The 57,671-nt window shown below is 66.6% G+C and carries 51 protein-coding genes, 1 tRNA gene, 1 other RNA gene, 1 pseudogene and 1 other annotated feature (2 of these 55 running past the window's edge); of the genes and pseudogenes, 18 read left to right on the top strand and 36 right to left on the bottom strand.

Annotation, left to right across the window (positions count from 1 at the left end; translation table 11 throughout):
- The 6 genes from MUG78_RS01880 to ssrA all read left to right on the top strand — a co-directional run.
- Window positions 1-399: the 3' portion of an Rv3103c transmembrane domain-containing protein gene (locus MUG78_RS01880; RefSeq protein ID WP_246991659.1), read on the top strand. Its footprint begins 111 nt before the window's first position; the window shows 399 of its 510 coding nt (coding positions 112-510); the start codon falls outside the window, past its left edge; its stop codon occupies window positions 397-399.
- Window positions 400-447: 48 nt separating this feature from the next.
- Window positions 448-1,134 carry a cell division ATP-binding protein FtsE gene (gene ftsE / locus MUG78_RS01875; protein WP_246991657.1) on the top strand — a complete coding sequence of 229 codons (687 nt, stop codon included), beginning with the start codon at window positions 448-450 and terminating at the stop codon, window positions 1,132-1,134.
- A gap of 11 nt (window positions 1,135-1,145) precedes the next feature.
- Complete coding sequence (gene ftsX, locus MUG78_RS01870) at window positions 1,146-2,051, top strand: permease-like cell division protein FtsX (RefSeq protein ID WP_246991655.1); 906 nt, start codon at window positions 1,146-1,148, stop codon at window positions 2,049-2,051.
- Window positions 2,052-2,076: 25 nt separating this feature from the next.
- Window positions 2,077-2,550 carry an SsrA-binding protein SmpB gene (gene smpB / locus MUG78_RS01865; RefSeq protein WP_246991653.1) on the top strand — a complete coding sequence of 158 codons (474 nt, stop codon included), beginning with the start codon at window positions 2,077-2,079 and terminating at the stop codon, window positions 2,548-2,550.
- A 2-nt stretch (window positions 2,551-2,552) separates the two neighbouring features.
- A complete protein-coding gene (locus MUG78_RS18230) occupies window positions 2,553-3,326 on the top strand; it encodes a hypothetical protein (RefSeq protein ID WP_246991651.1) in 774 nt (257 codons plus the stop codon).
- A gap of 103 nt (window positions 3,327-3,429) precedes the next feature.
- Window positions 3,430-3,801: a transfer-messenger RNA gene (gene ssrA / locus MUG78_RS01855) on the top strand.
- A gap of 228 nt (window positions 3,802-4,029) precedes the next feature.
- Here ssrA and MUG78_RS18055 read toward each other — a convergent pair.
- The 7 genes from MUG78_RS18055 to MUG78_RS01825 form a co-directional block, all read right to left on the bottom strand.
- On the bottom strand, window positions 4,030-4,152 hold the full coding sequence (locus MUG78_RS18055) for a hypothetical protein (protein ID WP_281499767.1): 123 nt from the start codon (window positions 4,150-4,152) through the stop codon (window positions 4,030-4,032).
- Window positions 4,153-4,301: 149 nt separating this feature from the next.
- Window positions 4,302-5,948, bottom strand: coding sequence for a long-chain fatty acid--CoA ligase (locus MUG78_RS01850; RefSeq protein WP_246991649.1), 1,647 nt, complete (start codon window positions 5,946-5,948; stop codon window positions 4,302-4,304).
- Between the two features lie 152 nt (window positions 5,949-6,100).
- Window positions 6,101-7,870: an oleate hydratase gene (locus MUG78_RS01845; RefSeq protein ID WP_246991647.1), complete on the bottom strand. Its 1,770-nt coding sequence runs from the start codon at window positions 7,868-7,870 to the stop codon at window positions 6,101-6,103.
- 110 nt (window positions 7,871-7,980) lie between these two features.
- Window positions 7,981-8,838 carry a 3-hydroxyacyl-CoA dehydrogenase gene (locus MUG78_RS01840; protein WP_246991645.1) on the bottom strand — a complete coding sequence of 286 codons (858 nt, stop codon included), beginning with the start codon at window positions 8,836-8,838 and terminating at the stop codon, window positions 7,981-7,983.
- A 91-nt stretch (window positions 8,839-8,929) separates the two neighbouring features.
- Window positions 8,930-9,988: an ABC transporter permease gene (locus MUG78_RS01835; RefSeq protein WP_246991643.1), complete on the bottom strand. Its 1,059-nt coding sequence runs from the start codon at window positions 9,986-9,988 to the stop codon at window positions 8,930-8,932.
- A gap of 1 nt (window position 9,989) precedes the next feature.
- Entirely contained in the window at window positions 9,990-10,826 is an 837-nt protein-coding gene (locus MUG78_RS01830; RefSeq protein ID WP_246991641.1) for an ABC transporter ATP-binding protein, read from the bottom strand.
- A gap of 24 nt (window positions 10,827-10,850) precedes the next feature.
- Window positions 10,851-11,438: an alpha/beta hydrolase gene (locus tag MUG78_RS01825; protein WP_246991639.1), complete on the bottom strand. Its 588-nt coding sequence runs from the start codon at window positions 11,436-11,438 to the stop codon at window positions 10,851-10,853.
- Window positions 11,439-11,481: 43 nt separating this feature from the next.
- Here MUG78_RS01825 and pgm point away from each other — a divergent pair, with 43 nt between their 5' ends.
- Window positions 11,482-13,125, top strand: a complete 1,644-nt coding sequence (gene pgm / locus MUG78_RS01820) for a phosphoglucomutase (alpha-D-glucose-1,6-bisphosphate-dependent) (protein WP_246991637.1) — start codon at window positions 11,482-11,484, stop codon at window positions 13,123-13,125.
- Window positions 13,126-13,192: 67 nt separating this feature from the next.
- Here pgm and mdlC read toward each other — a convergent pair whose 3' ends face one another.
- The 3 genes from mdlC to MUG78_RS01805 form a co-directional block, all read right to left on the bottom strand.
- Window positions 13,193-14,824 (bottom strand): benzoylformate decarboxylase, encoded by a 1,632-nt coding sequence (gene mdlC / locus MUG78_RS01815; RefSeq protein ID WP_246991635.1) that lies wholly within the window; start codon window positions 14,822-14,824, stop codon window positions 13,193-13,195.
- Between the two features lie 46 nt (window positions 14,825-14,870).
- The gene (locus MUG78_RS01810) at window positions 14,871-16,535 is read right to left on the bottom strand and encodes an FMN-binding glutamate synthase family protein (RefSeq protein ID WP_246991633.1); all 1,665 of its coding nucleotides are present in this window, start codon (window positions 16,533-16,535) and stop codon (window positions 14,871-14,873) included.
- 76 nt (window positions 16,536-16,611) lie between these two features.
- Complete coding sequence (locus MUG78_RS01805) at window positions 16,612-18,081, bottom strand: NAD-dependent succinate-semialdehyde dehydrogenase (RefSeq protein ID WP_246991632.1); 1,470 nt, start codon at window positions 18,079-18,081, stop codon at window positions 16,612-16,614.
- 154 nt (window positions 18,082-18,235) lie between these two features.
- Here MUG78_RS01805 and MUG78_RS01800 point away from each other — a divergent pair, with 154 nt between their 5' ends.
- The 3 genes from MUG78_RS01800 to MUG78_RS01790 all read left to right on the top strand — a co-directional run bounded on the left by MUG78_RS01800 (window position 18,236) and on the right by MUG78_RS01790 (window position 19,794).
- The gene (locus MUG78_RS01800) at window positions 18,236-18,976 is read left to right on the top strand and encodes a DsbA family protein (RefSeq protein WP_246991630.1); all 741 of its coding nucleotides are present in this window, start codon (window positions 18,236-18,238) and stop codon (window positions 18,974-18,976) included.
- 105 nt (window positions 18,977-19,081) lie between these two features.
- Window positions 19,082-19,154 (top strand) — tRNA-Ala (locus MUG78_RS01795).
- 127 nt (window positions 19,155-19,281) lie between these two features.
- A complete protein-coding gene (locus MUG78_RS01790) occupies window positions 19,282-19,794 on the top strand; it encodes a hypothetical protein (RefSeq protein WP_246991628.1) in 513 nt (170 codons plus the stop codon).
- Here MUG78_RS01790 and MUG78_RS18400 read toward each other — a convergent pair.
- Window positions 19,714-20,697: pseudogene (locus MUG78_RS18400) on the bottom strand (recombinase family protein); the annotation flags it as partial. The gene MUG78_RS01790 and the pseudogene MUG78_RS18400 sit on opposite strands and share 81 nt — an antisense overlap.
- An 88-nt stretch (window positions 20,698-20,785) precedes the next feature.
- Between MUG78_RS18400 and MUG78_RS18045 the strand changes: the two are divergent.
- Window positions 20,786-20,917, top strand: a complete 132-nt coding sequence (locus MUG78_RS18045; RefSeq protein ID WP_281499765.1) for a hypothetical protein — start codon at window positions 20,786-20,788, stop codon at window positions 20,915-20,917.
- Here the strand turns inward: MUG78_RS18045 and MUG78_RS01780 are convergent.
- The 15 genes from MUG78_RS01780 to MUG78_RS01710 all read right to left on the bottom strand — a co-directional run bounded on the left by MUG78_RS01780 (window position 20,886) and on the right by MUG78_RS01710 (window position 38,487).
- Window positions 20,886-21,302 (bottom strand): sulfate permease, encoded by a 417-nt coding sequence (locus tag MUG78_RS01780; RefSeq protein ID WP_246991624.1) that lies wholly within the window; start codon window positions 21,300-21,302, stop codon window positions 20,886-20,888. The two genes, MUG78_RS18045 and MUG78_RS01780, sit on opposite strands and share 32 nt — an antisense overlap.
- A 210-nt stretch (window positions 21,303-21,512) precedes the next feature.
- Complete coding sequence (locus MUG78_RS01775; RefSeq protein ID WP_246991622.1) at window positions 21,513-22,112, bottom strand: hypothetical protein; 600 nt, start codon at window positions 22,110-22,112, stop codon at window positions 21,513-21,515.
- Window positions 22,113-22,126: 14 nt separating this feature from the next.
- The gene (locus tag MUG78_RS01770; protein WP_246991620.1) at window positions 22,127-22,585 is read right to left on the bottom strand and encodes a single-stranded DNA-binding protein; all 459 of its coding nucleotides are present in this window, start codon (window positions 22,583-22,585) and stop codon (window positions 22,127-22,129) included.
- 61 nt (window positions 22,586-22,646) lie between these two features.
- Window positions 22,647-27,596 (bottom strand): helicase-like domain-containing protein, encoded by a 4,950-nt coding sequence (locus MUG78_RS01765; RefSeq protein WP_246991618.1) that lies wholly within the window; start codon window positions 27,594-27,596, stop codon window positions 22,647-22,649.
- A gap of 113 nt (window positions 27,597-27,709) precedes the next feature.
- Window positions 27,710-28,258 carry a hypothetical protein gene (locus MUG78_RS01760; RefSeq protein ID WP_246991616.1) on the bottom strand — a complete coding sequence of 183 codons (549 nt, stop codon included), beginning with the start codon at window positions 28,256-28,258 and terminating at the stop codon, window positions 27,710-27,712.
- Between the two features lie 227 nt (window positions 28,259-28,485).
- Entirely contained in the window at window positions 28,486-30,276 is a 1,791-nt protein-coding gene (locus MUG78_RS01755; protein WP_246991615.1) for a type IV secretory system conjugative DNA transfer family protein, read from the bottom strand.
- Window positions 30,273-30,788, bottom strand: a complete 516-nt coding sequence (locus MUG78_RS01750) for a hypothetical protein (protein WP_246991613.1) — start codon at window positions 30,786-30,788, stop codon at window positions 30,273-30,275. The genes MUG78_RS01755 and MUG78_RS01750 overlap by 4 nt, the downstream gene beginning before the upstream one ends.
- A gap of 35 nt (window positions 30,789-30,823) precedes the next feature.
- A complete protein-coding gene (locus tag MUG78_RS01745; RefSeq protein ID WP_246991611.1) occupies window positions 30,824-31,276 on the bottom strand; it encodes a hypothetical protein in 453 nt (150 codons plus the stop codon).
- On the bottom strand, window positions 31,273-32,739 hold the full coding sequence (locus MUG78_RS01740; protein ID WP_246991609.1) for a putative type IV secretion/conjugal transfer ATPase: 1,467 nt from the start codon (window positions 32,737-32,739) through the stop codon (window positions 31,273-31,275). Before MUG78_RS01740 ends, MUG78_RS01745 begins: the two co-directional genes overlap by 4 nt.
- 32 nt (window positions 32,740-32,771) lie before the next feature.
- Window positions 32,772-33,572 carry a hypothetical protein gene (locus MUG78_RS01735; RefSeq protein ID WP_246991607.1) on the bottom strand — a complete coding sequence of 267 codons (801 nt, stop codon included), beginning with the start codon at window positions 33,570-33,572 and terminating at the stop codon, window positions 32,772-32,774.
- A 52-nt stretch (window positions 33,573-33,624) separates the two neighbouring features.
- Window positions 33,625-35,094, bottom strand: a complete 1,470-nt coding sequence (locus MUG78_RS01730) for an SCO6880 family protein (RefSeq protein WP_246991605.1) — start codon at window positions 35,092-35,094, stop codon at window positions 33,625-33,627.
- A 6-nt stretch (window positions 35,095-35,100) separates the two neighbouring features.
- Window positions 35,101-36,459: a conjugal transfer protein TrbL gene (locus MUG78_RS01725; protein WP_246991603.1), complete on the bottom strand. Its 1,359-nt coding sequence runs from the start codon at window positions 36,457-36,459 to the stop codon at window positions 35,101-35,103.
- A 40-nt stretch (window positions 36,460-36,499) separates the two neighbouring features.
- The gene (locus MUG78_RS01720; protein WP_017883434.1) at window positions 36,500-36,769 is read right to left on the bottom strand and encodes a DUF6112 family protein; all 270 of its coding nucleotides are present in this window, start codon (window positions 36,767-36,769) and stop codon (window positions 36,500-36,502) included.
- A gap of 115 nt (window positions 36,770-36,884) precedes the next feature.
- A complete protein-coding gene (locus MUG78_RS01715) occupies window positions 36,885-37,151 on the bottom strand; it encodes a DUF6112 family protein (protein WP_246991601.1) in 267 nt (88 codons plus the stop codon).
- A 10-nt stretch (window positions 37,152-37,161) separates the two neighbouring features.
- Window positions 37,162-38,487, bottom strand: a complete 1,326-nt coding sequence (locus MUG78_RS01710; RefSeq protein ID WP_246991599.1) for a M23 family metallopeptidase — start codon at window positions 38,485-38,487, stop codon at window positions 37,162-37,164.
- A gap of 74 nt (window positions 38,488-38,561) precedes the next feature.
- Between MUG78_RS01710 and MUG78_RS01705 the strand changes: the two genes are divergently transcribed.
- Window positions 38,562-39,802 (top strand): IS3 family transposase gene (locus tag MUG78_RS01705; protein ID WP_246991597.1). Its coding sequence is split into 2 segments (ribosomal slippage): window positions 38,562-38,841 and window positions 38,841-39,802, totalling 1,242 coding nucleotides; the frame shifts between segments, so codons are not numbered across the junction.
- Window positions 38,840-38,974: a sequence feature (AL1L pseudoknot), on the top strand. It overlaps the preceding gene by 135 nt.
- Here MUG78_RS01705 and MUG78_RS01700 read toward each other — a convergent pair.
- The 10 genes from MUG78_RS01700 to MUG78_RS01655 all read right to left on the bottom strand — a co-directional run bounded on the left by MUG78_RS01700 (window position 39,785) and on the right by MUG78_RS01655 (window position 49,061).
- Window positions 39,785-40,123, bottom strand: a complete 339-nt coding sequence (locus MUG78_RS01700) for a hypothetical protein (RefSeq protein WP_246991595.1) — start codon at window positions 40,121-40,123, stop codon at window positions 39,785-39,787. The two genes, MUG78_RS01705 and MUG78_RS01700, sit on opposite strands and share 18 nt — an antisense overlap.
- A gap of 16 nt (window positions 40,124-40,139) precedes the next feature.
- On the bottom strand, window positions 40,140-40,865 hold the full coding sequence (locus MUG78_RS01695) for a hypothetical protein (RefSeq protein WP_246991593.1): 726 nt from the start codon (window positions 40,863-40,865) through the stop codon (window positions 40,140-40,142).
- 36 nt (window positions 40,866-40,901) lie between these two features.
- A complete protein-coding gene (locus MUG78_RS01690; RefSeq protein ID WP_246991591.1) occupies window positions 40,902-41,876 on the bottom strand; it encodes a ParB N-terminal domain-containing protein in 975 nt (324 codons plus the stop codon).
- Window positions 41,873-42,721, bottom strand: coding sequence for a hypothetical protein (locus MUG78_RS01685; protein ID WP_246991589.1), 849 nt, complete (start codon window positions 42,719-42,721; stop codon window positions 41,873-41,875). Before MUG78_RS01685 ends, MUG78_RS01690 begins: the two co-directional genes overlap by 4 nt.
- 91 nt (window positions 42,722-42,812) lie before the next feature.
- Complete coding sequence (locus tag MUG78_RS01680) at window positions 42,813-43,274, bottom strand: hypothetical protein (RefSeq protein ID WP_246991587.1); 462 nt, start codon at window positions 43,272-43,274, stop codon at window positions 42,813-42,815.
- Entirely contained in the window at window positions 43,271-43,918 is a 648-nt protein-coding gene (locus MUG78_RS01675) for a DUF2637 domain-containing protein (protein ID WP_246991585.1), read from the bottom strand. Before MUG78_RS01675 ends, MUG78_RS01680 begins: the two co-directional genes overlap by 4 nt.
- Before the next feature lie 32 nt (window positions 43,919-43,950).
- Entirely contained in the window at window positions 43,951-44,922 is a 972-nt protein-coding gene (locus MUG78_RS01670) for a bifunctional DNA primase/polymerase (protein WP_246991583.1), read from the bottom strand.
- Between the two features lie 231 nt (window positions 44,923-45,153).
- Window positions 45,154-45,975, bottom strand: coding sequence for a helix-turn-helix transcriptional regulator (locus MUG78_RS18225; RefSeq protein WP_246991581.1), 822 nt, complete (start codon window positions 45,973-45,975; stop codon window positions 45,154-45,156).
- A 165-nt stretch (window positions 45,976-46,140) separates the two neighbouring features.
- Window positions 46,141-47,409, bottom strand: a complete 1,269-nt coding sequence (locus tag MUG78_RS01660) for an MFS transporter (protein ID WP_246991579.1) — start codon at window positions 47,407-47,409, stop codon at window positions 46,141-46,143.
- Complete coding sequence (locus tag MUG78_RS01655; protein WP_246991577.1) at window positions 47,406-49,061, bottom strand: ABC-F family ATP-binding cassette domain-containing protein; 1,656 nt, start codon at window positions 49,059-49,061, stop codon at window positions 47,406-47,408. Before MUG78_RS01655 ends, MUG78_RS01660 begins: the two co-directional genes overlap by 4 nt.
- Before the next feature lie 440 nt (window positions 49,062-49,501).
- Between MUG78_RS01655 and MUG78_RS01650 the strand changes: the two genes are divergently transcribed.
- The 6 genes from MUG78_RS01650 to MUG78_RS01625 all read left to right on the top strand — a co-directional run.
- Window positions 49,502-50,005, top strand: a complete 504-nt coding sequence (locus MUG78_RS01650) for a ClbS/DfsB family four-helix bundle protein (RefSeq protein WP_246991575.1) — start codon at window positions 49,502-49,504, stop codon at window positions 50,003-50,005.
- A gap of 126 nt (window positions 50,006-50,131) precedes the next feature.
- On the top strand, window positions 50,132-53,686 hold the full coding sequence (gene mobF / locus MUG78_RS01645) for a MobF family relaxase (RefSeq protein WP_281499907.1): 3,555 nt from the start codon (window positions 50,132-50,134) through the stop codon (window positions 53,684-53,686).
- 217 nt (window positions 53,687-53,903) lie between these two features.
- Window positions 53,904-55,406, top strand: coding sequence for a hypothetical protein (locus MUG78_RS01640; RefSeq protein WP_246991573.1), 1,503 nt, complete (start codon window positions 53,904-53,906; stop codon window positions 55,404-55,406).
- Window positions 55,403-56,272, top strand: coding sequence for a DNA adenine methylase (locus MUG78_RS01635; RefSeq protein ID WP_246991570.1), 870 nt, complete (start codon window positions 55,403-55,405; stop codon window positions 56,270-56,272). Before MUG78_RS01640 ends, MUG78_RS01635 begins: the two co-directional genes overlap by 4 nt.
- Before the next feature lie 266 nt (window positions 56,273-56,538).
- Complete coding sequence (locus MUG78_RS01630) at window positions 56,539-56,715, top strand: hypothetical protein (RefSeq protein ID WP_246991568.1); 177 nt, start codon at window positions 56,539-56,541, stop codon at window positions 56,713-56,715.
- A protein-coding gene (locus tag MUG78_RS01625) for an ATP-binding protein (protein ID WP_246991566.1) crosses the window boundary here: on the top strand, window positions 56,712-57,671 show its 5' end (the start). The gene runs 1,491 nt beyond the window's last position; only the first 960 of its 2,451 coding nucleotides appear in the window; it begins with the start codon at window positions 56,712-56,714; the stop codon falls past the right edge of the window. Before MUG78_RS01630 ends, MUG78_RS01625 begins: the two co-directional genes overlap by 4 nt.

The following is a 57,671-nucleotide window of genomic DNA, read 5'->3' as shown; positions in this document are numbered from 1 at the left end:
GACGTCGAACCGACGCGGTGGCAACGGCTGTGGACCCGGATCGGCCACGTCTACCACACCAAGATGCGCACCACGACAGTGCTGCTGATCGTCGCCTTCTTCGCCTCGGTGACCCTCTACGGCTTCACCACCTCCTTCTACGGCGTGGCGCCGCCGACGGTCAACGAGCAGCAGCGTCGGCAGGTGGAGGAGCGTCGGACCACGGAGACCACGCCGGAGCCCTCCGTCTCGCGCACCCCGGAGTCGCGCACCAGCGAACCGTCGACGGAGCCGTCGACCACCTCGCCCACGCCTACCCGCAGCGGGCCGCTGGACTTCCTGTTCCCGCAGAACGACGAGACGTCGCCCACGCAGGAACCGGACACCACCGCCCCGACCACGAGCGTTCCGGCGCGTTGACCGGTGCCTGAGCGGCACTCTCAGGAGTCGTCGTTAGACTTCGATGCTGTGATCAAGCTGTCCGATGTGACGATGCAGTATCCGAAATCGAGCAGGCCCGCGCTGTCTGACATGTCCCTCGAGATCGACAAGGGCGACTTCGCCTTTCTGATCGGTCCCTCGGGATCGGGGAAGTCGACGTTCTTCCACTTGCTCCTCAAGGAGGACAAGCCGACGTCCGGCGACATCTGGGTGGGCGATTTCCACGTCAACAAGCTCAAGGCTCGGCAGGTGCCGAAGCTGCGGCAGTCGATCGGCTGCGTGTTTCAGGACTTCCGTCTGCTGCCCAAGAAGAGCGTCGCCGACAACGTGGCCTTCGCGCTGCAGGTGATCGGCAAGCCGGCGGCGACCATCCGCGAGGCGGTGCCCGAGGTGCTGGAGTACGTCGGGCTGGCCGGCAAGGCCGACCGGATGCCGCACGAACTGTCCGGCGGCGAGATGCAGCGCGTGGCGATCGCGCGTGCGGTGGTGAACCGGCCTGCGGTCCTGCTGGCCGACGAGCCGACCGGCAACCTGGACCCGGAGACCTCCGAGGAGATCGTCGAGGTCCTGGACCGGGTCAACCGGGGCGGCACCACCGTGCTGATGGCGACGCACGACCGGCACATCGTCGACGCCATGCGCCGACGAGTCATCGAATTCGACAGCGGACGGCTCGTGCGTAACGACGAGCACGGCGTCTACGGCATCGGATAGGGAGAGACGACGTGCGAGCAAATTTCATTCTGCGCGAGGTCCTCACCGGATTCCGCCGCAACCTGACCATGACCCTGGCGATGATCCTGACCACCGCCGTGACGCTCGGCATGCTGGGTGGCGGTCTGCTGGTGATTCAGATGGCCGACAAGAGCCAGAAGATCTTCCTGGACCGCGTCGAGATGCAGTTCTTCATCACCGACGCGGTGACCGAAGCCGACGCGAACTGCACCAAGGATCCCTGCGCCCAGGTCAAACGCGACCTCGAGGCCGAGCCCGGGGTGTCGTCGGTGACCTACATCAGCAAGGAGCAGGCGTTCGAGACCGCGAAGGCGTCGTGGCAGGAGAGCTCACCCGAGGTGGCTGAGTTCCTGACCCCCGACTCGACGCAGGCCGCTCTGCGCGTGCGCACCTCCGACCCCGCGCGGTTCGGCGAGGTGCTCGACAAGTTCGCCAAGGCCCCCGGGATCGACGGGGTATTGGATCAACGTGAGCTGGTCAAACGCATTTTCAGCGTGCTCGACGGCGCGCGCAACGCCGCCTTCGTGATCGCCGCGATCCTCGCGTTGGCAGCGATCATGCTGATCGTGAACACCGTGCAGATCGCCGCGTACACGCGGCGGACCGAGGTGTCGATCATGCGGTTGGTGGGCGCGACGCGGTGGTACACGCAGCTGCCGTTCCTGCTCGAAGCGGTACTCGCCGCGGTGATCGGCGCGCTGCTGGCCATCGGCGGCTTGTTCCTGGGGAAGACATTCTTCTTCGACAAAGCCCTCGAGGACCTCTACGGTGTGAACATCTTGGCGCGCATCACTGCGGCCGACGTCTGGTTCGTCTCGCCGTGGTTGCTGCTGGCCGGCATCGTCGTCGCGGGCGTCACCGCGTATGGCACGCTGCGGGTCTACGTCCGCGATTGATTCTCGACAGCTGAAGGAGTTCTCGGTGCCCAGGGAGAAGGGCCGGTCGGTGATCGCCACCAACCGGAAGGCGCGACACAACTACACCGTCCTGGACACGTACGAGACCGGGATCGTCCTGCAGGGCACCGAGGTCAAGGCGCTCCGGGAGGGCAAGGCTTCGCTGGTCGACGCCTTCGCGACGCTGGAGAACGGCGAAGTGTGGCTGCACGCCCTGCACATCGCCGAGTACGGCCAGGGCTCATGGACCAACCATCCGGTGCGGCGCAAGCGGAAGCTGCTGCTGCACCGCCGCGAGATCGACCAGCTGGTGGGCAAGCTGCAGGACGGCAACCTCACGCTGGTGCCGCTGCAGATGTACTTCTCCGACGGGTACGCGAAGGTCGAACTGGCCCTGGCGAAGGGCAAGCAGGCCCACGACAAGCGCCGCGACATCGCCGAGCGGACCGCCAAACGCGAGGTCGAGCGGGAGATGGGCCGGCGCGTCAAGGGCATGTGAGCGTGCGCCGTTCGGCTGCCGTCGGTTCCATCCTGAGATGGGGTGCGACGACGCTGGCGGCCGCGGTGCTCGTCGGCTGTAGCGCCCCCGAACCGGTGTCGCCGCCGGTCGCCGCGCCGATGCAGGGCTGGCTGATCGCGTCCGACGACGGCTGCACGGTGACCTCCGACGAGGTCCGAGCCACCGCCGACGGCCTGCAGCGCACCGGACTGGCCGCCGCCGGCTATCGCACCGTCCTGGCGGCCTGTGCGGGGGAGCTGCGCTTCGTGGTCGACGCCGACCGCGCTTTCCTCCGTACGCGAGGTCTGTCGCTGGAGGCGATCGCCCCCGCGGATCCGCGCGTGCGGCAGGCGGTGCCGGCGGGTCGTCCTGTGGTCGCGCTGCAGACCGCGATCACCCGCGCGGTGATGACGGCGCGACCGCTGATCGTGGCGGGCGAGGCGCGCGTCGCTGTGCCGCCGGAGAACCTGGCGGTGCTGACGCGCGCCGACGTGCTCGACGTCGCGCGTGATGACCGTCGTGCAGCGGGCGCGCCGGTGCACGACGACCCGAACGTCAGCGTCCGCGCCGTGGGTGCCACCGGGCTGCTGGTGGGCCTGATCAACCCCGCGGCCGAGCGACGGACGGTCTCGGTGGCCATCGCCGACCTCAACCTCATGGGCGACGATTCGGTGCCCGCCACCGACCTGTGGACCGGACGACGACTGCACGCCGTCGACGGCCGCCTCGCCGTCGAGCTCGACCCGGGGGCGAGCGCTCTGCTGGCTATCGGCTGATCCCCGTGGGGGCGGTTCCGGAGAGGTCGACACCGGCGGGATGAAATCCGGCGGGGAAGCGGTTACAGTAGGTAGTCCGCCAGCGATGGCGGGTCACTATCTCGGGGCTGATCGGTTTCGACTTCGAGCATCGAGGTAGGGGAAGCGTGTCGGTGCAGGCTAGAGACCACCGTAAGCGTCGCAGCAACCAATTAAGCGCCGATTCCAATCAGCGCGACTACGCCCTCGCTGCCTGATCAGCGAGGCTAGTCTGTCGGCCCGGGTGGTGTTCCCGCACCCGGATGCCGGCATCAGCTAGGGAACTCACCGCCGTCGCCGGTCGCGGGCGCCGACGGGACAACAAACAGCGACTGGGATCGTCATCCCGGCTTGTTCGTGAGACCGGGAGATCCAAGTAGAGACAGAGCGGACTGCACACGGAGAAGCCCTACTGAAGTGTCGGAGGACCCGGGTTCAATTCCCGGCAGCTCCACCAAGAGCCCCCACCTGGTCGACCAGGTGGGGGTTTTCTCTTGTCACGAACGACCGGCGTGACGGTGAGCCCCACGCGACGCGAAGAACCCCTCGCCACCACGGTGGCGAGGGGTTCTTCGCATCGGAGTGATCCGATCAGGCCCACGGTCGAGTCGACCGGAGTCGACCCGCTGATCGGGTGCCGGGCAAGGGGTACCCGGCACCCGATCAGGCCTGGGGGCGCCTGAACCTAGACGGTGCCGGAGAACACGTGCAGGAGTGCATCGAGCACGCCGGGGTTGTCCTGGATCAGGGCCCACAGAGTCTGGTCGAACATGTAGTTCCTCCTTGATGTCGTCCGTTTGGATGACACCACCGTATCCGAGTCGGGGGCCGCCGCGCAGCTTCGTCGCGCAGTCGGACGTGACGAATATTGGCGTGGTGCCTCGGCGGAAGAGTCCTGAACAGCAGAAACCCCCAGCCGGAGTGCCCAGCTGGGGGTTTACTGAGAGTCTGCGAGGCTCAGAGGTCGAGCCCGTTCACCACTTCATACAGGCCCTCGGCGTAGTGCTGGCGGACGCGCTTCTTGTCGAACTTGCCGACCGACGTCTTGGGCACCTCCTGGCCGAACGTCCAGCGCTCGGGGACCTGCCAGCGCGGGACGCGCTCGCCCAGCCATTCCCGGGCGCCTGCGACGTCGAGCGTGGAGCCCTCCTTCAGCACGGCGAGCACGAACGGACGCTCGTCCCACTTGGCATCGGGCACGCCGATCACGGTGCACTCGAGGATGTCCGGGTGGCCGGCGATCTCGTTCTCCAGATCTACCGACGAGATCCACTCGCCACCGGTCTTGATGATGTCCTTGGTGCGGTCGACGATGGTCATGTAGCCGTCCGGGCTGATCGTGGACACGTCACCGGTGCGCAGGTAGCCGTCGTGGAACTTGGCCGGGTCGGAGACGTTGCCCTCCGGCGAGTAGTACGCGCCGGTGATCCACGGGCCGGCGACCTCCAGCTCGCCGCTGGTCTCGCCGTCGTTGGGCAGCACGTTGCCGTCGGCGTCGACGATCCGAGCCTGCACCGGGGCCGGGAAGCGGCCCTGCGTGACCCGGTAGGCGAAGGCCTCGTCGGGGTCGGTGACGCCGGCGGGCACGCGCGCCACCGAGCCCAGCGGGGAGGTCTCGGTCATGCCCCACGCGTGGGTGATGGGGGCGCCGTAGTCGTCGAACTGCGTGATCATCGACGGCGGAACGGCCGAACCGCCAACGACCACCTCGCGCAGGTGCGAGATGTCCTGCGGGACGGCGTTGAGGAGTGCGGAGACGCCGGACCAGATAGTCGGCACCGCGGCGGCCATGGTGGGCTTGGCCTCGGCCATCATCGCCAGCAGCGGCTCGGGCTGCAGGAAGCGGTCCGGGTGCAGCAGGCTCGCGCCGGCGAGCATGGCGGCGTACGGCATGCCCCAGCTCATGGCGTGGAACATCGGCACGATCACCAGGGCGGTGTCGCTGTTGGCCAGCGCCATGCCGTTGGAGGAGATCACCTGGAACGAGTGCAGGTAGATGGAGCGGTGCGAGTAGACGACGCCCTTCGGGTCGCCGGTGGTGCCCGAGGTGTAGCACATCGCGGCGGCGGCGTGCTCGTCCAGTTCCGGCCAGTCGTACCGGGTCGACTCGCCCGCGAGGAGCTCGTCCCAGGTGTGGACGGTGACGCCTGCGGGGGCGGTGATGGCGTCGGCCGGGCCGCTGCAGACCACCACGTGCTTCACGGTGGGGGCGTCCGGGAGGTACTTCTCCAGCATCGGGGCGACGCTGGCGTCGACGAAGATCACCTTGTCCTCGGCGTGGTTCATGATGTAGATCGCCTGCTCCGGCGACAGGCGCAGGTTCAGCGTGTGCAGCACGGCGCCCATCGACGGCACGGCGGCGTAGAGCACCTGGTGCTCGAGGTTGTTCCACATGAAGGTGGCGACGCGATCGCCGATCTCGACACCGAGCTTGGCCAGGGCGTTGGCGATCTGCGCGGCCTGATCGCCGACCTCGGCGAAGGAGGCGGTGCGCAGTCCCGAACCGGTCCACGTGCTGACCGTGGCCTCCCGATAGAACTTGCGGCTGTGCTCCAGCATGCTGGAGATCGTCAGCGCGCCTTCCTGCATCGTCGACTGAATCATGGACTGCTCCCTTTTCGTCACGTGGTGCGTCTTGCCGCGCATGCTGAGCATGCGCCATCTCAGATTAGTCGGCGTAGCCGCAACGATGTGACGACCCCCTCATTCGGCATCCGAGTGAGGGGGTTGTCACTGTGCTGCGGTGTGGTCGGTGCCTACGGCTTGGCGATCAGCTTGTACTCGGCGAGCAACTCGCCGACTTCGTTGTCGACGAACTTCTTGTACAGCTTCTCGCGCAGATGGTGCGGGCCGGGGAGTTCCACTTCCTGGCCATCGCGCAGCCGCGCCGTCGCATTGAGGAGATGACGCACATCGTAGGTGGATCCGAAGACCTCGGGGACGGCGCGTTCGATGTCGAGCAGCGTGTACACCGCCTCCATCGGGGTGCGCACCGAGTACTCGGTGGTGAAGATGCAGTCGCGACTCGGGCTTTCGGAGAACTGGCCGATGAAGGCGAAGTTCACCGATCCGGCCGGCACCACGTCCGGTCGGTCACCGGCCTGGCGCGGCATGAAGAACGCCGTGACGTACGGCATCATCACCGGCACCGCCTTCGCGCCGGTCGCGGCGAGACCGTCGATCTGATCGGTGGGCACACCCATGTGGTACAGCCACTCGCGGGTGATCTCCTCGCCGGTGCAGTCGGCCATCGTCTTCTTCACGTAGTCGCCCACGTTGTCCGGGAACAGGCCGTACACCCAGACGACGATCTGGTCGTCGGGCTGATTCTTGAAGTGCGGCTGGCGGTTCACCGTCCAGCTCATCAGCCAGCTCGAATCCTTGGCGGTCACGATGCCGCCGGTGACCACCTTGCCGCTGAACGGATCACGCTTACAGATCTTCTGGATGAACTCCGGAATCCGCTTGTCGAGCGTGGTGACCGTGCACGACTGCCACTTGGTCTCGTCGATGTGATCGGCGAAGACGCCGGGGCGGCCGAAGGACGGATCCTTCGCGGCGACGGTGCGCCACAGATCCCACGCCGGGGCCGGGCCCCGATTCAGCTGGGCCGGGGTCTGGTGGTCGCCCTCGTCGGAGTTCTCGGTGAGCGAGCCGATGGTCATGAAGACCAGGTCGTTCTCGGTCAGATCGACGCCGCCCTCGACGTCCTCGCTGACCCAGTGGATGCGGGTGGCCTGCTTGCGGGTGCCGTCGATGGCGAAATCGACGTCGGTCACCGTCGTGGAGAACTGGAAGTTGACGCCCTGATCGAGCAGCCAGCGATACAGCGGTAGCACCAGCGATTCGTACTGGTTGTACTTGGTGAACTTGAGGGTCGACAGGTCCGGCAGGCCCTTGATGTGATGGATGAAACGGTGCAGGTAGAGCTTGAACTCGAGGGCGCTGTGCCACTCCTCGAAGGCGAACATGGTGCGCCAGTACAGCCAGAAATTCCCCTTCAGAAACTCCTCGCTGACCACCTCGTTGATGCGCTTGTTCTCCATCTCCTCACGGGTGGCGAGGAAGATTCGCACGAGATCCTTCTGCGACTCGTCGCCCAGCGAGAACTTGTTGTCGGTGTGCGCGTCCTGCCCCTGATCGACGGTCACACGCTGCAGCGAGAAGTTCGGGTCGTCCTTGTTGAGCCAGTAGAACTCGTCCAGCACGCTCGCGTCGTCGATCTCCAATGACGGAATCGAGCGGAACAGATCCCACAGGCACTCGAAATGGTTCTCCATCTCGCGGCCGCCGCGGATCACGAAGCCCTTCTTGGGCACCTTGATGCCGTCGAGGGCGCCACCGGGCAGGTCCAGTTCCTCGAGGATGGTGATCCTGTCGCCGGCCATCTGGCCGTCGCGGATCAGGAACGCCGCGCCGGCCAGCGAGGCCAGGCCGGCACCGACGAACCACGCCGTCTTGTCGTCCACACCCGCAGGTTTGCGAGGTCGTGCGAAGGCCTCGTAGTTGCCGGCGTCGTGATGCATGTGTGCTCCATTCGTGGGTGAAAAGGGTGTGCTGAAGCCGACTTCGGCGGGTGATCGCCGAGCGGACACCCGCCGAAGTCGTGGGAGTTGTTGCTGATCGATTCCGTCGGTCAGACGTAGTCGTAGAAACCGTGACCGCTGGCCATGCCCAGGCGGCCCTTGTCGATGTAGTTCTCCTTGAGCCACGCGCCCAGCTTCTGCTGCTCGGCGTCGCCGTTGATCATGATGTTGTACGGCGTGTTCAGGCCGACGATGTCGTAGATCTGGAACGGGCCGAGCGGAGCGCCGGTCGCGATGCGCCAGACGTCGTCCACGGCCTTCGGGTCGGCGTAGTCGCCGGCCGCGAGTTCGGCCGCGGCGGCCAGGAACGGCACGAGGAGCGAGTTGAGGACGTAGCCGGCCTTCTCCTTGTGCATCGGGATCGGCACCATGCCGATCTCCGTGCCGAACTCGACGACCCGGTCGAAGACCGCCGTGTCGGTCTGCGGCGTGCCCATGATCTCGGCGGTGTTGAACTGCCACACGCGGTTCGCGAAGTGCATCGCGAGGAAGCGGTCCGGACGGCCGGTGGACGGCGCGATGTCGCTCGGCAGCAGGGTGGAGGAGTTGGTGCAGAAGATGGTGCGCTCGGGCGCGACCTTGTTGAGGTCGGCGAAGATGCCTTCCTTGATCGACAGGCGCTCAGGGGCGGCCTCGATCGCGATGTCGACGTCGGTGGCGGCCGACGCCATGTCCGAGTGGTAGGTGAGGCGGGCGAGGGCGGCGTCGACCTTCTCCTGGGTCGCATCCTTGACCTCGTTCAGATAGGTCTTCGCGAGGCCCGGGAACGTGGTGTCGCGCGCAGTGCCGACGATCTCGTCGCTGATGTCGTACACGGCGACGTCGAAGCCGGAATACGCTGTCTGATAGGCGATTTGGGAACCGAGAACACCGGTTCCGATGACCAGGACCTTCTTGATATCTGCCATGGGGAAAACGGTACGCGGCAATCCGATTCCCGGCTGAGAACCGTCCGGTTCGTGTCGCAATAGCCGGGCCCGGTCGTCGCGGATTGCTCGCTCACGCCACGCGCACGCCCTTGGCGAGCTTGCCCGCGGGTACCCGCAGCCGCCGGACCGCCACGGCGAAACCGACCAGACCGAGCACGACGGTGACGGCGACGCCCAGGTACCAACTGCGGCCGAGATCGCTTTCGGCATACCGATTTTCGTCTTCCCACCACCGCTCGCTGTCGCACGAGAGGTCGGTGATGTACGGGCCCGACCGGGCCGACGACAGGGTGTTCGCGGTGGAGCGCGGGACGCTTATCGCCCAGTCGTTCGTCCGCGCGGTCCCGGCGGCGAGGGTGTCGGCGACGATGAGAACCGGGTTGGGGGCCAGCAGCCACCAGACGTCCTCGGTGTGGTGGAACGTGACCTTCTTCGGCTGGGCGACGCAGGGTTCGCCAGCGTATTCCGGATCGGCCGCGGCGCGCGCCGGGTCCCATCCGTGCTGGGGGCGCAGCACCGTGTGGGTGCGTTCCACCGAGGGCAATGCCAGGCCGTAGATCGCGGGCAGGCCGAGCAGGAGGAACAGGACCGTCGACAGGGTGAGCATGGTCGACGCAGTCGGCCGGTTCGACAGCGCGGAGAAGCCGAGGCCGATGGCGCAGTAGCAGCCGAGCAGGACGGCGACCACGACGACGGCGATCACCGAGAAGAGCACGGAGCTGGCGGCTTCGGCGATGCCCCAAATCAGGTACGGGGAGGCGATCGCGAGGAAGGTCAGCGAGGCCAGCCACGCGCCGAGCCACTTCCCGAGGGCGAGTTCGGCCGCGCTGATCGGGGTCACCTGTACCAGGGCGAGGGTGCCGTCCCGGCGGTCGCCGTTGATCGCGGCCGCGCTGATCGCCGGTGCGCCGACCATGCCGACGAACAGCACGGTGCCCAGGGCGATGGTCAGCAGCTCGCGTGCCCAGTCGTGGTAGTCGTCGCTTCCGAGCGTGGTCACGTACAGCGACCCGAAGACGATGGCGGACAGCAGGCCGAACAACGCCAGGGCGGTCCACTTCCACCGGGTGGACCGAATGCGTTGGCGCACTTCGAGTTTCGTGATGACGGCGACAGTAGAGAGGTTCATGTCAGGTCCGATCCGCATGCAGGTCGAGGTAGGCCTGTTCCAGATTCGACGACGTCCGGCTGAATTCGGCGACCTGCGCCCCGTCGGCGACGAGTGCGCTCAGGTGCGCGGCGGCGGCCTCGTCGTCGTCGAAGGCGACGATCCGGGCGGCCGACTCGGACTGCCCGACGAGTCGGATCCGCCAGCCCGGTCTGCCGAGCTCGGCCGGGCGGGTGCGGCCGCCGACCATCAGCACCACGCGGTCGACCATCTCCTCGAGTTCGGTGAGGATGTGTGAGGACACCAGGACCGCGGCGCCGGCGTCGGCGGCGGCCCGCAGCTGGTCGCGCAGTTCCACCCGGGAACGCGGATCCATGCCGGACGCCGGTTCGTCGAGCAGCAGCACCCGCGGCCGGTTGACCAGTGCGCGTGCCAGGCCGAGGCGTTGGCGTTGGCCGCGGGACAGCTCGCTGGCCGGTCGGTGGGCGTGTTTGCTCAGGTGGACTTCGGCGAGGAGCTGGTCGGCGCGGTCGGCGGCCGCGCGCGGGGTGATCGAGTACAGGCGGGCGAAGGTCACCAGGATCTCGTGCGGGGTCAGCGAGTCCCAGGTGCCGAAGGCGTCGGGCATCCAGCCGACCGCGGCGCGCAGGGCGGGGGAGTCGGCGGGCGCGCCGTCGAGCAGCAGCTCGCCGGTGTCGGCCTTCAGGAGGCCGGCCAGGAGCAACAGCAGCGTCGTCTTGCCCGCGCCGTTGGGGCCGACCAGGCCGGTGATGGTGCCGGGTGTCAGGGTCACGGAGGCGTCCAGGACCGCCGGGTGTTTGCCGAACGATCGGGACAAGCCGGTGGCGACGAGGGGCATGCGGCCCATCGTAGGGGCAGCGGGTCAGGTTCTGCGGAGCGCCGCGTCGACGAAGTCGAGGGTGCGGCCGTGCCAGAGGCCGAGGTGGTCGAGCATGGCGTGGCGGCCGCCCGGCACCGGAAGGTATTCGGCGTTCACGCCGCGGGCGGTGAGTTCGGCGATGCCCTTCTGCGTGCGCTGGTGCCGGGTCACGGTGTCGGCCTCGCCGTGGATGGCCAGCACGCGGGCGTCGTCGTGGATGTACCGCCAGTCGGCGAACTGCCACCACGGGGCCAGCGCGAGGATGTCGGACACCGTCTCGTCGGCACCGAGATGCGCGACGATCCGCCCGCCCATGGAATGACCGATCAGCGCGACCGGGGTGTCCGGATAGGCGGCCTTCATGCGGTCGAGTGCGAAGCGGGCATGCGGCATCGGGCTGGCCTGCCCGCCGTTCCAGCCGTACACCCGGTAGGTGGCCTGCTGCACGCGGACGGCGCTGCCGAAGCGTGCCTGGATGGACAGACTGAACGGGTACATCCGCACCGCGGAACCCTGGGTGCGGGAGAACGGCCGGTAGCTGAAGTCGGTGCCGCCGGGCAGCACCAGCACCGCGAGGCGGGGTGAACGCATGACCGCCAGACTAGTGCGGACCTCCGGTGGCAGAATCGGGGCCATGGGGCATGAGCGGGCCGGTACTCCGGCGTTGGAAGAGGACCTGATCGACGTCGTCGCCGTAGAGCGGGCGTACTACGACATCACGCCCGATCCGGCCGACCCGGATCAGCAGGTGGTCTTCGGGACCTCCGGGCACCGGGGCAGCAGTGTCAACGGCGCCTTCAACGAGGATCACGTGCTCGCGATGACGCAGGCCATCGTCGAGTATCGAGCCGACGCGGGGATCACCGGCCCGGTGTTCATCGGCTTCGACACCCACCTGCTGTCGTTGCCGGCGTGGCGCAGCGCGCTGGAAGTGTTGGTGGGCAACGGAATCGCGGTGAGGACCGCGACCGGCGACGAGTTCACGCCGACGCCCGCGGTGAGCCGCGCGATCCTGAAGTTCAACGCCGAGCACTCCGATGCGACGGCCGACGGGATCGTCGTGACGCCGTCGCACAACCCGCCGGCCGACGGCGGCTTCAAATACAACCCGCCCAGCGGGGGACCGGCCGACGGCGCGATCACCTCGGTGATCGCCGCGCGCGCAAACGAACTCCTGCGCGACGGCCTGCGCGAGGTGCGGCGCGTGCCGTTCGAGCAGGCCCGCGCCAGCGAGCTGGTGACCGACTATCCGTTCCTCGACGAGTACGTGAGCGCGCTCGGGGAGGTGGTCGACATGGCGGCCATCGCCGCGGCCTGTATCCGGATCGGCGCCGATCCGCTCGGCGGCGCGTCGGTGGCCTACTGGGGTGCGATCAAGGACCACTACGGTCTGGACGGCATGACCGTGGTGAATCCGACCGTGGACCCGACGTTCGGTTTCATGACCCTGGACACCGACGGCAAGATCCGCATGGACTGCTCGTCGCCGGACGCGATGGCGTCGTTGATCGCGCAGCGCGCCGAGTTCGACATCGCCACCGGCAACGACGCCGACGCCGACCGGCACGGCATCGTGACCGCCGACGCGGGGTTGATGAATCCCAACCACTACCTCGCCGTCGCCATCGACTACCTGTTCACCCATCGGCCGCAGTGGGCCGATTCCACCGCGGTCGGCAAGACGTTGGTGTCGTCGTCGTTGATCGACCGGGTGGTCGCCGGCATCGGCCGCGACCTCGTCGAGGTGCCGGTCGGCTTCAAGTACTTCGTCGACGGTCTGGCTGACGGCTCGCTGGGCTTCGGCGGCGAGGAGAGCGCCGGGGCGTCGCTGCTGACCTTCGACGGACGGCCCTGGTCGACGGACAAGGACGGCATCGTGCTGGACCTGCTGGCCGCCGAGATCCTCGCGGTGACCGGGAAGACGCCGTCGCAGCGGTACGCCGAGCTGGCGGCCGAGTACGGGTCGAGCGCCTACGCCCGGATCGACGCACCGGCCGATCGCGAGCAGAAGGCCAAGCTGGCCGCGCTGTCGCCGGAGCAGGTGCAGGCCGACACCCTCGCCGGGGAGCCGATCACCGCGATCCTCACCGCCGCGCCGGGCAACGGCGCCGCGATCGGCGGGCTGAAGGTGACCACCGAGAACGCCTGGTTCGCGGCCCGCCCATCGGGCACCGAGGACGTCTACAAGATCTACGCCGAGTCGTTCCGCGGCCCCGAGCACCTCGCGCAGGTGCAGGCCGAAGCGCAGGCTCTGGTCGACGCCGCACTCGCCGGCTGACGCCCGCCGATGGGAGGCGCACTCGGGCGTGCCTCCCGCCGGTCGGGGGTCAGGACAGGCTGGGGCGTCAGGTCAGGCTGGGGACGGTCGGGTCGATCGGTACCTCGATCACCGTGGGTCCGGGCCGATCCCAGGCCTCGGCCAGCGCGGCCCGGATCTGCGCCGGTGTCGACGCCACGACGCCGGTGGCGCCGTATCCCTGCGCCAGCACCGCCGGCGCGATGCCGGGGATGTCCAGACCCGGCACGTTCGGGCTGTTCTCCAACACGCCGAAGGCCTTCAGGATCGCGTACTCGCGGTTGGTGGGGACCACCGTGACCAGCGGAAGCTCCTGCTGGACGGCCGTGTACAGCGACTGCACCGAGTACTGCATGGAGCCGTCGCCGATCACCGCGAGCACCGGGCGTCGTCGTTCGCTGTCCCGTTCGGCCAGCGTGATGCCGACCGCCGCGGGCAGATCCCAGCCCAGCGCACCGCTGGCGAAGGTGTAGAATGAGTCGGCCTGGGTGATCGGCCATTCGGCGTGCAGGTCGGCCAGGTTTGACGGGCTCTCCTCCACCAGGACGGTCTCCGGCGGGCACGCGGCGCGCAGCACCCGGAATAACTGGCGGGCGGTGAGCTGTTCGTCGTCCTCGGGCGCGGTGATCGACGCCTCGGCCGGGGCGTGGGGCGCCATGCCGTGTTCCTGCCGCTGGACCGCGGCCTGCGTGGAACCGGCCGGCAGCAGACGGGCGAGACTTTCGAGTGCCAGCACGGCGTCGCCGATCAGACTGTCGCCGACGGGCGCGCGGCCGGACTCGGCCGGATCGGACGTGATGTGCAGCAGCCGGGCGCCGTCGGGCAGATAGTCACCGGCGATCCACGGGTAGTAGCGGAACACCGGGGCACCGATCACCAGGACCACGTCGTGCCCGGCCAGACGCTCCGCGAGCGGACCCTGCGCGAAGGGCAGCCCGCCGGCGTACAGCGGGTGGTCCTCCGGGAACGGGGGACGTTCGCTGCTCGGGGCCGCCCACACCTTGACACCGGTGTGCTCGGCGAAGGCCACCGCCTGCCGCCAGCCGTCGCCGCGGGCCACATCGGACCCGAGCACGACGACCGGATTGGCCGCTTCGGCGAAGACCCGGGCGAACTCGGCGAGGCGGGCGGGATCGGCGGCCACCCGGCTCGCGACCGACCGCACGGCCAATGGGATGGGGCACTCCGCCTCCCAGTCGTCGAGCGGGATCGAGAGGAACACCGGACCGGCGGGCGGTTGCAGGGCGACGGCCCAGGCCCGCATGAACGCGGCGGGAACGTCCTCCGGGCGCACCGGTTGGTACGCCCACTTCACGTAGGGCGCCAGGATGTTCTGCGGATCGGGATTGGCCAGCCACGGGTCCAGCAGCAGCATGTCGCGCGTCTGCTGACCGGCGGTGATGATCAGCGGGGTGCGGTTGGAGGCCGCGGTCAGTACCGCGCCCAGCGCGTTGGCCGCGCCGGCCGCGGTGTGGACGTTCACCAGCGCGGGTGCGCGGGTGGCCTGGGCGTAGCCGTCGGCGGCGGCCACCACCGACCCTTCGTGCAGGCCGAGGATGTATCGGAAGTCGTCCGGGAAGTTCTGGAGGAAGGTCTCTTCGGTGGAGCCGGGGTTGCCGAACACGGTGGTCAGGCCCAGCTCGCGCAGGAGGGTGAAGGTGGCCTCGCGGACCGTCGTCATGCGAATCGTCCTGTTCTTCTCGGTGAGTTCTCTGAGGCGCCCGTGATCAGACGGCGAGCGGGTTCGACGTCGACGTCATGTGCGGGTGGGTCGCGGCCCGGGCGGCGACGTCGGTCACCGAACCGGCGGTGAGCACGAACGAGTCCGCGCGGGCGGCGTTCCAGTCGTCGACCCATGACGCAGGCGGGCTGCTCAGCAACTCGCCGGGGCGCAGCCATTCGTAGATTTCGGCGTACGACTTTGACTGGTTGGGGCCGACGGTCCGCATCAGCATGGTCGGGTGCAGATCGGCGAAGCTCTGCAGACCCATCGAGGCCACGAACTGTTTGGCGTTGGAGACCACGTGGCGCTGCAGGTTGTAGACGCGTTCGGTCTTGTCGGCCACATCGAGCGCCCGCGCCCGTCTGGGGTCTTGAGTCGCGACGCCGACGGGGCACTTGTTGGTGTGGCATTGCTGTGCCTGAATGCAGCCGACGGCCATCATCATGGCGCGGGCGGCGAGGGTGAAGTCGGCGCCCTGAATGACACGCTTGACGATGTCGAAGCCGTCGGTGATCTTGCCGGAGGCGCCGATCCGAATCCGATCGCGCAGCCCGACGCCGACGAGGGCGTTGTGCACGGTCATCAGGCCCTCGGTGAGCGGCATTCCGACGTGGTCCTCGAACTCGACCGGTGCCGCACCGGTGCCGCCTTCGGCGCCGTCGACGATGATGAAGTCCGGGACGATCCCGGTGGTCAGCATGGCCTTGCAGATGCCGAGGAACTCGCTGCGGGAGCCGACGCACAGCTTGAAGCCGACGGGCTTGCCGCCACTGAGGGCGCGCAGCTGGGCGAGGAAGTCGCACAGGCCTTCCGGCGTGTGGAACCGGTTGTGCGACGGCGGGGACACCACCGTCTGGCCCGCCGGCACGCCGCGCATGTCGGCGATCTCCTGGGTCACCTTGGCGCCCGGCATCACGCCGCCCAGACCGGGCTTGGCGCCCTGCGAGAGTTTGATGGAGACGCACTTGATCGACGGCGCCTGCACCTTGTGCGCGAAGAGGTCGGCGTCGAATCGGCCGTCGGCGGTGCGGCAGCCGAAGTAGCCGGTGCCGATCTCCCAGATGAGGTCGCCGCCCGGCTCCAGGTGGTGGCGGCTCAGACCGCCCTCGCCGGTGTCGTGGATGAAGCCGCCCTTGGCCGCGCCGCCGTTGAGGGCGCGGATCGCGTTGGCCGACAGCGCGCCGAAGCTCATCGCGGAGACGTTGAACAGCGCCATGTCGTACGGCTGGGTGCAGTCCGGTCCGCCCACGCGCACGCGCGGAACGGTGTCCGGCGCGGGGTGCGCGGCGATGGAGTGCCGCACGAACTCGTAGTCGGGCCGGTACAGATCGCGTTCGGTGCCGAACGGGTCGACATCCTTCACGTTCTTCGCGCGCTCGTAGATCGCGGTGCGGTTGGTCCGATCGAAGGGGCGGCCGTCGAAGTCGCGTTCGATGAAGTACTGCTGGATCTCCGGTCGGATGAACTCGAGGAGGAAGCGGAAGTGCCCGAGCACCGGGAAGTTCCGGAGGATGCTGTGCCGCTTCTGCACCAGGTCGAAGCTGCCGACCAGCGCGATGAGCAGCAGTGACACGGTGAGAAACAGCCACCACGGCGACACCAGGAATACCAGGGCGAACGACGCCCCGCCCAGAACCCAGAACGCCAGCACGCTTAACCATCGAGCCACTGAACTTCTCCCCTTCCATGTGCGGCCGCGACGGGGTTCGCCGTGCCCGGTGAATGTGCGGTGCGGAGCCGAGGACTCAGGCGTCGTCCGGGGTCAGCGCGATGTACTTGGTGTCGAGGTACTCCTCGATGCCGGTGACGCCGCCCTCCACGCCCAGACCGGAGTGTTTGACGCCGCCGAACGGCGCGGCCGGATCGGAGATCACGCCGCGGTTCACGCCGACCATCCCGTACTCCAGGCGGGCCGCGACCCGCTTGGTCCGGTTGAGGTCGTTGGTATAGAAGTAGGACGCCAAGCCGTAGTCGGTGTCGTTGGCGGCCGCGACGGCCTCGTCCTCGGTGTCGAAGCCGACGATCACCACCACCGGACCGAAGATCTCCTCGTCGCGGATCCGGCAGTGGTCCGGGACGTCGGTCAGCAGCGTCGGCGGGTAGAAGAAGCCGGGGCCGTCGAGCCGGGTGCCCCCGGTCTGCACAGTGGCGCCGGCCTCGACCGCCTCGTCGACCAGTGCGGCGACCCGATCGAGCTGCTTCGCGTTGATCAGCGGGCCGAGCTCGCTGGTGTCGTCGTACCCGGGGCCCACCGTCATCGTGGACAGCCGCTCGGTGAGGGCCGCGGTGAAGGCCGGGCGGATCCCGTTCTGCACCAAGAAGCGGTTGGCCGCGGTGCAGGCCTCGCCGCCGTTGCGTATCTTGGCGGCCATCGCGCCCTCGATCGCCTTGCCCAGGTCGGCGTCGTCGAACACGATGAACGGTGCGTTGCCCCCGAGCTCCATAGACGTGCTCAGGACCTGGTCAGCGGACTGCTTGATCAGGAGACTGCCGACGCCGGTGGACCCGGTGAACGAGACCTTGCGGACGCGGCGATCGGCCATCACCGCCGCCGACTGCGCGGCCGAACCGGTGCCGGTGGGGACCACCGTCAGCACGCCGGGCGGCAGACCGACGTCGGCGAAGACCTTCGCGAGCAGCAGCATGGTGAGCGGGGTGTCTTCGGCGGGCTTGACGATCATGGGGCAGCCGGCGGCCAGCGCCGGGCCGATCTTTCGGGTGCCCATTGCGAGCGGGAAGTTCCACGGCGTGATCGCGTACGACGGCCCGATCGGCTGCTTGATCACCAGGATGTCGCCGTTGCCGGCCGGGGCCGTGGTGGTGCGGCCGCCGATGCGCACGGCCTCCTCGCTGAACCAGCGGAGGAACTCGGCGCCGTAGTTCACCTCGCCGACGCTCTCGGGCAGAATCTTGCCCATCTCCAGTGTCATCAGCAGGGCGAAGTCGGCGGACCGTCGCTGCACTTCCTCGAAGGCGGCACGCAGAATCTCGGCGCGTTCGCGGGGCGGGGTGGCCGCCCACTTCGGGCCGGCCTCGGCGGCCTCGGCGACGGCCGCCATCGCGTCTTCGACACCGCCGTCGGCCACCTCCACCAGCACGTCGCCGGTGGCCGGATCGATCACCGGGAAGGTCTTGCCAGAGGCCGCCGGCACGGACGTGTTCGACAGCCAGATGCCGGTCGGAACGTGATCGAGGAGGGCTCGGCGGTCGGTCATGGAACGATCCTTCGGCTCGGCGCACGGGGCCGCAGCGGCCGGGTCGGCGTGCGTCCCCCTTCACCTTGCACTCTATGACCTGGCCCTGACATCGGGGGCGAGTCAGGCATCGTCGTCGGATCCGGTCCAGAAAAGACCGACTAGAGTCGAGTCCGTGAGCAAGAAGACGCCGGGTGCGCCGAAGGAAATCGCCGACTATCAGCCGCGGGCCACCTCCAGTCGGTCGACGTACATCATGATCGGAGTGGCCGTCGCGGTGGCCGCGCTGATCATCGGCGGCTTCGTGTGGAGCAACACCCGGTCGTACCCGCCCGTCGACGACAAGGTGCTCGCCGAGAACGCCGCCTTCATCGTCGGTCCCCAGGATGCGAAGGTCACCGTCGACGTCTTCGAAGACTTCACCTGCCCCGCCTGCAAGCAGTTCGAGGGTCAGTCCGGCACGGCGCTGGCCGCCGCCGTGCAGGCCGGACAACTGCGCGTGCGCTACCACCTGCTGACCTTCATGGACGAGAAGTCGCCGTCGGGCGACTACTCCTCGCGCGGCGCCGGTGCCATCCTGTGCCTGGCGCGCGGCGGTGACTCGGTGCAGGTCTTCAACCGCCTGCACGCCGAACTGTTCGCCAAGGCCGGCGGCGACAGCGATCCGGACAACGCGGCGATCGCCGTGATGGCGGCGCAGGCCGGAGCCTCCGAAGCCACCCAGAAGTGCATCGCCGACGGCGCGCAGGTCGACGCCGCCAAGAAGATGGCCGACGCCTCGCGCACGCAGCTCGCCAACTCCAACGAGGGCAAGGTCGCGACGCCGACCGTGCTGGTGGCCGGCGAAGCGGTCGAGGGCATCATGGATGGCGACGCCTGGATCGCGAAACTGATCACCGGCGGCCCGTCGAACTGATTCCGCCGAACCCCACCGGAATCGCTCTGAACAGCTGATTTGGTTCCACTTCGAGCGGTAGGGTAACTTAGCTAGCGCACCTCAAGGGGTGCACGAAACGAATACGGGGCTATGGCGCAGCTGGTAGCGCACCACACTGGCAGTGTGGGGGTCAGGGGTTCGAGTCCCCTTAGCTCCACAATTGAAGACGTACTAGAACTCCTGACATCAGTTGATGTCGGTTCTGGTGTGAGGGCGGCGAGGGGCTCAGCGAGTCGGATCGTCGCCCTTTCGTCTTCACTGATCTCGATGCCGTCGGTGAGCGCTTGGTTCGCGAGCCGCTTGCCTTGATCGTTCGTGCGGGCGTAGAGCGTGGCGCAGTCGACCAGCAGGCTGAGGGCTGTGCTGAGTTGTTTGCGTGCTCCGGTGTGGTGGTCGTGTTCGCTGGCGAGGCGGCGGTCGATGTCGGCGAGGCCGGTGCGGATGCGGTCTTGGTGACGCTTCAAGGTCTCCAGGTCGATGGCGTCAGCGAAGTGAGCCGCCAGGAGTTTGTCGCTCTCGTTCTGGAGTCGCTGGCGGTTCTCGGTCAGCTCGGCCAACTCTTGAGAGCGGGAGGCGAGGCGTTCATCGAACGCGGCCTCGACCTGGGCGGCGAGGGCTGTGTAGTCGGCCTCGGTGATCGCGATGTCTTGGTAGCAGTCGGCGACGAGTTGCTCGGCGACACCGATCGGCACGGCTCGGCGAGTGCAGTTCTTACGTTTCGAGGCTCGCCCGGAGCAGACGTAGTACCCATAGCGGACGCCTTGCTTGTTCGCCGGGTAGTCCAGTTGCATCCGTGATCCGCACGATCCGCAGTACAGGGTGCCTTTGAGGTAGTGGTCGTGTGAGCGTCGCCGTTCGGAGGCGATCTTGCGCGAGTCGAGGAGTCGTTGGACGTGCTGCCAGGTGTCGATGTCGATGAGGGGTTCGTGGGTGCCGGGCTGTTCTGCGCCTTTGTAGCGGACGATGCCGATGTAGTAGGGGTTGCGCAGGATCTTGAAGAACCCGGACCGTGCCATCGGACCGGAGGGGCGCTTGGGAGTGGGCACAGTGGTCAGGCCGCGCGCGGTGACCTCGGCGAGCAGGTCAACGACGGTGCGGTCCCCAGTGGCGTACTGCTCGAATACCCATCGGATGAGCGGCGCGCGTTCGGGGTCGATCTCCACGGTGCGGTATTCGCGGCCCTGTTCGTCGCGCTTGCGGACGTTGAGGTAGCCGATGGGTGCACGCATCGGGGTGCCGCCGGTCTCGAACTTCTGCGTGAGGCCTTTGGTGACTTCGGTGGCGAGGTTCTTGGAGTAGAACTCGGCGATGGACGACATGATGCCGTGCAGCAGCATTCCCGAGGGTGTCTCGTCGATGTTCTCCGTCGCTGAGACCAGCGTTACTCCTGCTTCGACGAGGCGGCGGTGGATCTCCACATCGTCGACCCGGTTGCGGGCGAGGCGGTCGACTTTGTGCACGATGCAGTAGCTGACCTGATGGGTCGCGATGTATTCGAGCATCCGTTGCAGGTCGGGTCGGTCAGCTGAGCGGGCAGATTCTCCGGCGTCGACGAACTCCGCCACGACCCGCGCGCCGAGAGACTCGGCTTTGCGGGCGTTGGCCTCACGTTGGGCGGGGATCGAGAACCCTTCGTCGCGTCCGCCCTTGGCTGCTTGTTCTTTGGTGGAGACTCGCTGGTAGGTGACTGCCGTGAACATCGGGGCGGAGTCGGTCTCAGTGTTCGGGGCGAGGAGTGTCATCGTGATCTGTTCCTTGCTCATCTGCCGGAGCAGATGGTGATGCGTCGTGGATGCTCGGAGCGCCGAGTCGGCGCTGGCGTTCATCGAGTTCGTGGGCGTGGAGTTCGTCGGCGAGGTGCAGCACGAGGTCGACCAGACGGGCGCGATCAGGTGTGGAGCGCACCCGAGGTTCGGCTGAGATACGCCGCCCCGTGTTCGTCGTCCGGTAATGCCTCATGCCCTACAGGTGCACTCGGTACCTGTCGGCGCGGGTGGTCGTGCTTGCGTTCACGGCGACGGACGCTGATGAGTCGGGCGGCTGTGATGGGGCCGTTGATGAGGAACTTGAACGCATTGATGATGCACAGCAGCACGATCAGGTGCAGCCAACCGGGGCCGCCATCGGCGATGAGCGTGGTGCACCAGTAGGCGGTCGCGAAGTAGACGACGGAGAGCAGCATGGCCGGGATGCCCCAGCGCAGCCCTCGCCTGGTGCGCAGTGCGTCGAGCAGAATGTTGGTGGGCATCCAGACGCGCATAAAGGTGCGGATGCGGGTGCTAGTGTTCCAGATCAGTCGGAGCATGACGGAGTCCTCCCAAGTGGCGACGCCTTGATGGGATGGACTCACCTGGGCGGGATGCCCGGCTCGTCATGCCGCCTCCACGGAGGGTGACGGCCTAGCTGATGTAATGTCGCCTGTTCCCTTGATTCTACCGGGTCAGCTGACACTCGGGAAGGGCATGCGTGTGGGGTCGAGCTGTGTGGCTCGACCCCACGAGTGTTCTTCGGACGTTCAGGCGAGTTCGCCGGTGTCAGGGTTGAGGCTGGCGTAGAAGTCGTGCTCGATCTGTCGGCGGCGTTCGATGTCGGCGATGACGAACGCCACGAAGTCCTCGTCACGGTTCTCGATGGGGGTGTCTTCGATGGGCGCGGCGTCATCCTCTCCTGGCCAGATCGTCTGGCGAGTGGGCCGGTCCCGGTCGAGCCGGGTGCCGCTGGCGGCGACCCAATCGCGCAGTCGCTGTCGGGTATCTGCGAAGTCGCGATGCCAGCCGATCGGTGCCGAACCGTTCTGCTGCGGATCGAAGGCGTTGAGCCAGTGGGTGTGGAGAGCGGAGAGTTCCCAGTGCAGCTCGGGGTGCCGATGCCACATTGGAGGAATCACCGAGGTGGGCAGCCCGTAGGTGCTGCGCAGCCAGTTCACCCACTGGTTCAGCTCCAACCAGGCATGCTCTGCCTCATCAGCGGTCAAGAGGTTCCAGTTGATCGGGCCGGGCGGTTCCTCCAGCACCGGTCCGAGGTCACCGTGCGGTTCCGGCGTCGATGCGGGGTCGAGATCGGGGTCTGGCCGCTCGTCAGGTTCTTCGGCTGGTGCGTGAGTGTGATCGCTCATGGTCTGCTCCCGGTTCAGCGGCCAAGCGTCGCAGGCTCGTGGGCTTGCGAGGACTGCTCGGGCCGCTCGAATGCCTGGTTGCGGTCAACGCCGGGCGCGTCTCGCCCCGGGCCGGGGCGCGGTTCGCGTTCGATGCTCAGCCGTGTGCTGACCGGGTTCGGGGTGAGGGTGTCGGCGCGGAACTCCTCGCGTTCGGCCCCGGTGGTGGGGTCGGTGAACTTCTCGAACCGTCCGGTGGCGATGAAGTCGTCGCCCTTCTTGAACAGGTCCATCGCTGCTTCGGCGGCCTTGTAGCGCACCGCGAGGTCGTGGAACGTCCGGTCGGTCTTGGTGAAGGTGCCGTCATCTTCACGTCGCCAGTGGTCGACGCCGACGCGGGCGTAGAACCTCGGGGTACCGGTCTTCTCGCTGTGGGTCAGTCGCGGGTCCCCGGCGATGTGACCGACCATGATCGTGCCGTTCTTGATCCCCATCACGCGTCCTCCTGTTCACGTCGCACCGCCTCTCTTCGGCTGGTGTGACGGAAAGGTGCGCTCAGAGTCCCCGTGGGGGAAGGTCACGCGATTCGCCACCAGTGCTGGTGAACGCTCCGGTGGTGCTCGGCGCCCGGGTCGGGTCAGCTCGCACGCCGAACGCCGCCCGGTGCGCTCGCACCGTCTCTACGGTCAGCCCGCTCGGAGGGCTCTGCGGCGTGGGTTCGGGCGGTGCTGCATGGTCGATGTTTTCTTGCATCGCGGCCAGCTGGGTCTCGATTCGGGTGAGGTCATTCTCGGCGTCTGCGAGGGACACAGCGTGGCGGAAGGGCTGGCCGATGCGTTGCTCCGCGTCGGCGCGTTCCTGCTCGGCGCTGGTGAGGTCGTCGCGAGCTTGCTCCAGGAGCGCGGGGATGCCGGAGGCGCGGTTCTCGATGCGCTGGATGAGTCCGACGCCGCCGTCGAGGAACGACTGGCGGGTCATGGTGAAGCCGCTGCGCGGCACTGCGTCGAGTCTGACGGTCACCATCGGCTCGGCACCGAGCGCAGGACTGGTCGAGACGGTGACCTCGAAGCCACTGATCTTGCCGATCGTGCCGTAGTCGCGCGTGGCGTAGCGGGGTGCCCATTTCAGATCAGACTCGTGCGCCCAGGACGCGAGCGCGTGGGCCGCGTCGGTGCGGGAGGTGTAGGTGTGGCCGCGTAGCTCGATGCGGAACTTCTCACCGGAGGTATCGGTGACACGCGGCAGGACCGCCTCGAGGGCGTCGATATCGGAGGCGGCGCGGCGTGCGTGATCGCTGGCGCGGTCGCGAGCATGGGCGAGCATCGACTCGTTGCGGTGGTAGGCGCGCTCCAGACGGCGCAGCCGTTGCACTTCGGTGTGCACGGTCGAGTGCTCCAACAGCAAAGGGTTGCCCGAACTGATCGCTTTGGCTTCTGCCGCAGAGAGCGCAGATGAGTCGATCTCCTCGATCTCGCGCGAGTCGAGGCTCCCACGCATGAGCTGCGCGATGAAGGTGGCTTTGCGTTCGACGCCCTGCCACATGTAGGAGTCGAACGACCGCTCGGTGACGAACCTGACAATGCCGACCTCGGCGTTCTGGTTGCCTTGGCGCAGGATGCGGCCCTCACGCTGGGCGATGTCGCTTGGTCGCCACGGGCAGTCCAGGTGGTACAAGGCGACGGCACGGTTCTGGACGTTGGTGCCGACGCCCATTTTCTCGGTCGACCCCATCAGCACCGCGACGTGCCCGGCGCGCGCGGCGGCGAACAACCTGGCCTTGTCCACATCGGTCTTGGCCTCGTGCATGTACCGGATCGACTCAGCAGGCATCCCGCGTGCAATGAGTTGCGCCCGGAGTTCGTCGTAGGCGTTCCACCGGCTCGGGTTCGGGGTGCCGATGTCGGAGAACACCAACTGCAACGCCCCGCGCACGGACGACTCCTGCCCGGTGAGCGGGTCGAGGTAGGTGTTGTCCTTCGTCTGTTCCCAGACCCGATGAATGCTGTCGGCGGCCAGATCGACCTTGGTCGGCCCCGAGGGGTCACGCGGCACGATCATGCGAATATCGAGCGCAGCCTTGCGCCCATCGGTCGAGATGGTGAGCATGTTGTCCTCGCTCGGCGACACCGACCGGGCCGCGACTTTCTCGGCGCGGGTGCCGAGAGTCTCGATGAACTGCTCCAACTCGACCGTGGGCTGGATCGCCACCGTTTCCGGTGCCCGCCTGCCGTCCTCGCGTTTGGCGATATCGGGAATCGGCAGTTGCAGATCCTCAGCGGTCTTCACATCGGCGAAGATCGACCAGAGCTTCAGCATCTCGGGCACGTTCTGGAACTTCGCGAACCGCGTCTTCATCCGGAACGTGTTGTTGCCGGTGGGGGCCATCTCCATCTGCGTGACGGTCTGCCCGAACGTCGCCGCCCACGCATCGAACGCGCCGATCCCGGCCGCCTCCAGCAAGTCCGGGCGCAGGTACTTCTGCATCACGAACGCCTCCGTCACCGAGTTCGAGATCGGTGTCGCGGTCGCCCCGGTGACGACTCGCTCGCGGCCTTGCGAGCGCAGGTATTCGAGCTTCATGTGCAGATCGCTGGCGCGGTTGGAACCCTCGATCGCGGCGTCAGCGATGTTGGATTCGGTGGCAAGGTTCTTGTACATGTGCATCTCGTCGACGACCACGTAGTCGATGCCGGTGTCCTCGAAGCACACCCCGGCATCCCGGGTGGTGTCGATGCGGGCTTTGACCTTGTTCTCCAGCTGGAGCAGCTTGCGCTGGATGCGCTTGACGCTCATGGCGTTCTCGCCCGTCGCGGTGGCGAGCACGTCCCGCATCTCGTCCACCTGGGCTTGGATGTACGCCTGCTGAGTCTTGACGCGCAGCGGAATCTTCTCGAACGCGCCCTGCGTCACCAGCACCCCATCCCACTCGTTCGCCGAGGCCCGCGCGACGAACAGGCGGCGCTTGTCGGCGGTGAGGTCTTTGCTGGAGGCGGCGAGAATCCGGGCCTGCGGATAGATTTGCAGCCATTCGCGGCTGAACTGTTCCAGTATGTGGTTCGGGATTACCAGCACGGGCTTGTCGATCAGCCCCATGCGGCGCATCTCCATCACGCCCATGATCATTTCCGCCGTCTTGCCCGCTCCGACCTCGTGGAATAGCCCGGCGGAGGGTTCGGCGATCATGCGCGCGACCGCCGAGCGTTGGTGCGGACGAGGAGTGAAGTTCTCCGCCAGCCCCGGCAGGCTGAGGTACTCACCCGCGTCGGTGTAGTCCCTGAGCACGATGGAGTTGAAGCGCCGGTTGTACTCGGTCACGAGGGTGCGGGCACGTTCGGGGTCTTCGAACACCCACTCGGCGAACCTCTCTTGCAGAGCGTCGGCTTTCTCCTGCGCGGCGGTGGTCTCTAGCGGGTTGAGCACGCGACGCTTCTTGCCGTCGACGTCCTCGATCTCGTCGTAGACGAGCAGGGTTCGCTGTTCCATGATCGCCTGGGCGATGTCCGGTGCGGGGCGGCGTTCGGTTCCCCACTCGCTGGTGGCCAGCAGCCCTTGGCGGCCGCCGCGCACTTCCCACATGCCCGGCAGCGGGTTCTCCACGTTCACGTCGCTGGTGCGCAGCAGCTCGTTCAGGAACTGCGCGTGCACCTCGGCGCTGATCCACACCGCTCCCATGCGGGCGCTGATTTCCTGCACACCGAGCGCGTCGGGTACGACCTCGGCCAGCGCGTCCACGTTCGTCTGAAACTCTGCGTCGTCGGTCGCGCGCGCCGTGGCCTGCTCCAGTTTCACGCGCACATCGCCGGAGAGGTACGCCGGGGCGTGGATGAGTTCATCGGTGACCGGATCGGTGAACACCAGCCCGGTCAGCGAGGCGCGCGCCTCAGCCTCGTCCATGCCGAGCAGGTCGGCGATCAGCGGCAGATCGATCCTGCCGGTGCGGTCAAGGCTGACCGCGATCGCATCGGCAGGGGTGTTCACGCCTTGTGGTTCGGTTCGCGGGGAGACGACCCGGCGCGTCATGATCGCCGCCGGGGTCGCGGTCTGGTCGGTGTCGTCGAACTGCTCCAGGGCGAGCACGAGCGCCCCGAACGGGTCAGAGCGCAGCAGCCGGATCGGGGTCGGCACCGTGCGGGCGTAGGTGTCTTCCCCGGCATCGTTGGTGCGTCCGGTGCGGCGCAGCGTGTAGCGGTTCAGCGGCCCGTACCTGCCGACGTACTTGCGGTAGTCGCGGTGCAGACCCTCGCGTGCCCCGTTAATCTCGTCGGTGTCATCGACGGTCGCGGCCTCTAGTTCGAGCAGCCGGTGCGCGCCGTCGCGCAACCCCAGCAGGGCGCGCAGCTCCGCCCCAGCCGACTTTGGCACCTCCATCGGTTCGACGGAACCAGCGGCGACGGTGCCGAACCCGGTGTCGGTGGTGACGATGCTGCCATCCCACAACTGCGGTGGCGAGGGCACACGGGCGGCCTGCCGCGCCTGATGCTCAACCGTGGGCGCGGTGAACGTCAGCCCGGTGCGGCGAGCACTGAACGTGATCTGATCGAGCACGTCAGCCAAGTCGGTTTCCAGCCGCTCGAAGTCGCCGTCGACCGTGACTGCTGGCCTGCCGTACATCCCCTGACGGATACGCATCTCACCGAGCACATGCTCGGGGCGGTGGTCGAAGTAGGCGTTGATCTTCGCCGCCTGCCCGTCCAGGCTGATCGGAGTGACCGTCTCCCACAGCTCATCGGCGAGCGGCTGGCCGTCCTCGCGGCGGCGCAGGATGAGCAGATCGGTTACCACGTCGGTGCCCGCCGTGCGCCGATGCGCCCCGGCGGGGAGCCTGATCGCGCCCACGAGGTCGGCGAGCATCGCCATCTCCCGGCGCGCGCCGGGGTTCTGCGCATCCATCGTGTACTGCGACGTCAGTACGGCGACCATTCCGCCCGGCCTGACGAGCCGAAGGGATTTGAGGATGAAGTGGTTGTGCATCGACTGCCGGGTCGGGTTGTGCACCGGGTCGTGCAAGCTCACATCCGAGAACGGCACGTTCCCGATCGCCGCGTCGAACGACCCCTCGGGCAGGCGGGTGTCGGCGAACGACTCGCCGCGCACCTCGGAGTGCGGGTACAGGGCGCGGCTGATCGCCGCAGTTACCGGGTCGAGTTCCACCCCGGTCATGCGCGCGGTCTCGGGGGCCATTCCCAGGAACGTGCCCAGCCCGGAGCCGGGTTCCAGAACCCTGCCGCCGTCGAAGCCGAGCCCGGTCATGGCCCGCCACATCTGCCGCACGATCAACGGATCGGTGTAGTGCGCGTTGATCGTCGTGCGCGCGGCGGCATCCCACTCTTCCGGGGTGAGCAGGCTCCGCAGCTGCTCTCGCTCTGTGCTCCAGTCGGACTTGGACTCGTCGAATACATCGGGCACCGCGCCCCAGCTCGACCAGCGCGCGAGCGTCTGCTGCTCGTCGGCGGTCGCCGGGTGTTCGTGCTCGGCGAGCAGCCGTGCGGTCTCGATGGCGGCCACATTCGCGTGGAAACGGGCCTTCGCACCCGAGGGAGCCAGGTCGTCGTGCGTGGCGGGAACGAACCGCACCACCGGCGCGGCAGACTCTGGCCCGGTGTCCCCAGCGGTGGGGGTTAGTGGACTTCGCGAAGGAAGCGGATCGTCGCGGCCTCCGCCAGCAGGCTCTGGTGCTCTTCCAGATACCGCCTCGGGATCTCCGCTTCGACCATGCCCTCCAAGAACCAGAGTGGCACGGCCCAGTCTTTGGCTTTCTGCTCCAAGTCGACCGTCGAGGGCATCAGATCGGGGGCGTCCTGCATTCGCTCGGCCCACATGATCAGGTTCTCGTCGTTCGGGGAGGTCTGGTTCCACTCCTGACGGGCCTCGTCCAGCGGCAGGCTCGGGTCGGTGACCCAGGCGAGTTGCTGCATCACGACCTCCTCCGCTATCCGTAGCGCCGTCATCCGGTACGCCACGTCCTGCAAGTAAGTCTGCTCCGAAGAGGGCGTCTTGGCCAGCAACAAAGGGCGGTTCGTCTCGATCCGCCGTGCCAGTTCGCTGATCTGGCCCTGCGCCTCCAGCCCCAGCTCGGTGAAAAACCGGGTCGGCTTCTCGATCAACCTGTACCGCTCCGGTGCGTGCGTCTTCCAGTGCCGCATCGCCTGTGCCCCGTACTTGTTCACGTTCTGCTCCCTTCACACCGGGCAAGGTTTCGGCGGCTTTGCTGATCTGCTCGTCGGCGGTCTGTTCGGCCAGCCCCCACAGGTCGAACTCCAGCTGACCGGGCGGCGCTTTTCGGCTCCTGCGTCGGGCCATGAGCTATCACCTCCACCACACTCGGGCCGTTGTCGTGACTGCCCGTGGCCGACGCTGTCGGTCACGGTTCGGTGATCGGTGAGATAGGTGCGGCTCAGGTGCCATTGCTGCCTCGTTCCAACAACGCCTCGATATCGGCGCGATCAGCTCTGAGCTGGATGCCGTCGGGTCGTTTCGGCCAGGCGCGCAGGTCGGTGATGATCGGCGGGGCCGAGCGCAGCATGGTGACGGCTGTGCCGAACGGGAGGGTGCGGATGCGGTCGGGCGGCATGATCGGCACGCGCCTGATCGAGCGTTGATTGGAGCGGGTGCCGTGATCGCCCAGGGTCACGCTGTCGGTGAACTCGTCGCGTTCGCCGATCAGCGTGGAGAGGTCTTGCAGATCGCGGCTGTTGGATGCGCCGCCGAGGACGATCTTGGTGATCGCCGCATCCCAGATGGCGTTGGCTTGGTTCTCGCTCCAGCGGTCACGCGCCTGCGCGAGGCTCTGGAGCACCGGCATGGTCGTGATGCCTGTGCCGCCGCCCTCGGCCATGAGGGTCGGCAGGCTCGGCAGCGGACTGAGGTTGGCGATCTCATCCAAGATGAGCGCCATCGGCGGGTCGAGGCGCGCGCCCGGAGAGCGTGCCGCCACGCGCCTGGCCGCTTCCACGAGGTCTTCGACGAACGCCGCGACCAACGCGGCGCTGGCACCTGCTCCGGCGCCGGTGGCGAGCAGGTAGAGCGTGCCGCGCGAGGAGATGAATTTCTCGGGATCGAAATCCTCGCCCTCGCCGGGCGTGACCGCATCGAGCACGCGTGGGTCGGCCAGTGCGCTGAGCGACAGTGACACGCCTTGCCAGATCGAATCGCGGGTGCGTGGGTCGGAGTCGATCATCGCCTCCAGCGATTCGGCCCATCCGCCCGCCGCGAGCGGGCTGTTCGTCAAGATCGCCACCGCGTCGGCGGCGGCGGTCGGGTCGAGCGTCCAGCGGAACAGTTCGGCGGGCGGCCTGTGGTCGATCGCGGCCGCGTGCAGCAGGGCTTGGAGGGCGGAGCGCGTCTTGCCCTCCCAGAACCCGCCGCCCTCGACGCCGCCCGTACTCAGGCCGGTCGCTGAGGCGAGGCCGGTTGCGCGAATCATCGCTGTCAGTGGGTCTTCGCAGCCCCTGATCGGTGACCATCGCAGCCCGGCTGGGATGCCCTCGGCTAGATGCTGTGGGTCGAATACTGCTGTCGGTCCGATGCGCTGTCTCGCGCGCAGGCTCGCGGTGAGGTTGTCCGGTCGGGTTGAGGTCACCACGACCGCGCCGGGTGCGTCCAAGATCGAGGGGATGACGATGTGCAGACCTTTGCCTGAGCGCGGTGGGCCGATCAGCAGGATCGAGTCCTCGACGCTGGCCCACACGTCATGCCCGTGGGAAGTGCCGAGCCGGTAGCCCACATCGGCAGGCAATGGGTCTGCCAGCGAGGGGCGCAGGTTCGTAGCGCGACCCAGTAGTGCCTTGGTCGACGCGGCCCGCGCGACGTCGTGTTTCGTGGCGGTGCCGACCAGCCGGTGCGGGTCGGTCGCACTCTTGCGCGACTGGCGGCGCAGCAGCGTCCAGCCCCAGGTGATCGCCGCCGCCAGCAGCGCGAGCAGAACGATCGCGACCGTCCAGTAAGCCACGACGTTCAGGCCCTCGGCTTCCAGAGCGGTCGCCGGGTCGCCGGGGGTGAACAGCACGCCGATCCCGGCAGCGGGGCCAGCCGCCGGCTGAGCAGTTCCGGTGAGGAAGGCGGCCACCGACCCGGCCCCGCGCAGCAGCAGCGCGAGCGCGAACACCCCGATCAGGCCGATCATGGCGGCGTTGGTCAGCTCGTCACCGAATGAGCCGGTCTGCCTGCCCGGTGCGGGGGCGCTCATGACAGGCTCCGCACGACGAACGTGCCCGAGACTCGGCCCATCAGCACGACCTCGTCGCCAGTGTCGATGTGGTCGTAGGCCAGGTCGATGAGTGCGCGGGCGGTGCCGGTCGCAGCCGCGTCGGTGTGTCGGATGATGCGGCACACCGCGATGTCTTCACCGGGCACAAAGCCTTCCCCGGTCACTTCCAGCAGCCGGGGCGCGTCAGCCGGGTCGGGTTCCGGCAGGTCGGGGGCTGGGGTGTTCTTGCGGGCGGTGGCGGTGATGATGTCGGTGAACGTCGAGCCATCGGCCTCGGTGACCTCGACCCGTGCCGGGATCATCCGCTCGGCGGTGACCTGATCGACAATCCGTGCGAACGAGCCGCGCCGCCACACGCCCTCGTCGACCGGCGGGGCGAGGGGCTCACCGTCGACGGTGGCGCTCATCGTGCCGTCGTACTGCACGGCCAGGCGGATCACCGGCATCGACACCGGCGCAGGAACAGGGGCATGGGCGGGAGGCTTTCTCATGCCATCAGGTGCGCCCGCCGCCTCCCAGTCAGGCGTCAGAGCCTCGGCGCGGGCGGTTCGTTTCGATGCCCGTGCCCGATGCCGAACTGGTTGCTTGAGGCGGTGCGGTTCTGCGTGCGCCGTGCCCACTTCTCTGCCTCGGCGAGTACCTGCCGGAAGTCCTCGGCGCGTGCCTCGCCCTCGCGTTCGATGCCCCACACGGTGGTGCCGTCAGGGTGGCGCACTCGGCGTTCTGCGGTCCATGTCCACGATGTCGGCAGTCGCTCGTCGTCGGACCAATCGGAGCCGGTGTACTGCTCTTCGATCGCGAACCGTGAACGGGCGTCGTTCTCCGGGTAGAACACGAAGTGCCCGGCACCGAACGTCTCGGGATCCTCGTAGAAGAACAGCACGCTGCCGTCGTACTTCCTCGCGATCTGGTTCAGTCCGTCATCGAGCGCGCTCATGGTCGCCGTGAGGCGTTCATCATCGGGTTCGCTCTGGTTCACAGTGTGCTCCCGCCGGGAGCTAGACCTGATGCCCTGGCGCTCGTGTCGAAGAGCTTCAGTTCGGCAGGGTGTAGTTGTTGTTGAACGACGAAGCTGCGTTCCTTGATGCGCCACAGGCCCTGCCCGACGCCGAGTGAGGGCAACAGTTTGCGTTCGGTGGTCGTTAGGCCCAGCGCCTTGGCGGTGACGCCCAGCTGGTCGCTCTCCTGCCGGTAGATGATGCGGGTCTCGGCGTTCGCGAGCAGGCTGTTGGCGAGCGAGCGCATGGCGCTGCCGGAGTCTCCGACGTTCTCCAGGTCGGTGAGCTTGTGGAAGATCAAGGCGTTGGCGATGCCGTAGTGCCTGGCGAGTCGCCAGTGCGCATCCATTCGTCTCAGCAGCGACGGCTGCGACATCAGTCGCCACGCCTCGTCATAGATCACCCACCGTTGTCCGCCTGCTGGGTCGAGAAGTGCGGACTCCATCCACGCCGAGCAGCAGGTCATGAGTGCGCTGATGAGCGTGCTGTTCTCCGTCACCCGCGACAGGTCGAGGCTGATCATCGGCAGCGTCGGATCGAACTGCACTGTCGAGGGGCCGTCGAACAACCCAGCGAGGTCGCCTGCGACCAGCCGCCGCAAAGCGTGGCCGACGATTCTGCCGTCTTCGGCCAGTCGTCCGTCGCTGTCGCTGGTGGGGGCGAGGATGCGGTCGACGACCATCGGCAGAATCGGCACGGTGTTCTCCCGCACGGTCGCGGTCAGCGCGGTGTCGATCGCGGTGTGTTCCAGTGGGGTCAGCGGGCGAGCGAGTACCACCTCGGCCAATGCGCCGATGAGGTCACGGCGACGGGCGGACACGGTGCTCTCCCACTCGACGTCGGTGAAGTGGGAGGGCCGATAGCCCTCATCCAGGGGGTTGAGCCTGTTGGCCGTGCCGTGCCCGAGTGCGATCGCGCGTCCGCCGACGGCCTCGGCGACGGCGGTGTGTTCGCCTTTCGGGTCGCCCGGCACATAGACGCGCCTGCCGAAGGGAAGGCTGCGGGTGTACAGCGACTTCGCCAGGCTTGACTTGCCGGAGCCGACGATTCCGGCCAGGACCACGTTGGGTGCGGTGATGACACCGTTGGCGTACAGCACCCAGGGGTCGTAGACGAACGACCCACCGGAGTAGAGGTCTTGGCCGACAAAGACTCCGCTGGACCCGAGGCCGCCCTCTGCGACGAACGGGTACGCCCCCGACAGAGTGGCGGAGGTGTCTTGATGCCGGGGCAGGTGGAAGCGGCCTGGTGTGCGCAGCATGGACGGGCCGGGTTCGCCTGCGGCGGGCAGATACTGACGTGCGGCGCGCTCGGCTTTCTCTGCGTCGGCGCGAGCTTTCGCCTCTGCGCTCTTCAGCTGCTGTTGTTCGTGGTGTAGTTGGTTCGCGGCCTGGCGTCGCTGTTTGCGATAGCGTCGCCGCTCTTTCGCGGGGGTGACCAGCACCGAGGCGTGCAGCTTCTCACCATCGTTGCGGTTCATCGCTCCAGCCCCCGGTTGCGTGTGATGTCCGCGATGCGGTCGGGGGTGAACCATGATCCGTCGCCGCGCACTCGGTCGCGGCGCTCATTGAGGGCCTGTCGCGCGGCTTCGGCGTTCGCCGCGTCTCGCGCAGGCCCGGTGTGCTGCGGGCCGTCACTCTCTGGTGTGTTGTCGGGCGGTGGTGTGAGGGCGCGGTAGAGCCCGGCGTGCCCGAGGGCGTGACTGTAGATCAGGGCGTAGTCGCCGCCATCGGCTCGTCGCGAGTGCATATCGGTGGGCGGTTCGTCGTAGACGTGCCCGTTGGATAGCGCGGCGCTAGTGGTCTCATCGTCGTAGTCGCAGCCGCGCAAATGCTCGATTGCGGCGTCGGCGCCGTCGCGGTCGATGAGGTCGAGCACCCGACCGGCTTCGTCGCCCTGCAAGAACACGACCGTTACCCATCGCCGCTGCGGGCGTTGCCAGGCGATGCGGCCCAGATGCCCGGATGCCTGTTCGAGCACGCTTTCGGCGGCGCTGACGTGTCGTGCGGCCTGCTGGAGCGCGTCGGCAGCGGCCCAGGCATCAGCAGCGCCGAGGTTGCGGTCGCCGTCGTCGTGGGCGGCGCTTCCTTGGTGGGTGAGGCTGGCCCCTGCGAGTTGGATGAGCGATTGCTCCAGGGAGCGGGCCGCGCCGAGGAGTTCCCCGACGATGCCGTAGAGCTTGTCGGGGTCGTCGATGCGACGGGTAGCGTGCGCGAGACCACGCAATGCTTGGCGGGTTTCCTCCGCGTCGGCAGTTGGGTCGTTGAACGTCGGCATGTCGGGCCTCCAGGTGAATCAGTGGGGATGGTTTCGAGGTGCGCCCGACGGTTCAGACCTTGCGGCACAGCGGCAGTGCGGCGGCGGTGAATGCCTGCGCTTGCTGGCCGACCAGCACGCGGGTCTCGCATGACGCTTGGATCGCGGCTTGCTCGATCGCGGCGACTGCCGATTCCAGTTCCTCGAGCGAGTCGGCAGATACTGAGATCAGCCCGGTGTAGCGGAGCACCCCGTGCCCGGCAGTCAGGTCAGCCTCCTGCTGGAGCACGTCGTGGTACTCGGCGGTCTGCGAGGCGTCTTCGATCTGCCCGATGCGGGCACGTTGGGCAGCATCTGAGATGTACTCGGTCTTCTTGCGGCGAATGTCGCGTGCCGCCTGATCGGTGCGCAGCGGGGTGCAGATCAGCGAGAACGCCCGATGTATGCCACTGGACAGCAGCACGGGTGAGAGGAATCCCGGATGCACCATCGAGCGCGGCCACTCCGAGATCCACACGACGCAGTGGTAGGCCGAGTCGCTGCGCATATGCCCCCACGACTCGGTGACTGCGACCGGCCCGGCGGTGGCGAGGTCGTGACCGAGGTCGCCGTGGCGTTCCAGCGTCGCGGCGATCGCCGGGTCATACGCCGAGCGCAGGATGACCGCGATCTGTCCGGTGCTGAGCCAGCCCTTGCTCGTCAGGTCTGCCGAGCGCAGCGCTGCCGACAGCGTGCCCATCTCCTGCCGCAGCACGTTCGCCGCGCCCTTGACGCCGCCGCCTGCGGTGCGAATCTGGCGGGCGGCGGCCCGCATATCCAGGCTCAGACTGAGGGTGGTCGCGTGGCGTTCCCCGGCAGGTCCGGCCCGTTCGATGAGTTCCTGATACGTCGTCGCCGCCCATGAACCGTCGGCAGTGCCGTGCGCGGCCCACCACTCTGCCAAACCTTGCCCGGAGTCCGGCAGCGTCCGCTCCAGCACTTGCAGCGTGGCGATACGCCCCGAACGGCACACGGTCGCCAGCACCCTGCCCCATGCGGTCACGCGCCGTTCCTGCTCACCGGGGTCGAGTAGGACGAACGCGGGATGGGTGATCTCGGTGACGACGGTGAGGGTTCCGGCGGTCGGGTCGTGCACCATTCCGGCCCCGGTCTCGGGATCGACGTACTCACGCAGCCGGGCCGCGTCGCCGGGCAGCGCGAGGGTTCCTGCCGGGCGGGGGGTGACGATCCTGCGGCGGTAGGCCAGTTGCCCGCCGGTGGTGCGCCACAGCCACCAGCAGGTCACCGGCAGCCACTCGACCAGCGGGCGGCCTGCGACCGGAATCCAGGTGATCGCGGCAGCGATTACCCAGATCGGCGCGGTGATGAGGAACAGGGCACCGCCTCCGCCGTAGAACGCGGCCACGAGGCTCGCCCCACCGACACCGAGGGTGATCAGCTGAGACAGCGACAGGCCGAGCAGGATGCCGCGCCTCGTGAGGCGGGAGAATTTCACAGGCACCAGCTCGCCGCCGCGTTCGCGGGCAGTTTCAGTGTTCGACATCGCAGGTCACTCCTTCGTCGGCTGGGGCTTCGGAGACGGTGGCGGCGGGGAACTGTCCGGCGTCTTCGGCAACGGCCCGGAGGGAGGCGGTGCATGGGGCGTGACCGGAGCCTGACCCGTCTGCTCGGCACCAGATGCCGCTTGATCGGCCTGACCAGCGAGCGCCTGACCCGCTTTAGGCCCGGCGGTCGCGGCTGCCTTGACCACAGCGGCACCGGCCACGACTCCTGCGGCGATCGGCCCCGCCGCCGCCGCGCCACCCCCGGCACCTGCGGCTCCGGCAGAACCACCTGCGCCCGCGCCAGCACCACCCGCTGAGGACGCTGGTGGTGTCGGCTTCGCGTTAGGGCCACCACCGGCAGCGCCGCTGTCCTTCTTGTCGCCGCTCTTGGCGCCCTCGTCGAGTACCTTCTTCGGTTCGCCGCCCTGCGGCTTGCCCGGCGTCGGCACGGGCCGGTTAAGGGCGCTCTTGGCCTCCTGCTCGGTTCCCATCGAGTTGTAGAGATCGAAACCGACGAACGACAGGAACCGGTAAGTCATGTACGGCGCGAACCCGGCCAGTGCCATCAGTACGACCCCGGCGAGTGGGTCGGCGATGTTCGATAGGTCGGCGTCGATTGGGGCCGACACCTGGGTCACCGCGACCAGCAGAATCACGACAAGCACCAGCTTGGACAACACGAGCGCGATGACGAACATCGCCCACTTGGAGATCCAGCCGCGCGTGGCATCCCAGGAGGCACCGGAGAACGCAAACGGGGCGAGCACGACCGCGACCAGCAGCAGCGCCTTGCGGATGAGCAACGACAGCCACACGATCGCGGCGGCAGCGATCGCCAAGGACGCGAGGAAGATCGTCAGGATCGCCCCGACTCCAGGAGCGCCGACGTTCAGTGCGGTCAGCCCAGCGACGAGAATGGCGATCTTGTCGCCCATCGTTGCGGTGGTTTCCCCGGCGGCTTGGATGATCCCGATCGCGAGTTGGTCGGTGATCTCCAGCAGCAGCGCCACCAGCGTGATGACCACGAACGACCCGAGCACGCTCTTGGCTAAGCCGAGGGCGGCGCGGGAGAGGGCGGCGGGTTCTCGGCGGATCATGCCGGTGATCAGTTGCAGGCAGAAGAACAGCAGCATGACGAACACGGCGATCCCGAAGATCAAGTTGTAGACGCCGAGGTACTCGCCGCTGGTGACGTCAACCAGAGTGGTGGTGTCGAAGACCGTCCAGACGGCCTCGAACAGCCAGGCGGCGGCTTCACCCATCGCGCTGGCGAGCCAGTCGAAAGGTGCCGAGATCAGCGTCGCGGCGGCTTCACCGGCGACATCACAGACGCTGGAAATGACGGGGATATCGCACACGCCCATCACGAGCCTCCTTGTAGTTCGGAGTTGTTGATGGGTGGATTCAGACGGCTTGGCCGACGCCCCAGAAGAAGTTGATGAGCGTCACAGACGCGCCACACACAACGGCAGCACCGCACGAGATCAGAACGCCGATCTTGCCGCGACCGGCCAGGTGCGGGTTGGACGAGTTGGAGCCGTAGGCCCAGATGATCGCGGAGACGATCAGCGCCAGAACGCTGAGGATCAGTCCTACGGTCATGACTGCGCCGACGATGATGCGCAGCTGCTCGATTCCCGGCAAGCCGCTGGAGTTAGGGTCGATGTCAATCACGGCAGTTCTCCTTCATGAAGCGATGGGTGGTTCTGCCGTCAGGTGCACCCCGTTGCCACACGCACGAGAGCGCCCGCCCCAGAGGGCGGGCGCTCAGAAGAAGAAGCAGTACGGGTCAGAGTTGCTGGCCGAGGCCGATCAGCCAGTTCATCCACGCGACACCGGCCCCGGCCAGGACTGCGCCGCCGAGAGAGACCAGCACTCCGACGCGGCCCTTGGATGCGGCGGCATAGTTGCCGGTGCTCGATGAGACTGCCCAGATGATCGCCGAGACGATCAGCATCAGCACCGCGATCACGAGGGCGAACATCAGCAGCGCCCCGACGACCTCCCGGAGATCGCCGATGCCAGCCAGTCCGTCGAAGTCGGGGAACACGTCCATGACACACCCGCTACTTCACCGTGACGTGGAGGTGGTCGTAGTGCCCACCTGTCACGTTGCTGGGGTCGTGCATCCCGCCGCCGCCATAGGGACGCCAGCCTTCGGCGTCACGTGAGAGCGACCAGATCTTGCCTTGCCAGATCAGATATTCCACGCCGAGTGCTTCGGCGTGTGACTGCATCCACTCGGTGACCTGCCAGCCGTACGCGAGTTGCTCAGCGGTCGGGTACTGGCCGATCGCATTGCCGAACGTCAGATCACACGCACGCCCCAAGGGATGCTCCGACTGGGTGCCGGGCCGGGGTGAGTAGCAGCCCCACCCAGTGTCAGGGAACGAAGCGATGGTCTGCTCGTACAGGTGCAGCATCCGGGCGGTGATCTGCCCGGTCGAGGTCGGATCGGCGACCAGCCTGTTCGGGTCATCATCGTCGAACGGTGCCGGGTCACCGGCCGCGCCGGTGCTTTTGTCACATCCGTTCGGAGCCCCGACTGCGGCTTCGGGAAGATCGGCGGCGTTGTGCTGGTTCAGCCATGCGGCAGGGTCGATGAACTCGCCGTTGGTGCCGCCATCGCGAACCTCGAAATGCAGATGCGGCCCGGTGCTCATGCCCGAGGAACCGACGTCGGCGATGTGTTGCCCGGCCACGACTTGATCGCCGACCGAGACGTGGATGCCGTGCTGCCAGCTGTGCGCGTAGGCGGTCGCCACGGTGCGCCCGGCGATACGGTGCTCGATCACGACGAGGCCGCCGTAACCGCCGGAGAACTCGGCAACGGTAACCGTGCCTGAGGCTGCGGCGAGGATCGGCGTACCGTCCGGCGCGGCGAAGTCGGAACCTGTGTGGAAGCTCTGCTCCCCGGTGATCGGGTGGATGCGTGACCCGAACGGTGACGTGGGAACCCAGGTGCCCTCCGGCAGGGGGAAGACCACGCGCGATGACTCCGTGACCTCAGCGAGTATGACAGCGGGTTGGAGCGGTGCTGGGTTGATCGGGCCACCCGCTCCCGTGAGCGTGCTCAGGATGGTGAGTGCGACCGGCTCATAGTTGTTGTACCTGTCGGGGTAGGCACTGACTTCGACGGCTTGAGCTGCCTCGCCCTTGCTCATCTGCTGCCAGCCGGGAATGTCGAGCAGGCCACGCGGACTCGGGTAGTTCGGACCGTCCGGCCCGCCGTAGAACGCCCGAGCTTGATAGGTGGCGTCCATGAGTTCGGTGACACTGCCCCACCCGGACTGCGGGCGCATCTGGAACAACCCGAGTGAGTCGTGGTCGCCACCATTGCCGTCGTTCGGGTAGTCGGCGCTCTCGGGGTAGGCGGAGGTGTTCGACAGCATCCGCAGGGTGGATTCGGTGAGTGAATCGTGTCGGGTTTGATGGAGGGTAGGAACACCCGGAAGGACCCGCCATCATGGCAGCACCTCGTAAGTACCCCGCCGAGCTCAAAGAGCGGGCAACGCGCATGGCGATCGACGCCCGCAAAGACCCTGAGACCCGCACCGGCGCTTACAAGCGCGTGGGTGAGCAGCTCGGTGTCCATCCCGAAGCGCTGCGCACCTGGGTCAAACAAGCCGAGACCGACGAGGGCCTGCGTCCGGGCCGCACGACTGAGGAGTCCGCGCGGATCGCGGAGCTCGAGCGCGAGGTTCGGGAGTTGCGTCGGGCGAACACGATCCTGAAGCAGGCGTCGGCTTTCTTCGCGGCGGAGCTCGACCGCCCGTCCCGATGAGCGAACGCGTCCGGTTCGTCGCGGAGCATCGTGGCGAGCATGGGGTCGAGCCGATCTGCCGGGTCTTGGAAGGAACGCCCGGCCAGATTGCCCCGTCGACGTTCTATGCCGCTCAGTCTCGGTCGCCCTCGGCGAGAGAGGTCCGCGACGGGCAGCTGCTGGAGCTGATCCGGAAGATCCACTCGGACAACTACGGCGTTTATGGAGTCCGTAAGATCCACGCCGAGCTGCGCAGGCAGGGCGAGAAAGTCGCCGAGTCCACGGTCCGGCGTCTCATGCGCGAGGCCGGGCTGCGTGGGATCTCGCGGGCGAAGGGTCCGCGGACGACGAAGCCGGCACCGGAGACGGGCAGGCCGTTGGATCTCGTGGGGCGCGAGTTCGTCGCGTCGCGTCCGAACGAGCTCTGGGTCGCCGATATAACCTATGTCCACACGTTCTCCGGCTGGGTCTATGTCGCGTTCGTCACCGACGTGTTCAGTCGTCTTGTCGTCGGCTGGCAGGTCTCTACAAGGCTCTATACGGACCTCGCGCTCGACGCCCTGAAAATGGGGATTTGGCGGCGCCAGCATGCCGGCGACGACCTGACCGGCCTAATTCATCACTCCGATCGCGGGGTCCAGTATCGAGCGATCCGCTACGCAGAACGTCTCGCCGAATGCGACGCCGTCGCCTCTGTCGGGTCAAAGGGCGATAGCTATGACAATGCGATGGCCGAGGCGCTGAACTCGCTTTACAAGGCCGAGTTGATCCGCAACCGCGGTCCCTGGACGGCGATCAACGACGTCGAGATCGCGACGGCGGAATACATCGACTGGTTCAACAACCGTCGCCTCCATGGCGAGATCGGGCACGTCCCGCCCGCCGAGCTCGAGGCGGCCTATCGCGCCACTGCGCGCGAGCACTCATTAACCGAAACCAAGTAGATCAGCCTCTACCAAACCCGACACTTGACAGAGGGCCGCCATGAGCGCGATCTGGATGCCGTCGCGCCCCACCCCGTCGATGGCGGAACCGATCTCGATGATGGTGGCCGCGTGCGTGAGCTGTTGCCGGTTGAGCGTGATGGTCTCACCGTTTGCGGTGGTCGCTGTGAGCGAGTCGGGGATATCCCCGACGGTGACGCCGGTGCCGTCGATGGTGCATGCGGCGTTCGCGGCGGGGTTCATCAGTACGCCGATCGCCAGCAGGCCGACGAATGGGCCGAGCAGGAGCATCAGGGCCAGCGCGATGGCTACCTTCTTCATGGTCGTTGCCTCCGTCTCAGCGCAGCGGCTGGTCGAGCATCGACAGCCGCAGCAGGTAGCACGACGGCACCGCACCCGCAGCGGGTGTCTCGGTCGTGCTCTGGCTGCCCGTCGGCGGGGTTTCGGGTGGGCAGGCGAGGAAGATCGTGAACGCCACCGCATGCTCAGAAGTCACCGGTTCGTCGTTCCAGATCCCTTCGCGGTGCCGGGTGCCCTCGATCGTGATGGCGGTCGCCCCGAGCGGGAGTTGACCGGGCCGGGCCTGCTCGACCGCCTGCGCCCACAATTCCGGCACGTAGGCGTCGGTGATGGTCAGGTGCTGGCTCGTGCCGTACTGGCGCAGCTCGCCCCAGGCGTCACGGCCCGGCAGGTAGGAGGTGACGTCGGAGGCCAGGCCCGCCTGCTCGTTCCCGGTCGGGTCACCCACGTCCAGCAGCACGGCGGTGTAATCCAGCGGTAGGAACCCACTGGCGGTGTCCCAGGTGAACAGCGCATGTGCGGCCTGGCGTGCGAACTCTACGGGGTCGCTCGCCGGTGCGATCACCGGCAGGCGCGGAGTCGGCTGGCTGGGAGCGGAGCGAGTCGGTACCGGTGACCGGTCGGGTGACGGGCTGGTGTCGTTCGGGCCGGTCACCAGCCCGTAGACGCCGATCGCAGCCAAGACGAGGAACGCGACCCCGGCGCAGACAAGGGAGATCAGTCGGCGGCGGGTGCGGGCGGGATCATCGGGAGTCGTCTTCATAACCCCCAGGTGCGCCGCCCACTCACCCGATGAGGGCTAGAGCGCCCGGAGATGCCTGCGCGGGTTGTCTTGCAACTGCCGAGCGGCACGCAGCTCGTCGGCGAACGTGCTGGTGCCGTCAGCGGTCACCAGAAACGAGGCGATCTGCTCGTCGGTGAGATCGCTTGCCAGCACCTCGGCGTCGTAGTGCGTCCACCAGTCGGCAAGCTCCGTCCAGGTGGCGACGAACGCGCGCACCGGCCACCGCACAGGCTCGGTCTCACCCGTGGACGTGACCGGTGCTGGCTGCTTCTGCGCGGTATGTGCACGGGTGACGGCCTCTTGTGCGAGCGCCTCCAGATCGGCGTCCTCGCTTGCGGCGACGGCGGCGCGGACGCGCTCGAAGCCGGGATGCACTGGCCCACCGGCGTCGATGCGTTCGATTTCGGCAGCGGCATCGCCGCGCACCGTGGCAGGCAGGTCGCGGTCGTCGGCGACTTGCCGCAGGTAGTCGATCTTGTCGAGCGTTTTGTAGGACACGCCACCGGGGATCATGGCGGCGGCTTGCTCGCTGGCCCGGCCCGCCGCTTCGGACGGTGCGGGAAGGTTTCCCGCACCGTCCTTTCCTGGCTGGTTCTCCGCACTGAACCGTGTTGCTGCCTGCCTGCGTGAGGCGTCCTCGGCCATGAGGGTCTTTAGCTCGCGATACAGCGCAGTCTTTTCACTCGAGGTGAGGTTCTTGTGCAGAAGGTTGTCGTCTTGCTCAGCCAGCAGGTGCCCGAGCCTGCCCGAGACGCCCGAGCGCACCCACACACTCACCGTGCGCCAGCCGAGTAGCTTGATCGCGGCCAGCCGCCGAGCGCCGCACACCAGCACCCCGTCGATGGTGACCGTCAGCGGCTGTAGGAGTCCGTCCCGTGCGATGGACTCGACCAACGCGGTCAGGTCGCCCAGGTCGGTGCGGTGCCGGTTGCCGACGATGATTGAGGCGACCGTGCGATCCAGTTCGATGTGCCCGGTGCGCCTGCTCATGACCGGCCCCCGCGTTTCGGGGCCGCGAGCGAGATCATCAACACGAGATCGTCGTCGCGCAGCAGCGCGCGCAGGCTCTCGCCGATCAGCAACCTCAGCAGGATGCCGCGCCCGGCAGCGGTCGCGGCATAGGCCGGGCTGGGGTGCCCGAGCAGTGCTTTCAGCAGTGCCGTCCAAGCGGTGCCGTTCACGTCCAGCAGGGCGCGGGCGTGCTTGTCACGACGCAGCGCTTCATAGGCGCTCTGGCGGCTCCCCGCACCGGCCAGAGCCTGGCAGACGTGCTCGACCCCGGCGCGGGCGACGTGCGGGGGCCAGCCCAGCAGCGTGAACAACGCGATCGCGTCCTCCACCGCCGATCCTGCCGAGCAGCACGCCGTGGCACTGACCGGTTCGTCGGAGGCGGTTGGGTCGGGGTCGGTGACGTGGAATGCGGAGTGATAGTCCGTCAGCGGGTTCTCCCGATCTGACAGCCGCTCGGCGTCGTGGAACGCGGAGATGTGTGGGCGTCGGGCTTGATGCACCGAACACAGCAGGCCTTGACCGCGTTCCTCCGCGATGCAGGTGATGCGCACCGCGTGGGTCACCACGCCCCAGGGGTCATTCGCGGTACGCGCGGCCTTCGTGCGCATCACGTCGAATGCGGCTGAAGCTGCCTCCCAGGGGTCGAGGCCGTGCTTGCGGGCCAGCGCCCCGTACTTTTCGGCGGCGTAGGCCATCAGGTCAGCGGCAACCGGATCGGATTGCCACGCGCCGGGGCCGCCCTCGTGCAGCCGGTTCAGCAGGGCACGCAAGCCCTCGCTGCGAGTAAAGTTTTCCGGTTCACCGAAGGTCGTGCGGGTTGTCATGATGGCACCTCCTGGTAGCGAGGTGCACGCAGCGGGCCTCTGCGTTGGGGGTGGTCGGGCGTTCGTTGTCGAGTCATCGTTGATCACCGCTTCACGACTTCCCGACCGCAGTGCGCGTCGGAGCGTGGCGCCGGGCACTGTGCCCGAACGCCGACAGCGGCGACAGTTGTCTGGCTCGGTCGCCGAGGTACCTCAACCCGTCCACCAATGGCGCGCGGGCCTTGCGCGACATCTCAACCTCCATGTCGATGCCCCTCCCGGCCAATGACGCAGTATTGCGGGCGATCAAATCGGTGGGCCGCACCCACTCGACACCGCGCGCCCGGTGATCCTCGAATTTCCACTCGACCGCCGCCGCCTCAGCTGCATCGGTGAGCTCGTCAGTCGCGGCGGTCTCGACCGTGGTGTCCTTGCGCTTGGTGACGTCGGCAGCGGCGACCGCCTCGGGCACCTGCCGCACTTCGCGCCGGTTCTCCGGCATGTCCGGTTTGGGTGCATCCTCGACGCGCACCTCCTCGTACGCTCGCGCCTGCTCTCGCGGGTCGATATTCATGATGTTGTCTCCATTCCTGTGGTGATTTCCGGTTCCTCGACCGGCGGGGTAAACCAACGGCCCACGGTCGAGGGATGCACTTGCAACTCATCGGCGATCGCCTTGTTCGACCAGCCGGCCTCCCGAAGCTGCATGGCGCGCTCACGCCGACCAAGCACCAGCTCGGCCTCCGGCTCAGCGTCGGGTTCGGCTTCGGACTCGGGTGCTGGGTGTGCCTCGGCTACGGCTGGTAGCTCGCCGAGTATCTGAGCCGTGCTGCTTCGCGGAACGGTGGCCGAGCGTGTGAGGACGACGGTGAGGTGCGTGCTGGCCAGTAGCACCAGTGGCGGCACCGCCGCGACCGTCGCGGCGAGCAGGGCGGGCACGCTAGCGTCGGCAGCAACGACCGCGTGCAGCGCGTTCGCGGCCACAGACACGAGCGCCCCGCAGATCAGCAGCGCCCACGGATACCAGGCACCTCGGCGACCATCGAGCGCGACGACCGCGATCGTCGAGACCACGATCAGCCCGTCGACCAACAGCGGCCAGATCCACGCCTGCCCCGAAGCGATACCAGACCGGGCCGCGAGGTCGGCCAGTGCCATGAATGAGAGCCAGAACGCACCGATACCGATCAAGACCGTGCCCGTCGCAGCAGTCACCACCGCCCAACCCCACGCAAGTCTCCGCACGCTCATCACAGCCCCCGACCACTCGCCGAGGCCGCAACGCGAAGCCCGTCATCGCCGAACCCTGCCCCCGTCTGGCGTGCTGGAGCGCGACGACGCGGCCCGTAGGTGCTGACGTGGCGATACGCCGAACCGACCGTCCGGACGATCTCGTGCTCGCCCAGCCCGGACTGGCTCGCGGCCAAGCCGAGCGCATCGAGTGCTTCGCTGGGTGAGTGACCGTGCTCGGCCATGCGGCATGCGGCTTTGAACAGCCCGAGGTTGCGTTCGCCCTCGGGCCGGTTCGCGACGTATGAGGCAAGCCGGGCAACATCCAGCGGACAGCCACCCGGCGGCGCGGGCGCTGGGGTGTACTTCGGGCGCGGATCGAGGAAGTGGCGCAGCCGCTGCGCGTCCAGGCGCACGACCGGGCCAGCGGCCACGCTCTCCACCCGGTACTGCATCCGACGGCCGTCAATCATGCGCTGCGAGGGCGGCACGATGATGTAGCCGCCATCGCCCCGAAAGTCGACACCCGCCCGGCCTACCTGCCACGACCGCTGCTCATGCTCCGCAACTGCGGGGAAGTACAGATGCCTGCCGCCGGTCGGCGTCGTGACGACCGCCAACGGTTCCGGCAGCACCTCCGAGCGCGCCGCGTTTCTAGCCGCGACGTACCCATCGACTTTGTGCACGTCGATGTCGACGACGACCAGCCCCGAAGCCGCACCGGTCGGGATGGCAAGGTTCGCAGCCGGTCGCTGCCGCCACCACAACACCACCTGAGCCGTATCGGTGGTCGCCTCGTGGAAGCCACGGGGGGTTATCGGGCGTTTCCCGCCCGGCACGCACGGGAACACCGGCACACCGAGCTGTGCCAGCTCGCGCGCGGCGAGAGGTAGCGGCACGCCTTCGCCGAGCCAGGAGAAGATCACAGCGACCGCCGAGTCTCGGCGCGCAATCACATCCAGCGCCGCATCGGCGTCGTGTACCTCAGCCATCGTCTGACCTCCTTCCGTCCGAGGCCACTCATCAGCGAGTAGCCGTACGACCGTGAGGTACGTCGGGAGGACCAGGAGGACGAGATGGACAAGGAGACGAGACAGTGACCATCAGGCTTCTCGAGGAACCCGACGAGTCCTTACCGGCCTACCAGCCCGATTCATGCCGGGGGCGACTGGAGACAGATGATCTGAAGAAAGCGGCACAGAGTAGGCAGATCCGGCACACCATCAGACGGGCTGCGCACCCATCGTGCGGTAATAGCCAGGGGTGACACCGACGTACTCGCGGAACAGCCGCGTGCCGTGCGAACGGGAGCGCCAGCCGACCCGCTGCATAGCGGCACCGACCGTCAGATCAGTCTCCCGCAAGAGCATGGCGAGGTGCTCGGCGCGGACCATGGTCAGGAAGGTCAGCGGTGTCTTGCCGTAGGCCTCCACGAACACGCTCGACAACCGTGATGGTGACAGGTGGACCTCGGCGGCAAGCTTCTCCAGCGTCCAAACCCTTGCCGGGTGCTCTCGCAGCAAGGCAGCGGCTTGGCGAGCCTCGACGCGTAAGGGTGCGAAGCGGCGGTCTCTGGGGAGCGTGGGCCGGATATGAGCACGCTGCGAGGGTGAAACGCGAACTGGCGAAACCTTGATGAACGGAGCGATCACGTAGGCAATCTGAAACCACAACGCTTGCATGCGCAGATAGTCACGCGCAAAGTCTCTCTTCAGGCTGAGCGCGACCATCTCATCCAGCCAGGGCATCAGCATTCCAGCCCGATCCTCACCCAGTCGGAGGATCTGAGCAGGCTCTGTGTAGATCCTTTCCACAAACCCTTGCGCATCAAGTCGGTCTTCAAGAAATGCGGCGTATTGCCAACGCACTTGGTCAAGCACATAGTCGGTGTCGATATAGATCGTGGTGACGGTGATGTGCCCTTCCGGCTCCGATCCCGCCAAGACGTTTGCTCCGAGTAGAATCACGTCGCCGGACTTGACTGGAAGTTGCCCAAACTCGCTGAATAGGAACGCCGAGCCGTCGCGGACGACGATGATCTTCACGCAGTCATACGCCATCGGGCCGACCGGACGATGCACTGTGCGAGTGCGTGCTATCACAGGCGCGTACGTTCCGGCCTCAGGGTCGGACGAACTCGCTCGTCGAGATTCTGATGCGCTCACGTTTGCGTACTGTTGGCGGAGATCGGCCTCGGTCAGTTTCGTGTTCTACGGGGCGTCCAGTGGATGCTCCGTTTCGGCCTGTCTCATGCGTCCTGCTGTCAGCGCGATCAGGGCTAGGAGAGGGGGAATCATTCCTGCTACCACGAAAATCACGGGAACGGGGAGGAGCAAGGAAAGTGGGCCAGCGATAGCGATGGAAACTGGCATGAATGCGATTGAGACAAAGAAGTCAAGACTGGCGACACGACCGATCATGTCGAGCGGAACGAGGCGTTGCAGCAGGGTTCCCCAGATCACGACCCCAGCCCCGGTGGCGGCTCCGACAATGAACAAGGCCGCGAGCATCACGATCAGATCGTCGGCTATTCCGATTGCCACGAGGGGCACGGTTCCGCCGCCCCAACAAGCGATCATGAACGTGAGGTAGCGACGCGGGAGCCTTAGTGACGACACGGCCAAGGAACCGGCTGCTCCGCCGATCCCGTATGCGGCCAGCAGGAAGCCAAACGTCGCCTCGGCGTCATCGAATCGAGCACGGGTGAGGAAAGGCAGCAGCACTTCTATCGGGCCTTGGATGATGAGTGCGAGCGAAGATCCGAAAATCAGCGTCCAAAGCAGCCAGCGCGTACCGACCACATAGCTCACGCCCGCGCGAAGGTCGCCCCATAGGCTGGTGCGACCCTCCGGCGCTGCGGAATTGGTCAGTCCCTCGCGGTGGCTCAGGAACAAGGTGATGATGAATGCGACTGTGTACGAGACGGCCACGATCACCGCGCCGATCGCTGGGAAGAACATGCCGACGACGATCCCGCCAAGCGCTGGCCCGAGACCCTGCCCAAGTGTTGGTCGGAGTGCACCTTCAAGACCATTCGCGGCAAGGAGTTGCTCAGGTGGAAGCACCTGGGGCAAGTAGGAGCTGTATGCCGGGTAGAAGAATGCGCTGCCAGCGCCCATTGCGAACGATGCGATGGCGACGTGCCAGAGATCGATGGTTCCGGTGAGGGACAGCACGGCGACCGTGGACATCATCCCGGCGGTGCAGCCCTGCACGGTGATGATGATGCAGCGTTTGGAGAATCGGTCGGCGACCACGCCACCGAAGATCGAGAACGCGAACAGACCCAGACTCATCCCCGTCGCCACCGCCGACAGCGCGAGCGGACTGTCATTGAGTGCGATGACTTGGAAGACCATCACGATCGTCCACACGCCGGTGCCGAAAACCTCAATACCGACCGCGGCGAACAGCAAGCGATAGTCGCGGGTCGCAAGCGGTTGGATGGAGCGCTTCAGATTCAGCTTCTTCTCGGTCACGCGCGCACCCCGCTTTCGGCCATTGTGGAAATGTCGATGCTCGGCCAGCCGGCCATGTCGCGAATGAGTTGGCGATCGTGAGAAGACAGGATGACAGCCGCCTGGGTTGCGCCCAGTGCTTCCGTGAGTTCGTCGACGAGCGCAATTGAGAGATGGTTTGTCGGTTCGTCCAAGAGCAGCACATGGGGGCGCATGGCGAGCACGAGGGCCAGATCGAGTCGGCGTTGCTGTCCCATCGACAGTTCACCCACCCGTTTGCTCAGTTCTCTCGGCTTCAAGAGGCCGAGTTGTGAGACTCCGACTCCCTCCGAAGGCGGCACTATCCCGTCGGCGACGAGCGCATCGAGTCGCGTTCTGTAGACCTCGCTCGCTCGCCGGTCGGTCGGTAGATCAGACTCCTGCCGGAGATACCCGAGACGTATGCCGCTGGGCTTACGCACCACGCCGGTATCTGGCTCCAGCTCGCCGCTGGCGACTCTGAGCAGGGTGGATTTGCCGGTTCCGTTCGGGCCGGTCACGATGAGTCGCCCGCGATGCGACAGCGAGAACGACACCGGACCACGAAGTCTCCCGGCCACGCTGACGTTCTCGACGTTCAGCAGGGCTGCCCCGGTGCGGGTGCTCAGTTCGGGGAAGCGGAATACCTGGGGTGGTTCGGGAACGGTGATGGCGTGTGTTTCGAGTGCCTCTTGGCGTCGGTGAACGCTCTGCACGAGGCTGCCTGCTCTGGTGGCACGCCCGTGCTTGTTCGTGCCCTTCTCCGGACGCCATCCCGAGACGAGCCGGTTCTGGGCCGCGCTGAGGCTGTCTTGCAGCCGGGCACGCTCGGCCTGCTGCTTGTCATACTCCTGTTCCCAACGCTCCCGCTCAGCCAGACGTCCGTCGCGGTATCCCGAGTAGCCGTTCCCATAGACGCGCGGGCGATCGTCTGGTGTCGGATCGAGGTCGACGATCGTCTCGGCGAAGTCTGAGAGGAGTGCCCGGTCGTGACTGACGACCACGACACCGCCATTGCGGGATCGGATCTGGGCGGTCAGGAACTCGAGGCCGCTGCGGTCGAGATGATTGGTCGGTTCATCGAGCAGCAGGAAGTCGTCGTCGGCGCCGAGAAGGCAGGCCAGGCGCACACGGTAACGCTGCCCGACCGACAGCTCAGCGAGCAGGCGGGTCATGTCGGTCTCCGCGTCGAGGGCTTCGAGTGCGACTTGAACGCGCCGCTCAGCATCCCAGGCGTCGAGCGCTTCAGCATGCTCCAGCGCCGCCGCATACTCTGCGGCGGCGGCGTCGGTGCCATCAGTGAGCGCGTGGCTGGCAGCATCCAGCCTCGCCAATGCGGCGAGGGGTTCGGCGATCGCATCGGCGACGGCCTGTCCGACAGTGCGATGGTCGGAGGCATCCATCTCCTGCTCCGCCAGGCCAATCGTGCCGATTCGCTGCACCGTGCCACTGTCGGGAGTGAGCGTACCGGCGAGCACATGCAGCAGGGTCGATTTGCCTCGTCCGTTCTCCCCGACCACTGCGATGCGCGAGACGGGGGTGAGGGTGAGGTCGACGTGGTGGAGAACGCTGGTGGTACCTCGCGTCACGGAGATGTCGGAGGCGATGAGCTGCGCGCGAGAGCGCGCAGGAAGACGATGAGTAACGGTGTGCATGCGAGTCCTTTGACAAGCGCACCATCAGCAGGCAAGACCGGCAGATGGGTACGCGAAATGACGGCGACCCGAAAACGGGTCAGAACGAGTGGCCTCCGCAGGCTCGGAGAGACTCAACGAGCGCGGTCAGCCAACTCAGCCGTCACAGGAAGTACAAATGCATGAGGCCAGTCTAGCCTGTCCTTCGGTTGCCACGCATTCGCCCCGCGCAGGGCAAGCTATTCGCTGACGCATCGAGGGCGGCTCGGCCCGCTGTTCGCACCGCGTCGAGGCACACCGCCATGTCGCGCTGGCCCACCGGACCCACCAGTCCTCCCAGCCGCCCCTAAGGCCCTCCACACGTCTGGCACTGAGAGTGCTCATCGCTGCGCTCGATAGGATCGGGGGTGAGATCTGAAGTGCGGGCGTGGCAGCTCAGCCTGCATAGAACCGAGGCTCCGATGGCTGTTCCCACCACGAAAGCTGACCTGCGGGCAGCGATCGACAAGACCTTTGCGCAGCTCGAACGAGACCTCGACAGAGTGCCTCCGGTCGCCGCGCGCGAGCTGGTTCTCGATGGGCACGTCAAGAACACGATGATGAGCCCGGCAGACCTGCTCGCGTACCTCATTGGCTGGAACCAGCAGGTTCTCACGTGGCATCGGCGTCGAGCAGAGGGGCTTCCCGACGAGCTGCCCGCACCCGGTATCAAGTGGAATGAACTGGGAGTGCTCGCACAGCGCTACTACGCCGAATACGAGGCGGAAACCTGGGACGAGCTGCGCGCGCAGTTGCGTGACGCGAAGGATGCCATCGTGGATCTGATCCAGGGCTACTCCGATGCCGAACTGTACGGACAGCCCTGGTACGGAAAGTGGACGATGGGCCGCATGATCTCCTTCAACACCTCATCGCCCTACACCAACGCGCGCGGTCGTATCCGCGCGTGGCTCCGCACCTTCTAATCACCCGCGCGTCGGGCGATTTGGCCTCCCCAAGCCTGGAACCCATGACGTAGAGGCTTGCACCGTGCGCACCTGACCCCCGAGATCGCCCTCCCGTGACGGTCTCGGGGAGGGGCCGTCGTGGTGATGACCATCCGGGTCATGTCGTCCGGCAAGGGCTACGAGTACCTGCTGAAATCGGTCGTCGTCGGTGACGGTGACCGGGAGATGAGCAGCCCGCTGACCCGGTACTACACCGAGTCCGGCTGCCCGCCCGGAACGTGGGTCGGCACCGGCCTGATGAGCCTCGACGACGGGCGCACCCCGGCGTTGGCCGAGGGCGACACGGTGACCGAGGAACACCTGGCCCGACTGCTTGGTGACGGCATCCACCCGGTCACCGGCGAGAAGCTCGGCAAGAGGTTCCCCTCGCTGCAACCCCCACGCGAGCGGATTGCGGCCCGCGTTGCACGCCTCGATCCCGACTTGCGAGGCGAGGCACGGGCAGAGGCGGTGCAGCGCATCCGTGAGGAAGAAGTTGCGAAGAAGCCGCGCACCGCCGTTGCCGGGTTCGACCTGACGTTCTCCCCACCGAAGTCGGTCAGCGCGATCTGGGGCGTGGCCGACGCGGGCACGCAGACGCTGATTGCACAGGCGCATCACGCCGCGATGCGCGACACGATCGCGTTGTTGGAAGATCGCGTCGCCGCAACCCGCGTCGGTGCTGGCGGTATCGCGCAGATGCCGATCGTGGGCGTGATCGCCACGGCGTTCGACCACTACGACTCCCGAGCAGCCGACCCGCAACTACATACTCATGTGGTTGTGTCGAACAAGGTGCAGGGCGAGGACGGGCGCTGGCGCACGCTTGACTCTCGCCGACTGCACAAGGCCGCTGTCGCTCTCTCGGAGTCGTACAACGCCTTTGTCACCGACCACACCGCGCGGCTGCTCGGCGTGACGTGGGTGCCCGTCGACCGGGGCAAAGACCGCAACATCGGGTGGGAGATCGAGGGCGTTCCGGCGGCGTTGATCGCGGAGTTCTCGCGTCGCACGACCGGAGGCGTTGACGGTGCGGAGGGCATCGAGCAGGTCAAGAACCGGCTGATCGAGCAGTACGTCGCTGAGCACGGGCGGCAACCTTCGGCGGCAACGATTGCGAAGCTCCGGCAGCAGGCGACCTTGGAGACGCGGCCCGAGAAGGAACTGCACTCTCTGGCCGACCTCACCGCCGACTGGCGTGCGCGAGCTGAGGTCGTGCTCGGCGAGGACGCACCCACTTGGGCGCAACATCTGCTCGACCAGGGTGCAACCGAAGCCCGACTGCGCGCGGACGATCTCGGGCTGGAGCAGATCGAGGATCTCGCATCAGTGGTGCTGATGGAGGTAGCGAATCGGCGTGCAACCTGGGGGCGATGGAACCTGCACGCCGAGACGATGCGGCAGATCATGGGCGTCCGGTTCGCAACCACCGACGACCGTCTCCGCGTGCTCGATCAGGTCGTCGCGCACGCCGAGGCCGAATCGCTCCGGCTCACCCCGGATTACGACCGCGCCCTACCCGCCCACTACGTCGACGGCGAGGGCAACAGGTTCCAGCCGGTTGATCAGATTGCATACTCCAGCCAAGACATCCTCGACGCCGAGCAGCGCCTACTCGCGCACAGCCAGCGCACCGGCGGGCCAGCACTGACGGCGAGGCTCGTCGCGCGGCACGCCTCACGCAAGATCAGGGGCGTCCGGCTCGACCCCGACCAGGCCGTCGCCATCAGCCGCATCGCCCGCTCCGGGCTGACGCTCGATCTGCTCGTCGGCCCCGCCGGTTCCGGCAAGACCACCGCGCTCCGCGCGCTCCATCGCGCCTGGACAGCCGCGCACGGGCGCGACTCGGTGATCGGCCTCGCACCATCAGCAGCCGCTGCCGAAGTGCTCGGCGACTCGCTCGGTGTCCGGGCGGAAAACACAGCGAAGTTCCTCTACGAACACCACCACGGGCGCTGGAACCTCGAAGCCGGGCAACTCGTGCTAGTGGACGAGTCCTCACTCGCAGGAACCCTCGCACTCAATCGCATCGCTGAGCACGCCGCCGAGGTTGGAGCCAAGGTCGTCCTCATCGGCGACTGGGCACAGTTGAGCGCCGTCGAGACGGGCGGGGCGTTCGGGATGCTCGTCCGCCATCGCGATCAGGTTCCCGAGCTCACCGACGTGCGCCGCTTCGCCAACGAGTGGGAGAAGACCGCCAGCCTCGGCCTGCGGCAAGGAAACACAGACGCGCTCGACGAGTACCAGGAGCGCGGCAGACTGCTCGACGGCGACGCCGAGACCCTGCTCGATGCGATCTACGAGGCATGGCGCACCGACCGCGACGAGCGCCTGCGCACATTGATGATCGCGGGCACCGGCGAGATGGTCGCCCAACTCAACGAACGCGCCCGCGCCGATCTGATCGAAGCCGGACAGGTCGAGGCAGACGGCCTCCGCCTGCACGACGGCACCACCGCAGGCATCGGCGATCTCGTCGTCACCCGGCTCAACGACCGCCGCCTGTCCACCGGCAAAGCGTGGGTCAAGAACGGCGACCGCTGGCAAGTCACCCACCGTTACGACGACGGCTCCCTCGCCGTGCGTCGGTTGGGGCACGGCGACCAGCCCCACGGCAAAGCCCTCGTGCTGCCCGCGAAGTACGTGCGCGAGGAACTCGAACTCGGCTATGCCTCCACGGTTCACCGCGCCCAAGGAGCCAGCGTCGACACCGCGCACGCACTCGTTGACCCCGAAGCATCGTCGCGGGAGTTGTTCTACGTCGCCATGACCCGAGGCAAGCACCGCAACCACGCCTACGTGATCGTGCCCGACGCGCACGAGGTCGAACCGCATCTCGACCAAGCTGAGCCTCTGACCGTGTCAGGTCGGCTCGCCAAGGTACTCGCCCGTACCGACGGCGACCTCTCGGCTACCGAAACCCTGAAGCTCGAGGTCGACCGGCATGCCTCGCTGTCCACGCTGCTTGCCGAGTACGACGTGCTCGCCCGCGAAGCACAGACCGACCGATGGGCCGCGCTGCTCGACGTCGCACCGTTCCCCGCGAACGTGGCCGACGACGTGTTCACCAGCCCCTACTACGAACGCCTCGAAACAGCGCTCGCCCGATATGAAGCTGCCGGGCATCTCGCCGCTGTCGCGCTCAACGCCCTCGCACCGAAGCTCACGCCCGGCGAAGACCAGGCTGACTCCGCCGCACAGCTCGCCGCCATGCTTGACCAAGCCACCACCCAACTCCCGCGTGGGAGGGGACGCAGCCGATCGGTCGCCGGCCTCATCGCCATCCCTGCCGAACCGATTAACGAGGACATGCAGACCGCGCTCACCGATCGTCAGGTCCTCATCGAGACCGCCGCGCGGAACCTCGTGCGTGAAGCGCAGGAGGCAGGTGCCGCGTGGTTGGCGCGTCTCGGTAAGCCTCCCGCGCAGCCCAGGCAGCGGGAGCAGTGGCTGGCACACGCCGCCACCGTCGCTCTCTACCGGCACCGTTACGACATCACTGATCCCACGCCGCTGGGTGCCCCGAAGTCGATCAAGATCGCTGAGCAAACTGTCGAGTACCGCGCCGCATACGCCCGTGTGGAGCGCGCGCGGCAGCTCGGACGTATGTCGCAGTCGGAGCCGAACCGGTGGCATCCGGTCAGTCTGCGGGCGCTGTAACTGTCAGAAGTGGTGAGGCCCCAGGCATCGTGGCCACGAACCTAGTGCCGTGGCCACGATCTGTGAGAAAATGACCGGACGAGGAGCGCCTAGCCCGATAGCCCGCCGGAGCAAGCGCTTCTCAGCCGTTGGACTCAGCCTAGCGATCAGTCTTGGTCGGGCGAGTGCGCATGTTCGGTCGAACGACTGACGAAGAATATGGAAGGGAGACGACTACATGGCTAGCCCGTCAAGCAAGCTGCCCATGAGGCCGCCGTTCCCGGTGGAGACCCTATCTCTCGACCTGATTGACCTCGACTTACGCAACTCGCGCTTTCCTCGCGACGCTCAGTCTCAAACCGACGCGTTCGAGTTGATGCTGTCGACGGCTGGCGACGAGTGTCTGGATCTACTCAAAGACTTGACGCGAACAGGGGAGATGAACAGCTCCGACCTGCCGATAGTCGTTGCCAGAGACGGTCGCTATCTCATGATGGAGGGAAATCGGAGACTGACGTGTCTCCGACTATGGAACGACCCAGGCCTGATCGAAGATGAAACCCTAGGCAATCAGTATTCCACGCGCGTCGATCGTCTCGTCGCCGACAGTGCGTATGCTGCCCCGACTGAACTGCGTGTAGCTGTCGCTCCCAGCGAGTCCGATGCCGATGTGTGGATTGAGCGGAAGCACACTGGCGGGGCAGGAGGCGCGGGCACCGTCGAGTGGGGCGCGGCGATGAAGGATCGCCGCCGCGCGCGAAATGATCCGTCGAAGGCATCCCGTTCGATGGCGTTCGTCGAACTCGTTTCAAGTGAATATGAAGACGAGCCAGATATCTTGAAGGCTCTAGAAACGGTTCGAAATGCCCGCTACACGTTTATCCAGCGCTTCGTGGATCGCAGCGTTGTGCGGGAATTAATTGGCCTGGACTTTTCGGCTGGAAAGATGTCCTTTCAATACGGCGCGGAAGCATCGAAGCCGATAATGCGTCAGGTGATCGGCGACTTTGCTCGGCCGAAGGCCGAGTCCGGCAAGACTTGGGCTCGCGAACTCGACACGGTGGAGGATTTCCGCGACTACCTCAACAAGTACGCCCATCTACTCCCAGGCGCGTCGTCTGCTCCGGGTCAACCAGGTGGCGCGGGCGCTACGAACAATGGCTCCGGCGCGGCTGGTGCGGCGAGCAACTCCGGGGGCAATGGATCAGCTCAGCCATCAGGAGCACAGTCGACGAATGGCGGCGGCGGGTCTCAGACGGAGAGCGGAGATTCTCGACCGCCTCGCCCGACCCCTGTTCGCGAGCACATATTCCGTGGGTTGGTGCTCGATAAGTTCACCCCACGCATCCAAGAAATGGTGCGCCAGACCTCGCTTCTAAACGTGCAGCGACAGAATGAGACGGTGTCAGTCATGCTCCGTGTAATTCTGGACTTGACTGCGTATCAGTTCCTGAAGTCTCACGGACATCAGAACGTGCCCAAGGATCTTGATAAGCGGATCAAGGATGCGATCAAGGTAATCGATCCACATGCTTCTGATGCGTTGGGAACGGCTGAGGCGACACCGCCGCTACGCAAGGCGTTTCACAGTACGACTGCCGACGGTGTTCGTCTCGTGCAGTACGCCGTCCATGACATCCACAGTGGACGTACACCCGCAGAGGTCTTCACTCTTTCGGATCGGTATACGCCTGTTCTGGAAGAGATGAATGCCAACATGGGAAGCCACCCGATTCAATGAGATATCTATCTCCGTTGCGCTACCCAGGAGGAAAGGCTCGCCTAGCGCCATATCTGGAGCGCCTGATCCGTGCGCAAACTCCGCAGCCGACCCAATATGCGGAGCCGTTCGCGGGTGGCGCTGGAGCGGCTCTGCATCTCCTTCATAGCGGAGTGGTCGATCAGATTCATCTCAATGACCTGAATCCTGGGATCGCTGCCTTTTGGCGAGCTTCGCTCGATTTCCCTAACCAGTTCTGTCGCAGGATTCGCGATGTTCCTTTAACTCTAGAGGAGTGGCGTAAGCAGGCTGAGATCTATACTTCCCCTTCGGGGCGCGACGATTTTGAACTCGGGTTCGCGACCTTCTATCTGAACCGGACTAATCGCTCAGGAATCCTAGATGCGGGCCCAATTGGCGGGTTCGAACAGCTTGGCAAGTGGAAGATCGACGCTCGCTTTAATCGCGAGGGTCTCGTTGCTCGTATCCAGGCCATTGCCGATATGCGTCACAAGATCTACGTCACGGAATCGGACGCCCTAGATTTCCTTCGTTCGATTCAGCACATTTCGACAGACGTCTTTGTCTACGCAGATCCCCCATACCTCGTTCAGGGCGAGGGTCTGTACCTGCATGCGTTCGACGCTGAAGCTCATCTCGAACTGGCGAATGTACTCAGTGAAGCGGAATTTCCGTGGATTTTGACTTACGACGACGACCCCCGGATAACCAATCTTCTCTACAGCGGTGGGAGATGCGCAATCTTCGACATATCGCACACTGCTCATCGTCAGCATGTTGGGACTGAATCTGTGATCTATTCTGAACGGTTGATCGTGCCCGATATGGAAATAACCGCTGGCCGAGTTGCTCGGTGGACTGCATAGTAGACCGTAGGTCTCGGTGAGAGTGGCTTCGGCGCGGTCTGCTCTGTGTGGGTCCAGACCGTCATACGGTGGACATCGAAGCGCATAGTGATAGACACGACGCTTCCACCGTTCGCACAGGCAGGTCGGGTCGCGTCCTCCGCGCAGGCACCGTCAGTTGAACGCGCGTTGGCCCACATCCAGCGAGATCGCGGCGGTAGAATCGTGGTGGCATCAGCAGGTAGGCGGTCCAGGTTTCGCCGCGATCGCAAGCAAAGGGGCGCGGAGTGGCGGGCATCGAATCGGAGGTCTTGGAGACCTTCCTGGCTGCACTGACCGATGTGGATGACGTGCCGCCGCAGGTGACCGAGAGCCTTGCAGCGTTGCTGGCGGCGGACAAGCTACCGAAGCCGGACCAGCTTGTAGCGCTCTACACCGGTGCGAGCGGTGAGTCAGCGCTGTGATCCAGGTTCAGAATCTCCGCATCGAAGAGTTCCGCGGCATCCGGGACCTCGACCTCGACCTGGGCAGCGGTTCCTTCGTCGTGGTAGGGCCGAACGGGTCCGGCAAGAGTGGAGTGGTCGATGCCATCGACTTCGCGTTGACAGGCAACGTCGCTCGCCTCAGCGGAGCTGGCACGGGCGGCATCTCAGTCGCGAAGCACGCACCGCACGTGCACCAGCGCGACAACCCAGCCGCTGCAAGCGTCACCCTGACCTTCACCCACCCCGCCAGCGGGCAGACTGGCACGCTCACTCGCAGCGTGAAGACCGCAGGTCAGTTCACCCTGGAGCCCAAGACTCCCGAACTCGTCGCAGCCGTGGAATGGGCTGCGCGTCATCCTGAACTGATCCTGTCGCGACGTGAAGTCATCAAGTACGTCAACACCGAGCCGGGGAAACGTGCCCAAGAGGTGCAGGCTCTCCTCAAGCTCGACCGCATTGACGAGACTCGTCGCCTACTCAACACGGCTCGCAACAAGACGAGCACTGCCGCCAGAAGCGCCGACGACGCAGTGAAGTCCGCAGAGGATGCCGTCAAACGTGGTCTCGATATCAGCGATCTGCTGCCGAGCGAGGTCACGGTGGCGGTCAACAAGAAGCGGGAAGTGCTCGGCCTGGAAGCGCTGTCAGCAACCACTCTTGAGACCGACCTCAGCGCCGGAGCCAGAACCGACGACAGTCAAAGCACTTTCAACCGGGCATCGGCGATCCGGGACATCGAAGCCGTCACCAGCTACTTGGCTGAGCACAAAGACCTCGACACCGCCGTAAGTGACCTGGACACCGCGCTGACTGAACTCGAGGCCGATCCCGCAGTTTTTGACGCGCTCAGGCACCGCCAACTGGTCGAGGCCGGTCTGCCGCTGGTGATCAATACTGCCTGCCCGCTGTGCGACCTGGAGTGGCCTGACGTCGCG

Origin of the sequence: Gordonia alkaliphila, from assembly GCF_023017165.1 — a bacterium.
Classification (GTDB): domain Bacteria; phylum Actinomycetota; class Actinomycetes; order Mycobacteriales; family Mycobacteriaceae; genus Gordonia; species Gordonia alkaliphila.
The sequence above is the reverse complement of the archived record's forward strand: the minus strand, read 5'-3'. Positions and strand labels throughout refer to the sequence as shown.

What these genes read in the sequence shown, in the direction of transcription:
- MUG78_RS01850 (WP_246991649.1), bottom strand. Translation starts at nt 5,948, where the DNA reads ATGATTCAGTCGACGATGCAGGAAGGCGCGCTGACGATCTCCAGCATG.
- MUG78_RS01845 (WP_246991647.1), bottom strand. Translation starts at nt 7,870, where the DNA reads ATGCATCACGACGCCGGCAACTACGAGGCCTTCGCACGACCTCGCAAA.
- MUG78_RS01840 (WP_246991645.1), bottom strand. Translation starts at nt 8,838, where the DNA reads ATGGCAGATATCAAGAAGGTCCTGGTCATCGGAACCGGTGTTCTCGGT.
- MUG78_RS01835 (WP_246991643.1), bottom strand. Translation starts at nt 9,988, where the DNA reads ATGAACCTCTCTACTGTCGCCGTCATCACGAAACTCGAAGTGCGCCAA.
- MUG78_RS01830 (WP_246991641.1), bottom strand. Translation starts at nt 10,826, where the DNA reads ATGCCCCTCGTCGCCACCGGCTTGTCCCGATCGTTCGGCAAACACCCG.
- MUG78_RS01825 (WP_246991639.1), bottom strand. Translation starts at nt 11,438, where the DNA reads ATGCGTTCACCCCGCCTCGCGGTGCTGGTGCTGCCCGGCGGCACCGAC.
- pgm (WP_246991637.1), top strand. Translation starts at nt 11,482, where the DNA reads ATGGGGCATGAGCGGGCCGGTACTCCGGCGTTGGAAGAGGACCTGATC.
- mdlC (WP_246991635.1), bottom strand. Translation starts at nt 14,824, where the DNA reads ATGACGACGGTCCGCGAGGCCACCTTCACCCTCCTGCGCGAGCTGGGC.
- MUG78_RS01805 (WP_246991632.1), bottom strand. Translation starts at nt 18,081, where the DNA reads ATGACCGACCGCCGAGCCCTCCTCGATCACGTTCCGACCGGCATCTGG.
- MUG78_RS01780 (WP_246991624.1), bottom strand. Translation starts at nt 21,302, where the DNA reads ATGCTCCGACTGATCTGGAACACTAGCACCCGCATCCGCACCTTTATG.
- MUG78_RS01775 (WP_246991622.1), bottom strand. Translation starts at nt 22,112, where the DNA reads ATGAGCGATCACACTCACGCACCAGCCGAAGAACCTGACGAGCGGCCA.
- MUG78_RS01770 (WP_246991620.1), bottom strand. Translation starts at nt 22,585, where the DNA reads ATGGGGATCAAGAACGGCACGATCATGGTCGGTCACATCGCCGGGGAC.
- MUG78_RS01755 (WP_246991615.1), bottom strand. Translation starts at nt 30,276, where the DNA reads ATGAGCGCCCCCGCACCGGGCAGGCAGACCGGCTCATTCGGTGACGAG.
- MUG78_RS01750 (WP_246991613.1), bottom strand. Translation starts at nt 30,788, where the DNA reads ATGAGAAAGCCTCCCGCCCATGCCCCTGTTCCTGCGCCGGTGTCGATG.
- MUG78_RS01735 (WP_246991607.1), bottom strand. Translation starts at nt 33,572, where the DNA reads ATGCCGACGTTCAACGACCCAACTGCCGACGCGGAGGAAACCCGCCAA.
- MUG78_RS01730 (WP_246991605.1), bottom strand. Translation starts at nt 35,094, where the DNA reads ATGTCGAACACTGAAACTGCCCGCGAACGCGGCGGCGAGCTGGTGCCT.
- MUG78_RS01725 (WP_246991603.1), bottom strand. Translation starts at nt 36,459, where the DNA reads ATGGGCGTGTGCGATATCCCCGTCATTTCCAGCGTCTGTGATGTCGCC.
- MUG78_RS01715 (WP_246991601.1), bottom strand. Translation starts at nt 37,151, where the DNA reads ATGGACGTGTTCCCCGACTTCGACGGACTGGCTGGCATCGGCGATCTC.
- MUG78_RS01710 (WP_246991599.1), bottom strand. Translation starts at nt 38,487, where the DNA reads ATGCTGTCGAACACCTCCGCCTACCCCGAGAGCGCCGACTACCCGAAC.
- MUG78_RS01700 (WP_246991595.1), bottom strand. Translation starts at nt 40,123, where the DNA reads ATGAAGAAGGTAGCCATCGCGCTGGCCCTGATGCTCCTGCTCGGCCCA.
- MUG78_RS01695 (WP_246991593.1), bottom strand. Translation starts at nt 40,865, where the DNA reads ATGAAGACGACTCCCGATGATCCCGCCCGCACCCGCCGCCGACTGATC.
- MUG78_RS01690 (WP_246991591.1), bottom strand. Translation starts at nt 41,876, where the DNA reads ATGAGCAGGCGCACCGGGCACATCGAACTGGATCGCACGGTCGCCTCA.
- MUG78_RS01685 (WP_246991589.1), bottom strand. Translation starts at nt 42,721, where the DNA reads ATGACAACCCGCACGACCTTCGGTGAACCGGAAAACTTTACTCGCAGC.
- MUG78_RS01680 (WP_246991587.1), bottom strand. Translation starts at nt 43,274, where the DNA reads ATGAATATCGACCCGCGAGAGCAGGCGCGAGCGTACGAGGAGGTGCGC.
- MUG78_RS01670 (WP_246991583.1), bottom strand. Translation starts at nt 44,922, where the DNA reads ATGGCTGAGGTACACGACGCCGATGCGGCGCTGGATGTGATTGCGCGC.
- MUG78_RS01655 (WP_246991577.1), bottom strand. Translation starts at nt 49,061, where the DNA reads ATGCACACCGTTACTCATCGTCTTCCTGCGCGCTCTCGCGCGCAGCTC.
- MUG78_RS01650 (WP_246991575.1), top strand. Translation starts at nt 49,502, where the DNA reads ATGGCTGTTCCCACCACGAAAGCTGACCTGCGGGCAGCGATCGACAAG.
- mobF (WP_281499907.1), top strand. Translation starts at nt 50,132, where the DNA reads ATGACCATCCGGGTCATGTCGTCCGGCAAGGGCTACGAGTACCTGCTG.
- MUG78_RS01640 (WP_246991573.1), top strand. Translation starts at nt 53,904, where the DNA reads ATGGCTAGCCCGTCAAGCAAGCTGCCCATGAGGCCGCCGTTCCCGGTG.
- MUG78_RS01635 (WP_246991570.1), top strand. Translation starts at nt 55,403, where the DNA reads ATGAGATATCTATCTCCGTTGCGCTACCCAGGAGGAAAGGCTCGCCTA.